A 56,877-nucleotide genomic window follows, 5' to 3' on the forward strand; every position below is an offset into this window, starting at 1 on the left:
GCGCTTCTCCATCTTGAAGTCCGGGATCCCGTAGCGGAGCAAGCCGCCGGCCTTCGGCTCGCGCTCGAACACGTGGACGTCGTGCCCGACCCGGGCGAGCTGCTGCGCCGCCGCCATGCCGGCCGGGCCCGAGCCCACCACCGCCACGCGCTTGCCGCTGCGGATCTGCGCCGGCTCGGGCTTCACCCAGCCCATATTCCAGGCCCGGTCGGCGATCGCCTGCTCGATCGTCTTGATGGCGACCGGCTGGTTCTCGAGGTTCAGCGTGCAGGCCTCCTCGCAGGGCGCGGGGCAGACGCGGCCGGTGAATTCCGGGAAATTGTTGGTGGAGTGCAGGTTGCGCGAGGCCTCCTCCCAATCCGACTGGAACACGAGGTCGTTCCAGTCCGGAATCTGGTTGTGGACCGGGCAGCCGGTCGGCCCGTGGCAGAACGGGATGCCGCAATCCATGCAGCGCGCGGCCTGCTTGGTCAGGTCGTGCTCGTCGAGCGGCAGCGTGAACTCACGGAAATGCCGGACCCGGTCGGCGGCGAGCTGATACTTCTGCTCCTGCCGGTCGAATTCGAGGAAGCCTGTGATCTTGCCCATCGATTAGTCCAATCGCGCCGCTTGCCTCGCGCCGGTATCGTCGCTGCATGATCGAGAACGGCCGGTCAGGACCGGAGCCAGTTCTCGATCGTCAGCGCGCCGATCCGCGCGAACTCCCTCGTATTGTCCGTCACCAGAACGCTCCCGTCAGCGAGCGCCTGCGTAGCGATGAGCAGATCGTTGGAGCCGATCGGCGTTCCGGTCTGCTCAAGCCCGAAACGCAGCTCCGCGTAGAGCCGGTCCTGCGGTGACTGCCATGACGCAATCTCCAAAGCGTCCAGCACTGTCTCGATCTGCAGCGAAAGCCGTGCCGATCCCTTCCGCACCGCTCCGTAGCGAAGTTCAGCCGCAACGATGACACTCGTATAGACGGCTGCTTCTCCGATCTGCCGGATCCGCCCGGCCACCACACCCCGCGGCGATCGTATCAACGCTGAGAGGATATTGGTGTCGAGCAGGTAGCGCATTCAGATCCGCACCGGCTCCGGGGGCAGATCCACGACGTCCGGCCACGCCTCGTCGAGGTCGGACATCCCGTCAAGCACAGAGAGGAGCGAAGGGCGGGTGACCGGCTCGAGGATGAACCGCGCACCATCCCGACGCAGGATCGCTTCGTCACCGCCGAGCGCGAAGCCCGGCGGCAGATCGATGCGTTGGCCTGCGCCCGTCTTGGTCACGCGTATGCGTACGACTTGGTCGCTCATTTCTGCCGCGCCCCCTACTCCGCCGCCACCGGCATCCGCGCCATCTCCATTTCGCGCAGGGCCCGGCGATACTCCACAGGCATCACCTTCACGAACCTGGTGCGATAGCTCGACCAGTCGTCCAGGATCGCCTTGGCGCGCGGGCTGCCCGTGTATTTAAGGTGGTTCTTGATGAGCTGCGTCAGCCGCTCCTCGTCATGGCCCGACATGTCGGCCAGGATATCGACCCGCCCCTTGGTCTCCAGGTCGCCGTCCTGGTGGAAGCGGCGCATCAGGTCGTCCTCCTCCTCGACGGGTTCCAGATCGACCATGGACAGGTTGCAGCGCGCCGAGAACGAGCCGTCCTCGTCGAGCACGTAGGCGATGCCGCCCGACATGCCGGCCGCGAAGTTGCGCCCGGTCTCACCGATCGACACGACCACGCCGCCGGTCATGTATTCGCAGCCATGGTCGCCCATGCCCTCGACCACCGTGATCGCGCCGGAGTTGCGCACTGCGAAGCGCTCGCCCGCCGAGCCACGGATGTAGCACTCGCCCGCGACAGCCCCGTACAGCACGGTGTTACCGACCATGATGGTCCGGTCAGCAGGCGAGCGAAGCGCGTCGCTCGGCCGGATGATCAGCTTTCCGCCCGACAGACCCTTGCCGACATAATCGTTGCCGTGGCCGGTCAGCTCGATGGTCACGCCGGCAGCCACCCAGGCGCCGAAGCTCTGGCCGGCGGTGCCGGTGAGCTTCACCACGATGGTGTCGTCCGGCAGGCCCTCGTGGCCGTGCGCCTTGGCCACCATGCCGGACAGCATCGCCCCCGCGGCCCGGTCCGAGTTGCGGATCGTGTCGGTGACGACCACCGGCTCGCCGGTCTCGATGGCGTGCTGGGCCCCTTCGATCAGGCGCCGGTCAAGGACGGTGTCGACCGGGTGATACTGCCGCTCGACGTGGCGGATCGCCGTGCCCTCGGCGACCTTCGGCCGGTGGAACAGCTTGGTGAAGTTCAGCCCGCGCGCTTTCCAGTGGGCGATGGCCTCGACCTTGTCGAGCAAATCGGAGCGGCCAACCGCCTCCTCCAGCTTCGTAAAGCCGAGCGACGCCAGGATCTCCCGCACCTCCTCCGCCACGAAGAAGAAGTAGTTGACCACGTGCTCGGGCGTGCCCTTGAAGCGCTTGCGCAGCACCGGATCCTGGGTCGCGACGCCGACCGGGCAGGTGTTCAGGTGGCACTTGCGCATCATGATGCAGCCGGCCGCGATCAGCGGCGCAGTCGAGAAGCCCATCTGGTCGGCGCCGAGCAGCGCCGCGATGATCACATCCCGCCCGGTACGGATACCGCCATCGGCCTGGAGGGCGACGCGCCCGCGCAGACCGTTAAGCACCAGCGTCTGCTGGGTCTCCGCGAGCCCAGTCTCCCACGGACCGCCGGCGTGCTTGAGCGAGGTCAGCGGTGCCGCGCCGGTGCCGCCGTCGTACCCTGAGATCGTGATGTGGTCGGCCCGCGCCTTGGCGACGCCGGCCGCGACGGTGCCGACGCCGACCTCGGAGACGAGCTTCACCGACACGTCCGCCGACGGATTCACGTTCTTCAGGTCGAAGATCAGCTGAGCCAGATCTTCGATCGAGTAGATGTCGTGGTGCGGCGGCGGCGAGATCAGGCCGACGCCCGGGGTGGCGTAGCGGACCTTGGCGATCTTGGCGTCGACCTTGTGGCCGGGCAGCTGACCGCCCTCGCCGGGCTTTGCCCCCTGCGCGACCTTGATCTGCATCATGTCGGAATTAACGAGGTATTCCGTCGTGACGCCGAACCGGCCGGAGGCCACCTGCTTGATCGCCGACCGGCGCGAGCGCCCGTCCGGCAGCGGCTTGAACCGCTCGACCTCCTCGCCGCCCTCACCCGAATTCGAGCGACCGCCGAAGGAGTTCAGCGCGATAGCCAGCGTCTCGTGCGCCTCCTTGGAGATAGAGCCGTACGACATGGCGCCGGTGGCGAAGCGCTTCACGATCTCGGAGGCCGGTTCGACCGATTCGAGCGGGACCGGCTCGCGACCGATCTCGGTGGCCGACTTGAGGCGGAACAGCCCACGCAGAGTCTTGAGCTGGTTCTCCTGCCGGTTCACCAGTTGCGCGTATTCCCGGTAGCGCTCCGGCACGTTGAGGCGCACCGCGTGCTGCAGCGTGGCCACCGTGTCGGGCGTCCAGGTGTGGGCCTCGCCGCGCAGGCGGTAAGCGTACTCGCCACCGACATCCAGAGCGTTGCGGTAGACGGGCGCGTCACCGAAGGCATCGCGGTGACGGCGGACCGTTTCCTCGGCCACCTCGGCCATGCCGACGCCCTCGATGGTCGTCGCCGTGCCGAAGAAGTCCCGGCCCACGAAAGTCGAGTTCAGGCCGATCGCGTCGAAGATCTGCGCGCCGCAATAGGATTGGTAGGTCGAGATGCCCATCTTGGACATCACTTTCAAAAGACCCTTATCGATCGCCTTGATGTAGCGATAGATGATCTCGTCGTCGGAGAGATCCGGGGGGAACTCGTCCTTCATGTCGAGCAGCGTCTCGAAGGCGAGGTACGGGTTGATCGCCTCGGCACCGTAGCCCGCCAGGCACGCGAAGTGATGCACTTCGCGCGGCTCGCCCGATTCGACCACGAGGCCGACCGAGGTCCGCAGGCCCTTGCGGATCAGGTAGTTGTGCACGGACGCGGTAGCCAGCAGCGCCGGGATCGGGATCCGGTCCGGCCCGACCGCCCTGTCGGTCAGCACGATGATGTTGTAGCCGCCGCGTACCGCCGCCTCGGCCCGGTCGCAGAGCCGGTCGAGGGCACCGTCCATGGCCTGCGCGCCCATCTCGGCCGGGTAGGTCACGTCCAGGGTCTTGGTGTCGAACCGGTCCTCGAAATGACCGATCGAGCGGATCTTCTCCAGGTCGCCGTTGGTCAGGATCGGCTGGCGGACCTCCAGGCGCTTGCGCCGGGACGCGCCCTCCATGTCGAGCAGGTTCGGCCGCGGCCCGATGAACGAGACGAGGCTCATCACGGCCTCCTCGCGGATCGGATCGATCGGCGGGTTCGTCACCTGCGCGAAGTTCTGCTTGAAATAGGTGTAGAGCAGCTTGGACTTCTCGGAGAGCGCCGAGAGCGGCGTATCCGTGCCCATGGAACCGACCGCCTCCTGGCCTGTGACGGCCATGGGCTGCATCAGCAGCTTGAGGTCTTCCTGGGTGTAGCCGAAGGCCTGCTGGCGATCGAGCAGGTTCACGTCGCCGCGCGACTCGCGGGGTTGCACCGGGCGCAAATCCTCCAGAACGATCTGGGTGTTCTTCACCCATTCGGCATAGGGGTGTGCGGCGGCGAGCTCGCCCTTGATCTCTTCGTCGGAGACGATGCGGCCCTTCTGGAGGTCGATCAGCAGCATCCGGCCCGGCTGAAGGCGCCAGGACTGCACGATCCTCTCGTCCGGTATCGGCAGGGTGCCCATTTCGGATGCGAGCACCACCAGCCCGTCGTCGGTGACGATGTAGCGAGCCGGGCGCAGGCCGTTGCGGTCCAGCGTCGCGCCGATCTGACGCCCGTCGGTGAACGCTACGGCGGCCGGGCCGTCCCACGGCTCCATCAGGGCGGCGTGGTATTCGTAGAAGGCGCGCCGCTCCTCGCTCATCAGAGGATTGCCGGCCCACGCCTCCGGGATCAGCATCATCATCGCGTGGGCGAGCGGGTAGCCGCCCTGCACGAGGAACTCGAGGGCATTGTCGAAGCAGGCGGTGTCGGACTGACCCTCGTACGAGATCGGCCAGAGCTTCGAGATGTCGTTGCCGAACAGGTCGGAATCGACGCTCGCCTGACGGGCCGCCATCCAGTTGACGTTGCCGCGCAGGGTGTTGATCTCGCCGTTATGGGCAACCATCCGGTAGGGGTGCGACAGCCGCCAGGTCGGGAAGGTGTTGGTGGCGAAGCGCTGGTGCACGAGCGCGATCGCCGAGACGAAGCGCTCGTCCTTCAGGTCAAGGAAGTAGCCGCCGAGCTGCGTGACCAGCACCATGCCCTTGTAGACGATGGTCCGGGTCGAGACCGAGACCGGGTAGAACTCCTTCACCCGCGGATCGTCGAGGGCGTAGACCCTGTTGGAGATCCCCTTACGCGCGACGTAGACCCTGCGCTCGAACGCGTCCTGATCGGTCACCGAGGCGGGCCGGCCGATGAAGGCCTGACGGTGGTGGGGCTCGGTGGCCTTCACGGCGACGCCGAGATCCTCCGAATCGACCGGCACGTCGCGCCAGCCGAGCAGCGGCAGGCCTTCGGACGCGAGGACCGATTCGACGATCTCCTGAATGATCGCCCGCGGCTCCTCGGCCTTGGGCATGAAGAACTGGCCGATCGCGTAGGCGCCGGCCGGCGGCAGCTCGAAGCCGAGGCGCGAGCATTCCTCGGAAAAGAAGCCGTGCGGGATCTGCGTGAGGATGCCGCAACCGTCGCCCATCTTCGGATCGGCACCGACAGCACCCCGGTGATCGAGGTTCTCGAGGATGTTCAGACCCTGCTGGACGATCGCGTGGGTCCGGCGATCGTGCATGTCGGCGATGAAGCCGACGCCGCAGGCGTCGCGCTCGTTGGCCGGATCGTAGGCGCCCTGGGCTTTCGGCAGCGCGGGATCGCGCACGATGAGCGGCATCGTGCCACCGCGCGGGGCGGCAGCCTGGAGCGCGGAAGCGGCAAACGCGTCGACGGGCCTGCGCTGTGACATGCTTCGATTCGTCCTTCCCTCGACACCGTCCGCTCATGAGCGCCCGCTCATGAACCTGCGAGCATGTTTCGTGCCCGCAAGCCGTCGGCGCCAGCCATTCCGACCACATGCCGCAGGCCGTCCGGCCGGTCCGCAGGGACACGTCCTTCGGCTCGCGTTCATCGAGGACCCGGACCGCTCGGGGAGCGGTGCGCTGGCGCGCCCGTATCCGTCTGCCGAAATGCCTCGCCCGCACGCGAGACGGCGACGGCCGGTGCACGGCCAATGGGACAGTTGTGCTGTCCTATGTCGCGAAATTGCCAGATTGAAATGCTTTCAGCAAGTGACCGCCGCCCAGCCCTCCAACAGGCATTCGGTCGCCTGTCGAAGAGTCGCGTACCGCTTCCGCAATCTCGCCCGAATCGGGTTGTCTACCCGCGGTGCCGAGCACAAGCGGCATGCGGGGCAACGACCCTGCCGGCATGGTCGAGGTCCGGGTCCTACCGGCCCGGACCATGCCGGAACCGGATACTCTGCCGGGTCTCCAGCACGGGAACGCACCAGAGTGATGATGACGAGCAGGACGTCCGCGCGCCTTCGGACCACGATGAGCCGGGCGCTCTGCGCCTCACTCCTGTGCGGCGGCGCGCTGCTGGGCCTCTGCCGCGGGGCCAGCGCCCAGTTCGCCTTCGATGAGGAGATCGTGCCCCCGCGGGTGGTGGCGTGGCGCCTCGCCGACCAGGGTTTCACCGGTCTGAGCCGTCCGCGCTTCAACGGGCGCGTCTACGTCGTCGAAGCCGTGAACCCGGCGGGCATGCCGATGCGGCTGTTCGTGGATCCGGGATCGGGCGGGATCGTCGGGCGCCAGCGCCTCGGCGCGCCCGACGCGTATGCGCGGCTGGAGCGGCCTGCCCCGGGTTTCGGCTGGACCGAGGAGGATGCCGGACCCCGGCGCGCGCTTCGCGCCGTACCGGAAGCGGACGCCCCAACCCTGCGTCTCGATCGACGCACGACCGCGCGGCCTGACGGCAACCCCGACGGCATCAATCGCGACAGCGCCGGGCGAAGCCCGCCGCCGCGCAGGCTTGCGCGCGCCGCACCGGCACGGAACCCCGAGCTTCGTGCAACGAATCGGACCTCGCCCGAAGCGCCGGCCCCGAAGATCGCCCCGGCCGAGGCAGCTAAAGTCGAACCGAAGACCGAACCGGTACCCGAGACCAGGGCCGCGGCGATCGACAAGGCACCGTCCGCCAGTCCTGCACCGCGGCCGGACGACGCGGCCAAACCCGCCGCCCCCGCCTTGGCGGATGCGACCAAACCGGCCGTCAAGGACTGGAAGGATCCGCCGACCGAGAAGAAGCCCGTCCGGGTGATCGGCGGCGCGACCATCGTTCCGGGCCCATCCGAGAAGGAGCCGGCGGCGGCTCAATAACGTCCTATGCCGTTACGAGCCGCTCCGCCCCTGTGAAGACCGTCACCGTGTCGGCGCGTGCAATGGCGCAGAGCGTGATTCCGTGCGCTCGGGCCCGATCGAGCGCCAGGGACGTCGGTGCCGAGATCGCCACGATCACGGCCGCACCGAGACGCGCGGCCTTTTCGACCATCTCGAACGAGCAGCGGCTCGTGATCACGAGAAATCCCTGGTCCGCCTGGGTTCCGGCCCGCATCAGGGCGCCGATCAGTTTGTCCAGCGCGTTGTGACGTCCGACATCCTCCCGCACGGCCAGAAGCTCACCGTCGAGACTCGCCCAGGCGGCCGCATGGACCGCCCGAGTCTCGGCCCCGAGACGCTGTGCGGCGTCGAGGCCCGCGAGTGCCCGGGCGATCGCTGGAAGCCGGATCTGGAGAGACGGGACGGCATGCATCTCCGCCCGGGGCAACTCCGCCAGATCCTCGATGCCACAGACGCCACATCCGGTGCGTCCGCTGATCGCGCGCTTGCGGGCGAGATGCTCGCGCAGCCGCCCCGGGGCCAGATCGATGTGGAGCCGCACGCCGTCCGGCCCGGCCTCGGCCCGCGTTCCGCGGATCTCTTCGACACCCTCCACGATCCCTTCGGTGAAGCTGAAGCCGTAGGCGAAATCCTCAAGATCGGACGGCGTCGCCATCATCACCGCATGCGGCACACTGCCGTACACCAGGTTGATCGGTGTCTCGACCGCGAGCGCCCGGTTGCCGGGCAACGCCCGGTCGCCGGACTGCGTCGCATCGCCCGTGTAGGCAACAACCTGCATCGGAACCTTCACCGAGCAGGGCGGCAGGCCAGTGGGGTGAGTCCCGGTGTCGGTCGACATGCAGCGCTCCGATGGCGTCGCCCCTACGTATCGATCACCGTTCGCGACGCAATGGTGCGGCGGCAAACCGGAGCGCGATCGCGGCGGGCCCCTCGCAAACAGCTGGAAAGCGCGCGATGCGACGCTTGTGCGGTTGCGCCATGGCGGCCCTTGTGGTCTGAAGCCCCGGTCGGATAATGCCGGGTGACACAACCGGCGCTCCGTCACGTTGGCACAATCCCACTCGCAGTTGGGTGGGGCCGACGGGACCCAGGCAGCCAGGGGAGCCACGAGAGGCAGATGCGGACGGTGCGGACGATCAACCGGTCACTCTGGAGGCTCGCCACGCTCGGCGCCCTGCTCTTCCCGACAGCGCATGCTCAGGCTGGTGGCTTCGGCCAGCCGATCCCGTGGGAGATGAGCCGGCAGATCCCGGTCACCGAGAACGCCCGGGACATCCTGAACTTCGAGATCGGCCTGCACTGGCTTTCGGTGGCCATTTCGGTCTTCGTTCTGGGCTTGATCCTGTGGTGCGTGTTCCGCTTCGGCGAGAAGCGCAACCCGACACCCTCGCGCACGACCCACAACACCGCCATCGAGGTCGCCTGGACGATCGTTCCGGTGCTGATCCTGGTCGCGGTGGCGATTCCGTCTTTCCGCTTGCTGCGCACGCAGCTCTCCGATCCGAAGGCCGACATGATCGTGAAGGTCATCGGCCATGCGTGGTACTGGTCCTACGAGTACCCGCAGACCGAGGCCGGCGGCGGCTTCACCTTCGATGCCAACATCGACGAGGACAAGCAGCCCCGCCTGCTGCAGACTGACAACGAGATGGTGGTCCCGGTCGGCAAGATCGTGAAGATCCAGGTCACCGCCGCGGACGTGCTGCATTCCTGGGCGATGCCGTCCTTCGGCTTCAAGATCGACGCCGTGCCCGGCCGCCTGAACCAGATGTGGTTCAAGGCCGACAAGGAAGGCACCTTCCACGGCCAGTGCTCCGAGTTGTGCGGCCAGCGGCACGCCTACATGCCGATCGTCGTCCGCGTGGTCAGCGAGCAGGCTTACGCCGACTGGCTGAAGGAGGCGAAGACCAAGTACGCCCAAATCGACAACGGCACGAGCTTCGCCGAGGCGCGCTGAGCCCCGGCTAACCGAACCGCACCCATCCGATTCACAAGGCACCCGAATCCATGGCTACAGCCGCAGCCCATGCCGAGGCCCACGAGGTCCACGACCACAAACCCTCGTTCTTCGCCCGGTGGTTCCTGTCGACGAACCACAAGGACATCGGCACCCTCTACCTGCTCTTCGCCTTCTGCGCCGGTATGATCGGCGCCTTCCTCTCCTTCGGCATCCGGATGGAGATGGAGCAGCCTGGCCTGCAGTACTTCTCGAACCCGGCGACCTACAACGTATTCGTCACGGGTCACGGCCTCATCATGGTGTTCTTCATGGTGATGCCGGCGCTGATCGGCGGCTTCGGCAACTGGTTCGTGCCCCTCATGATCGGTGCGCCCGATATGGCGTTCCCGCGCATGAACAACATCTCGTTCTGGCTGACGGTTGCGGGCTTCTGCTCGCTGCTGTGCTCACTCTTCGTCGAGGGTGCACCGGGAGCCTCGGGCGCCGGCACCGGCTGGACCGTCTATCCGCCGCTCTCGACCGCCGGACATCCTGGCCCGGCCGTCGACTTCGCCATCTTCGCCCTGCACCTTTCCGGCGCGGGCTCGATCCTCGGCGCGATCAACTTCATCACCACCATCCTGAACATGCGCGCTCCGGGCATGACGCTGCACAAGATGCCGCTCTTCGCCTGGGCCGAGTTGGTCACCGCCTTCCTGCTGCTGCTCTCGCTGCCGGTTCTGGCGGGCGCCATCACGATGCTGCTGACCGACCGCAACTTCGGCACGACGTTCTTCGATCCGGCCGGCGGCGGCGACCCGATCCTGTACCAGCACCTGTTCTGGTTCTTCGGTCACCCCGAAGTCTACATCATGATCCTGCCGGCCTTCGGCATCGTCTCGCACATCATCGCCACCTTCTCGCGCAAGCCCGTCTTCGGCTACCTCGCGATGGCCTACGCCATGGTGGCGATCGGCGTGGTCGGCTTCGTCGTGTGGGCCCACCACATGTACACGGTCGGCCTGTCGCTCCAGACGCAGTCCTACTTCGTGTTCGCCACGATGGTGATCGCGGTGCCGACCGGCGTGAAGATCTTCTCGTGGATCGCCACGATGTGGGGCGGCTCCATCCGCTTCACCGCAGCGATGCACTGGGCGGTGGGCTTCATCTTCCTGTTCACGGTCGGCGGTGTCACCGGCGTCGTGCTCGCCAACTCGGCAGTCGATAAGTACCTGCACGACACGTACTACGTGGTCGCGCACTTCCACTACGTGCTGTCCCTGGGTGCGGTGTTCGTCATCTTCGCCGGTGTCTACTACTGGTTCCCGAAGATGACCGGCCGCATCATCCCGGAATGGGCCGGCAAGCTGCACTTCTGGCTGGCCTTCATCGGTGCGAACGTCCTGTTCTTCCCGATGCACTTCCTCGGCCTCGCCGGCATGCCGCGTCGCTACGCCGACTATCCGGAGGCCTTCGCGGGCTGGCACAAGGTCTCGACCTACGGCGGCCACATCTTCGGCCTCGGCATGTTCGTGTTCGTGATCGGCGTGGTCATGGCCTTCCGCTCGAAGGAGCGCGCCGCGGACAATCCGTGGGGCGAAGGCGCCACCACGTTGGAGTGGACGCTCACCTCTCCTCCGCCCTTCCACCAGTTCGAGACGCTGCCACGCATCGTCGACGAGCCGGGCGTGCACTGATAGACACCCGCGAGGGCCGCGTATGCGGCCCTCGCCCTTCCCCGGAGGCCGGTTCACCGGCCTCCCGGCAAGGGCGAGCGTCGAGGGCGATCCGCACGGGCCGTGGGACTAATCCCGGGCCCCGCTCACGTAACCCCTTGGAATACGTCGAATTCGAAACTCGACTCGGCCGTGACGCGCGTGGCCGGGCGCCGGCACAGCAGCGGCAGACGCGATGACGAGCTTGACGAACACCATCGGACGGGACGGCCCGGCCCCAGCCCTGTCGACGGCTGGCGGAGATGTCCCGGACTACTTTGCGCTTCTGAAGCCGCGGGTGATGGTCCTCGTGATCTTCACCGCCCTTGTCGGCATGGTCGTGTCGCAGGGTCATGTGCAGCCGGCGATCGGCGCGATCTCGCTGCTCGCCATTGCGGTGGGTGCGGGCGCCTCCGGCTGTCTCAACATGTGGTGGGATGCGGACATCGACGCCGTGATGACCCGCACCGCCACGCGGCCGATCCCGGCCGGTCGGATCTCGTCCGAAGAGGCCCTCGGCTTCGGGCTGTTTCTCTCCGTCGCTTCGGTGCTGGTGCTGGGCCTCGCCGCCAACCTTCTGGCGGCGGCCCTGCTTGCCTTTACGATCGTGTTCTACGCGGTGGTCTATTCGATGTGGCTGAAGCGGGCGACCGCGCAGAACATCGTGATCGGCGGCGCCGCGGGTGCCCTGCCCCCAGTGATCGGCCAAGCCGTGGTGAGCGGTTCCGTCGGAATCGAGTCGCTGATCCTGTTTGCCATCATCTTCATCTGGACGCCGCCGCATTTCTGGGCGCTGGCCCTGATCAAGGCGGACGAGTACGCCCGGGCCGGCATTCCGATGATGCCGAACGTTGCGGGTCCCGCGTCCACCCGCCGCCAAATCGTCGGGTATTCCCTGCTTCTGGCCCCCCTCAGTCTCGCACCGGTCGCCTTCGGGTTCGGCGGCCTGCTCTACGCCGTGATCGGTCTCGTGGGCGGTCTCGGCATGGTTGCCTTCAGCATCCGTGTGCTGCGCAATCGCGAGGGTGAAGCCGAGCGGCGTGCGGCCCTCGGCATGTTCGGGTTCTCGATCCTCTATCTCTTCGCGTTGTTCTCCGCGTTGCTGGCCGAGCAGAGCTTCGGCCTGTTCCGGCCGGTCCTGGGCTGAGCGCCATGCCGGAACCGGAGAGCCAGTACCGTCCGCTCACCCCCGAGGAGGAAGCCCGCCGCCGGAAGCGCTCGGTGGCGATCGCCCTGGCGCTGGGAGCCTGGGTCCTGCTGTTCTTCGTCCTGACGATCGTCAAGCTCGGTCCGCAGATCCTCAGCCGGCCGCTCTGAGGAGACCCGCCATGGCCGCACCTCATCAGAACCCGAGCCGCGGTGCCAACCGCACGGCGCTGGCCTGCGCGGGCCTCGCGGTCGGCATGGTCGGCCTCGCCTTCGCGTCGGTCCCGCTCTACGACGCATTCTGCAAGGCTACCGGCTATGACGGCACGCCTCGTCAGGGGCCGGCGCTCGCTGCCTCCGCGGCCCGGGCCGACGACAGTATGGTGGTCCATTTCGACACCAACGTCGCGCCGGGCCTGCCCTGGAAGTTCGCTGCCGAGACGAACAGCGTCGAGGCCAAGCTCGGCGAAACCAAAACGGTGTTCTTTCGCGTGCAGAACACCGGGACGAAACCCGCGACCGGGGTTGCGACCTTCAACGTCCAGCCCGGCCTGATGGGCGGCTACTTCGTGAAGATCGCCTGCTTCTGCTTCAATGCCCAGACGCTGCAGCCGGGCGAGACCCTCGACGTGCCGGTGGTCTTCTACGTCGATCCGGCGGTGCGCGACGATTCGAACACCGCGCATCTCAGCGAGATGACGCTGTCCTACACCTACTTCGCCAGCAAGAATGGTGAACCGGTGACCGCTGCGGCGGCGATACCGGCGCCACCCGGGACGAAGCGGGAATTCTGATCGCGGACGCGTGACAACACGGGCCCGCACCGACTAAACGTGCAGACAAGCTTGGGCGTGGTTTGTGCCGTGTCCGGCCAAAAGCAGACCGCGACAAGAGCAAACAGCAAGCCGCGTCAGGCCGGATGCCGGAAACGGCGCAGGGCGGCGGGTGAGGAGCGACGGGATAATGGCCGAGGCGCACGCCAAGAATCACGACTTTCACATCCTGAGCCCGAGTCCGTGGCCGCTGATCGGTGCCTTCTCGGGTTTCCTGATGGCGTTCGGCGCTGTCTTCTGGATGAAGAGCCTGCAGATCGGCACGCTGACGCCGGGCCCCTACATCTTCGGTGCCGGCGCGATCGGCGTTCTCTACACCATGTACTCGTGGTGGAAGGACGTGGCCCACGAGGCGAATTCCGGTGACCACACCCGGGTCGTCCAGCTTCACCACCGCTACGGCATGATGATGTTCATCGCCTCCGAGGTGATGTTCTTCGTCGCGTGGTTCTGGGCCTACTTCGAGGCGGCGCTCTACACCGCAGACCCGATCCAGGTGTCGCGCGTGGAATTCACCGGCGGCGTCTGGCCGCCCAAGGGGATCGAGGCGTTCGACCCCTGGCACCTGCCGCTGCTCAACACCCTGATCCTGCTGACTTCGGGCACCACCGTGACCTGGGCGCACCACGCGCTCCTCGAGGGTGATCGCAAGGGCCTGAAGTACGGCCTGTGGTTGACCATCATCCTCGGCGTGCTGTTCACCGCCTGCCAGGCGTACGAATACAGCCACGCCGAGTTCGGCTTCGCGGGCAGCATCTACTCGTCGACCTTCTTCATGGCGACGGGCTTCCACGGCGCCCACGTGATCATCGGCACGATCTTCCTCGCCGTCTGCCTGTTCCGCGCCTATGCGGGCCAGTTCACGACGCGCCAACATCTCGGTTTCGAGTTCGCCGCCTGGTACTGGCACTTCGTCGACGTGGTGTGGCTGTTCCTCTTCGCTGCGATCTACGTGTGGGGCTCGGGCGTCTTCCACGGCGCCGCTCACTGAGATCTATCCCGCCACCGCATGGCGGACCTGCGAAGGGCGGCTCCGGCCGCCCTTTTTCGTGTGCGGACCCCGCGAATCCCCATATCGTTGCGGACACCTCCGATGCGGCATGGTCGCCGGCATACGGGTGAGTCTGGAGTCTGCCTGTGGATCACCGCATTTACGCGCCGCTGCCGCCGGTTCCCACGGGTTTACGCGGCCGGTGCCCGCGCTGCGGCGAGGGTCATCTGTTCAAGGGTTACTTGACCCTGCGGCCCTCCTGCGAGTCTTGCGGGCTCGATTACTCGCATTTCGACTCGGCCGACGGCCCGGCCTTCTTCGTCATGTCGATCGTCGGCGTGGTCGTGGTCGGCCTCGCCCTGTGGCTTGAGATCACCTACGAGCCGCCGATCTGGGTCCACGCGTTGGTCGCCGTCACGATGTCGGTCGGCCTCAGCCTGATCCTCGTCCGGCCGCTCAAGGGCATGCTGATCGCCCTCCAGTACAGCAACAAGGCCGAGCAGGGGCGCTTCGAACCGTGAAAGCCGTTGTTGCCAGAGGCGCCTGGCGCGATCTCGTCGCGCCCGGCATTGCCGCTTTGATTGCGCTGGCGATCCTCATCGGCCTCGGAACGTGGCAGATCGAGCGCAAGACCTGGAAAGAGGATCTGATCACCCGCATCGTGCGGCAAACCCAGGCGGTGCCGGTGGCACCGCCGGCGGCCGCGGAGTGGGATCCTGCCCGGGACGAATTCCGCCACGTGCTCGTTACCGGCCGCTTCCTCAACGACAAGGAGACGCTGGTGCACGGGCTCGCCGCCGGCGAGACGCCGGGCCGGGCTCTGCAGGGCTATTATGTGCTGACGCCGTTCGTGCGCGACGGCGGCGGCATGGTGCTGATCAATCGCGGCTTCGTCCCCACCGAGCTCAAGGCCCAATCGGATCGGCGGGACGGTCTGATCGACGGGCCCACCACAGTGACCGGCATCCTACGCGCCAGCGAGCCGCGCGGCCTGTTCGTGCCGGAGCCGGACCCGGCGCGGGGTGAATGGTTCAACCGGGACATCGGCGGAATCGCGGCCGCACGCGGTCTCTCGGACGTCGCGCCCTATCTGATTGAGGCCGATGCGGCCCCCGGCCAGACCACATGGCCCCGCGGTGGTCAGCTTCGAGTGGATCTGCCCAACAACCACCTGCAATACGCCTTCACGTGGTTCAGCCTCGCGGCCTGCCTGATCGCGGTCTATTCCGTGTTCGCTTGGCGCCGCCTTCACGAACCGGACACGCGGCGAGAGGCCTAGCATAAACCCGCTCTGCTGAGGCTCATTCGAAGAAAAGCCTCATCGAGGAAGCGTTCAAAACAGTAACCCGTTCCTTTGACCTGCGGCCGTTCCACCGGAATACTTGCGCTCGACTTGATCGATCGGCCGCTCTCTGGATCTTGTATTCAGTTTGCGGCGATCCCTCGAAATGGACACGGCGCAGGGCGCCGCGCGGTCCAGGGAGCGCAGAATGACCAGCCATCACATCGCGGAAGCGGAGCCTGCGCCGATCCGTTTCGCCTACTGGGTGCCCAACGTCTCGGGTGGCCTCGTGATCAGCACGATCCCGCAACGGACGAGCTGGGACGCTGACTACAACCGGACGCTGGCACAGATCGCCGAGGAAGCCGGCTTCGACTACGCGCTGACGCAGATCCGGTTCACCGCCGGCTATGGCGCCGAATACCAGCACGAGTCGGTGGCGTTCAGCCATGCGCTGCTGGCGGCCACCACCAAGCTCAAGGTGATCGCCGCGATCCTGCCCGGCCCTTGGAACCCGACGCTCGCCGCGAAGCAGATCGCCACGATCGCACAACTCACCGACAATCGCGTTGCGGTGAACATCGTGTCGGGCTGGTTCTCGGGCGAGTTCCGGGCGATCGGCGAGCCTTGGCTGGACCATGACGAGCGTTACCGCCGCTCCGAGGAATTCATCCGCAGCTTGCGCGGGATCTGGACCCAGGACAACTTCACCTTCCGCGGGGATTTCTATCGGTACAGCGACTACACGCTGAAGCCGAAGCCGGGTCAGCCGCTGCCGGAGATCTTCCAGGGCGGCTCGTCGCGGGCAGCGCGCGACATGGCGGCCCGGGTGTCCGACTGGTACTTCACCAACGGCAACACGCCCGACAACATCCGCGCGCAGGTCGACGATATCCGCGCGAAGGCGGCGCAGAGCGGCAACGATCCGCGCATCGGCGTCAACGCCTTCGTGATCGCCCGCGAGACCGAGGAAGAGGCCCGCGCCGTTCTTCAGGAGATCATCGACCACGCCGACGCCGATGCCGTGAAGGCCTTCGGCCACGAGGCGAAGAATGCCGGCAAGGCCTCACCGGAGGGCGAGGGCAACTGGGCGAAATCGAGCTTCGAGGATCTGGTCCAGTACGACGACGGTTTCCGGACCAACCTGATCGGTACACCCGATCAAATCGCCGAGCGGATCCTCGCTCTCAAGGATGCCGGTGCGGATCTCGCGCTCCTGGCCTTCCTGCATTTCCAGGAGGAGGTCGCGTATTTCGGTACGCACGTGATCCCGCGGGTGCGCGCCCTGGAGGCCGCCCGCGCCCAGCGCGCCGAAGCGGCCTGACCGTCCAGCGTCCTCCTCCCCGATCCATCAGGAGCGTGCCATGAACATCGCCGTCGATGCACGGACCCTCGAACCGCAGGGCGCGCGGGGCGCGCCCGGTCCGGAACGCCCCCCGACCCAGGCTCACGTCATCGGCGGCGACCCGGAGGCGCTCGACATCGCCCACCGGCTGGCAGCCGCGTTCCGTGTCGGCGCCTCGGAGCGGGATCGCGCCGCCGTGCGGCCGCTCGCCGAGCTCGACGCCTTCTCGCAGAGCGGCTTGTGGTCGATCAACGTGCCGCGGGCCTATGGCGGGCCTGAAGTGTCCTACCGGACCCTGGTGCAGGTCATCGCCATCATCGCGGCGGCGGACCCCGCCATCGCGCAGATCGCGCAGAACCATCTCGGCATGATCGCGGCGATCCGGACCGTGTCGGACGACGCGCAGAAACGGCTGCTGTTCGGGGAGGTGCTGCGTGGTACTCGGTTCGGCAACGCCTTCTCGGAACGTGGCACCAAGCGGGCGGCCGAGTTCGACACGCGCTTCACCGACGACGGCGACCACGTCGTGGTGCGCGGCCAGAAGTTCTACGCGACTGGCGCGCTGCTCGCGCATCTCGTTCCGATCGTCGCCCTCGATGGGCAGGGCCGGGCTTGGTACGCCATCGCCGAGCGCGACGCGCCGGGCCTGACGATCATCGACGATTGGTCGAGCTTCGGCCAGCGCGGCACCGCGAGCGGCACCGTGCTGATCGAGGATGTCCGGGTACCAAAAACGCATCTGGTCCCGGCTTGGAAGGGTTACGACGCACCCACCGCGGACGGCGCCGTATTCCAGATCATCCAGGCGGCAATCGATGCCGGGATCGGCCTGGAGGCGCTAGACGACACGATCCGGTTCGTCCGCGGGAAGGCCAGGCCTTGGATCGACAGCGGTCTGGAGCGCGCAAGTGACGATCCCTACACGATCCAGGCGATCGGCGACCTGACCCTCCGCCAACACGCCGCGGATGCGCTGCTCGATCGGGCGGGGCTCATCCTCGACGAGGCCGTGGCCAAGCCGGATGCGCAGCGCGTGGCAGCGGCGCAACTCGCGGTCGCCGAGGCGAAGGTGCTGACCACCGAGATCGCCCTGGCGGCCTCCAACAAGCTGTTCGAGCTGTCGGGCACCCGCTCGACCCTGGCGGCGGAGAATCTCGACCGACACTGGCGGAACGCGCGGACCCACACGCTCCATGACCCCGTACGGTGGAAGTACGCCATCATCGGCAACCACGCGCTGAACGGCGTCGCCCCGCCGCTCCATGCCTGGAGCTGAGCGCCGGATCAGAGCACCGGCACGCCGCGGGCCTTGGCCAGCTCGCCGGGCTCGACATGGATCGTCACCACCGCTCCGGGGATGGTCGTCTCCAAGGCGTTCTCCAGCCGGTCGCAGATCACGTGCGAAGCCTCGACGCTCATGGCGCCGGGGACCACGAGGTGGAAATCGATGAACGTGGCCTGCCCGGCCGCGCGCGTGCGAACGTCGTGCGCCTCCAGCGCCCCTTCGCCGTGCTCCGAGATCAGCGTCCGGATCTGAGTCACCATCTCATGCGGGGCCGCGCGATCCATCAGGCCGTCGACCGATTCCCGCACCATGCGGAAGCCGGACCAGAGGATGTTCAGCGCCACCAGCCCGGCCACCATCGGATCGAGGATGGGATAACCGGTCACCAGAACGGCTCCGACACCGATCAGGACGCCGCAGGAGGTGACGACGTCAGCAAAGATGTGGCGCGCATCGGCGATCAGGGCCGGCGAGCGCCACCGCTGACCCCAGCGCATCAGCGCCATGGCCCAGGCCGCGTTGATGATGCCAGCCCCGAAATTGATCGCCACGCCGATGGCAGGGGCATCGAGGGGCTTGGGCGCCAGCACGCCGTAAAACGATTCGCGCAGGATCATGAGCGCCGCCACGATGATCAGGGCGCCCTCGATCACCGCGGAGAAGAACTCGGCCTTGTGGTGGCCGTAGGGATGATCCTCGTCGGCCGGACGCGCCGCGACGCGCAGCGCCACGAAGGCGCCGATGGCGGCGACCACGTTGATGATGCTCTCGAGGGCGTCCGAATACAGCGCGAGGCTGCCGGTGAGCCAAGCGGCGTAGAACTTCAGGGCCGTGACGGCGAGGCCGATGCCCGCGCTGAGGAGGGCAGCTTTCTGGGTACGGTCCATGAGTCGGCGCCGAGTTGGGGTGGCCGCGCCTATACGGCATCACCCTTGTCCCAGGCCACGGCAAAGGTTCGACGCTTCCGAAAAGGTCTTAGCTTTGGCTAAGTCTCGATCGGTTCAGGTGCGTTCCCGCGTGCGGCCTCGCGCCGGCGGCTCGTCGCTGCCTTGGCGCGGGCAGTGTCCGCCTTCCGCAGCAACCGGCGGCGTTGCCATGCGAAGCGTGCGGCAGCGGCCAGGGATTCCAGGCGCGCCGCCTCACGCTCCCAATAGCCGAGCAGCTGACCGTCCAGGGTCACGCGCCGGTTCCGGCCGGGCAGAGCCACGGCGCCTATTCCCGCTTGGCGGGCGGCTCGCCCGTCTCGGTTACGACCAGCGCATCGGGTTCCCCGCGGAAGCTGCCCAGGCCGGAATCCCGGACGGGCACCGTCGGGCTGCCGAAGGGCTGGCTCGGATACGCATCCTCGAATTTCGACCGGGCCTCGTCGGGGCTCTGGGCCTTCAGCACGATCTCGGGCTTTCCCGGCAGCGGCCATCGCGGGTCGGCTTCGTCACGGGGGCGAACGGCGTACCAGGGCATCGACGGTCATCTCGCGTCTCGGTGACGCGGAAAACGGGCACGATCCCCGAGGGTTCCGCGGTTGAAACCGCCTGCAGTTCGGTGCACGCAGCCCGGAATGCGCGTGGACCTGTTCGATTTCGACCTGCCGGAGACCAGCATCGCCCTGCGCCCGGCCGAGCCGCGGGATGCCGGGCGGCTGCTTGTCGTGCAGCCGGGGATGGCTTTGGCCGACCGGACCGTACGCGATCTGCCCGGCACCCTGCGGACCGGCGATGCTTTGGTGTTTAACGACACGCGGGTGATCCCGGCCCGCCTCCACGGCGTACGCACGCGGCCGGGCGCGCCCGGTCAGCGTACGGAGGCGATGCTGCATCTGCGCGAGGGACCCGCGCGCTGGCGCGCCTTCGGCCGTCCGGCCAAGCGGGTCGCCCCCGGCGACACGCTGCGATTCGGCGCATTGACCGCCACCGTAGCCGAGAAGGGCGAGGCCGGCGAGATCGTGCTCGATTTCGACCGGGCGGGGCCTGAGCTCGACGCCGCCATCGCGGCCGAGGGCGCCCTGCCGCTGCCCCCCTACATCGCCGGCAAGCGCGCCGCCGACGCGCGGGACGCCACCGACTACCAGACGATCTACGCCCGGAACCCCGGCGCCGTCGCGGCGCCAACGGCGGGCCTGCATTTCTCGGAAGGCCTGCTCGCGGATCTCGACGCGGCCGGGCTGCGGCGCCACCACGTCACGCTGCATGTCGGAGCGGGCACGTTCCTTCCGGTGAAGGCCGAGGATACGGAAGGCCATCGGATGCACGCGGAAATCGGCATCCTCGACGCGGATACCGCCACCGCGCTCAACGCGACCCGCGCCGCGGGCGGCCGGATCGTCGCGATCGGGACCACCGCCCTGCGCCTGCTGGAGAGCGCCGCGCGCCCGGACGGAACGCTCGCAGCCTTCTCGGGCCCGACCGACATCTTCATCACGCCGGGCTACCGCTTCCGGGCGGTGGACGCGCTCGTGACGAACTTCCATCTGCCGCGCTCGACCCTGTTCATGCTGGTCTCGGCCTTCTCGGGCCTCGACACGATGCGCGCCGCCTACGCGCACGCGATCGAGGCCGGCTACCGGTTCTATTCCTACGGCGACGCCAGCCTGCTCTTCCCGGGCCCGGGCGCGGACCTGCCATGAGCCAGCGATGACCGATCCCCTCCCCTTCGGCTTCAGCCTGCAGGCGCAGGACGGCACCGCCCGCACAGGCGCGATCACGACGCATCGCGGCGCGATCCGGACGCCGGCCTTCATGCCGGTCGGCACAGCCGCCACCGTCAAGGCGATGTATCCCAGCCAGGTCCGCGACCTCGGCGCGGACGTGGTGCTCGGCAACACCTATCACCTGATGCTGCGCCCCGGTCCCGAACGGATGGCGCGGATCGGCGGACTGCATCGCTTCATGAACTGGGACCGGCCGATCCTGACCGATTCCGGCGGCTTCCAGGTGATGTCGCTCTTTGCCTTGCGGAAGATCGACGAGCAGGGCGTGACCTTCCGCTCGCATATCGACGGCACGGCGCACCACATGAGCCCGGAGCGCTCGATCGAGATCCAGGGACTGCTCGGCTCCGACATCCAGATGCAGCTCGACGAATGCGTGCGCCTGCCGGCCGACCATGCGGCGATCGAGAAGGCGATGCACCTGTCCCTGCGCTGGGCCGAGCGCTGCCGAATCGCCTTCGGCGAGCAGCCCGAGCGGGCCCTGTTCGGCATCGTGCAGGGGGGCGACATCCCGGCCCTTCGGATCGAGAGCGCCCGCGCCTTGGCGGACCTCGACCTGAAGGGCTACGCGGTCGGCGGCCTCGCGGTCGGCGAGCCGCAGGCGGTGATGTTCGCGATGATCGAGACCGTGGAGCCGCACCTGCCCGCCGCGAAACCGCGCTACCTGATGGGCGTCGGCACGCCCGACGACATCCTCGGCGCGGTGGCCCGCGGCATCGACATGTTCGACTGCGTGATGCCGACCCGCGCCGGCCGCCACGGCCTCGCCTATACGCGCCATGGCCGGGTCAACCTGCGCAACGCCCGCCACGCCGAGGACACGGCCCCCCTGGACGAGGCCTCGATCTGCCCGGCGACGCGGGATTATTCGCGCGCCTATCTGCATCATCTGGTCCGGTCGAACGAGATCCTGGGGATGATGCTGCTGACCTGGAACAATCTCGCCTACTATCAGGATTTGATGGCAGGCGCCCGGGCGGCGATCCGGGACGGTCGATACGCCGAGTATTGCAGCGAAACCCGCGCGGGCTGGGCGCGGTCCGAGCGCGCCGCCGCGTGAGGCCGGATCAGGGGTGGGCCAGCACCCGGTAGGTGCCGCCCGGATCGTCGGCGCCGGTCGCCACCGCTGCCTTCAGGTCCGCGACGATCCGCGCCGCGACCGGCAGGCGGTAATGCAGCGCGTCCCAATAATTCGCGTCCCGGTTGGTGAGCGGCGACGGAAAACGGAAATCCACCACCGTGGCGCCGTGGCCGGCGCCGATCGCGGCGACCCGGCTCTTGCAGGCCGCCTCGCGCCGACCCGCCGCCGTCCCGGGGGCTCCCTGCGCGGCGGCGTGGACCGGCATGAAGACGAGGAGCTTCACCGCATCGGCCGGCACGCGGTCCAGGAGATGATCGAGGCGGCCGAGCGCCGGTATGGGCGCATCGACCGGATCGATAGCGGCCGCCGGGTCGGCAGCACCCGCGCGGATATGGGCACGCGCGCGCTCCGGGTCGTAGCGGTCCTCCGGCGGCGTGAAGACCGCGTAGCCGTCCCGACGAATCCGAGGTTGGGCCAGACCGGCCCACGCGAGCCCGGCCTGTGCCGCCACGGCGACAGCGCGGAGGTTCACCTGTCGCAGCACGCCCCACGGCGCGCCGTCCGCATAGAGCCAGTCCGGGAAGGCGTTGGCTGTGCGGGCGGGGGGATCGGCCGAACACCACGTCCCATCGAGCCCGAACAGGACCGCACGCACGGCATGATGCACGATGAAAAGTTCGGCGAGGCGGATCTGCTCGTCCGGCGTCGCGGCGTTCACGGCGAGGTTCGCGAACCGGGCGCCGAAGGCCTCGTCGAGGGCGTTCGGGTCGAGCAGGCGGGCCGTCGAGGTGCCGAAGACCGCGGCGTCGAACCGGCCGCCGCGGGCGATCTGCGGGTATGAGAGCCGCTGGTTGGCGTCCATGATCGGACCCGGCGGATGCCCCGGTGCGGCGCGCAGGCCGTAGGGATCCATCAGGGCCACGAATGCGACGACTGCGATGCCGATGAAGGCCGTGGCGGCGATCAGGCTGCGTGCGAAGCCAAACCAGGCTTCAGCGGCGAACACTCCGTGAGGGGGCCGTTCCGGCAATCGCGATGCCATGTCCGGCGTTCTCGCTCTAACACCGGCCGGAAGGTCAAGCGCCACGACTTATGATATCGTGCGCGAGGTGGATGTGCCGAAAAGAAGCTGAGTCTCGGGAATTCTTGGTCGGAGTGGCAGGATTTGAACCTGCGACCCCCACGTCCCGAACGTGGTGCGCTACCAGACTGCGCTACACTCCGAAGGCCGTCCCGCGCATCGCTGACCGGGCCGACGAGCGGGTGTATAGCCGTGCCTTGGCTGGGCCGCAAGCCGGGTTTGTGCTGTTTCAACAGAGCCGGTCGGGCCAATCTGCCGGGAGCCTCCGGGGCTGGATCGTCGCGTCATCGGCCCGCACCGCGACGGTGGCGGCGTAGCCGGCGCCGGCATCGATCGCCGCGAGGGTCCACCCTGCCGAATCCCGCAGCAGCCGCGGAGCAGCCGGCGGCAGGGTCACGCTGAAACGGTCGAGGGGTAGGGACAGACCGGTCCCCAGCGCCTTCACCACTGCTTCCTTGCGGGTCCACAGGCCGAAGAAGGCCGCCTCGATAGCCTCAGCCGGCAAGCTCGCGAGGGACGCCGCCTCGTCGGGCGCGAAATGCGTCCGCGCGATCCGCACCGCGTCCGGAATCGCTCGCATCAGTTCGAGATCGACGCCGATGGCGGCCGGGCCCGCGAGACCGATCAAGGCGCGGGCCCCCGAATGCGACAGGTTGAACTCCAACGGGCTTCCGGCCGGCTCGGCGAGGTGCGGCTTGCCAGCCGCCTTCGCGGTCAGGCGGATCTCGGACGGGGCACAGCCGCGCGCGTCCGCCAGGATGAGCCTGAGGGCCGCGTGGCTTACCATGAAACGCGCGCGATCCGCGGGCCGCAGGAACCGGTCGCCGCGGTCGCGCTCTGAGCGGTCGAGCACCTGCGCGCATCGTTCGAGCCGGTCCGGCGATACGGCGAGATCGACCAGCCACACATCCACCGCGCTCAAGCGACGCCTCGCGGCCGCCGGACGCAGAAGTTAAGGTCGCGCGATGGTGAGGGCACGGGGGCGCATCCGGTGACGACGGCATGAGGAGCATCGCGCCCCGGCGCGCGGTGGGCAAGGTGCCGCGCGCTTGAGCGACCCGGCCGCGTTTCCCGTCCGCCCGCCCCTGCATGAGCCGCTGAACCTCAGCGGCCGCCGCACCCGCTACGGCGTGTTCTTCGCCACCTACCTCTATCAGGGGCTGATCGCGGGATTCTCGCTCACGGCGTTGGCCAATCATCTCACCGCCAAGGGCGTTTCGGCGGCGGAGATCGGCTTCCACTTCGCCCTCGCGGGCCTGCCCTGGACCCTTCAACCCATCCTGTGGGGCCCGGTGGTCGACCGCGCCGGCGATTCCCGGATGGGCCGGCGCCGGGTCTTCGCGGTTGCGGCGGTCCTTGGCTGCCACGCCGCCCTGGCGCTGCTGCTGTGGGGCGCTGAGGATCGGGTCGGCGGACTCGGCCTGATCTTCCTGGCCCACAGTCTGTGCGCCTCGCTCCTCGACACCGCCTGTGATCGGATGATCATGGACCACGTGCCGTCCGCCGAACTCGGCCGGGTGAGCGGCTGCACCCGCGCGGGCTTCGTGGCCGGAAGCAGCCTCAGCGCGGCCGTCTTCGGGTGGATGCTGACGACCGACGGTTTGGCCATCAGCGCACGCTGGCTCCTCGTGGCCGCCATCGTGGCGAGCATGCCGATCCTGCTGGTCCGCGAGGGGCCCACGGATGCGCTCGCCACCCCAGGGCGGCGCGGATTGGCGCCGCGACGGGTGCCGTTCCGCCGATTCCTGCGTCGCCTGATCGTGAGCCTGCAGCGCCCGCGGGCCCTGCGGCTTCTCGCCCTGTGCTTCGGTCTCGACGGCGCGCTCGGGCTGTTCGAACTGCCCTTTTCGGTGGACCTGCTCCAGCGTCAGGCGTGGGATCCAGCCGTCCTGTCCCGCCTCCAGGCCGGTCTGGCGCTGGCGAGCGGAACAGCCGGCGCGCTGGCGGTCGGCTTCTGGTCTGACAGGTCCGGCCCGGTCCGGCCGCTGCGCATCCTCCTGCTCGCCAGCGCCGGCACGTTCCTGCTGGCCGGCGCCCTGATCACGTCGGACCTCGTCGGCGCAGCCGGGCCGGTGATCCTCGCGCTGACCAACATGCTGCCCGGCCTGCTGATCGTGGCGCTGATGCCGGCCCTGCTCCAGGCCAGCCAGGGACGCCCGGGAGCGGCGACGCAATTCGAGGTCTACATGGCGGCGATGAATCTCGGTTCCGTCGCCGGAACCGCGCTGGCCGGGTGGTTCGCGCCGGTTCTGCCGCTGGCTGCGGTGGCTGTGTTCGTCGCCGTGGTCTTTCTTGGAGCATTCCGGGTCGCAGGCCGTGCCGATCTGCTCGTCGCCCACCGGTGAGGGAAAACGGCGACTCCCGACGCGCCGCCGATGCGCTAGAACCCCACCATGGCCGCCGCGAAAATCGACACGCCCGATCTCGACCTGACCGCCGAGGAGGCCCGCGACGAGCACGCGCGGGTTTCGGAGGCGATCCTCGACGCCGACCGGCTCTACTACCAGGAGGACGCGCCCGAGATCTCGGACGCGGAATACGACCGCCTGCGCCGACGCCTGGAGACGCTGGAGACCCGCTTCCCGGATCTCGTCGGCACGGGCGCCGCCAGCACGTCGGTGGGCGCCAAGCCCTCGGAGAAATTCGTCAAGGTGCGGCACGCCGTGCCGATGCTCTCGCTGGGCAACGCCTTCGACGATGCCGAAGTGGCCGAGTTCGTGGTCCGGGTGCGCCGCTTCCTCGGCTGGCCCGAGGATGCACCGCTCGCCTTCACGGCTGAGCCGAAGATCGACGGGCTGTCTCTGTCGCTCCGCTATGTGCAGGGGCGCCTCGACACCGCGGCCACGCGCGGCGACGGCGAGGTCGGCGAGAACGTCACCGCCAATGCGCGGACCGTACAGGACATCCCAGAGACGCTGGCCGGCACGGACTGGCCGGAGATCTGCGAGGTGCGCGGCGAAGTCTACCTGTCGCACGCCGATTTCGCCGCCATCAACGCCCGGCAGGAGGCGGCCGGCAAGGCGCTGTTCGCCAACCCGCGCAACGCCGCCGCCGGGAGCCTGCGGCAGCTCGATCCCGCGATCACCGCGTCCCGGCCGCTTCGATTCTTCGCCTATGCCTGGGGCGAACTCTCAGCGCCGATCGCCGAGACGCAGACCGGCGCCCTCGAGCGTTTCGCGGCCTGGGGCCTGCCGGTGAACCCGCTGACGCGGACCTTCACCGACCGCGACGCGATGCTCGCCCATTACCGGCAGATCGAGGCGGACCGGGCCGGGCTCGGCTACGATATCGACGGCGTGGTTTATAAGGTCGACGACCTGGCGTTGCAGAAGCGGCTCGGCTTCGTCTCGCGCTCCCCGCGCTGGGCGCTCGCCCACAAGTTCGCCGCTCAGGAGGCGACGACGGTGGTGGACGACATCGTCATCAATGTCGGCCGCACCGGCTCGCTGAACCCTCTGGCGAAGCTGCGGCCGGTGACGGTGGGTGGTGTGGTTGTGTCCAACGCGACCCTGCACAACGAGGGCTACGTGAAGGGCGTCGGCGCCGATGGCGAGCCGATCCGCGACGGTCGCGATATCCGCGTCGGCGACACGGTGACGGTGGTCCGGGCCGGCGACGTCATCCCGAAGGTGATGGATGTCGATCTCACCAAGCGCCCGGCGGATTCGCGGCCTTTCGAATTTCCGGAAACCTGCCCGGCCTGCGGCAGCCGGGCCGTGCGCGCGGGCAACCCGCGCACCGGCCGCCCCGACGCGATCCGCCGTTGCACCGGCGGCTTGATCTGCCCGGCGCAAGGGGTGGAGCGGCTGAAGCACTTCGTCTCGCGCAACGGGTTCGACATCGAAGGATTCGGCGAGACCTACATCGAGGTTCTGTTCGAGGCGGGCCTCGTGCGCCAGCCGGCCGATCTGTTCCGGCTCGACTTCGACAAGCTCAAAGCGGCGGTCGTGGCGCGGCGCGAGGCGCTGTCGGCCGAGCGGCGCGCCGAATCCGGAGCGGCCGAACCGCCCAAGAAGGCCGCCAAGAAGAAGGGCGAGGAAGACGATAAGGCGATCAAGAACCTGCTCGCCGGCGTCGAAGGCCGTCGCCAGGTGCCGATGAACCGCCTGCTCTTCGCCCTCGGGATCCCGCAGATCGGCGAGGCGACCGCCAAGGCGCTGGCCAAACGCTTTACCGACATGCCGACACTCATCGCGGCGATCCGCGAGGCCGCTGCGGCGCAGCCCGGGCCCGACTGGATCGAACTGACGGCGGTGCCCCGGGTCGGTGGGACGACCCGCGACCGGCTGCTCGACCTGGGCCTTCCGGAGGACGAGGCCACGCCCGGCCAGGAGCGGGCGCGCCTCAGCACCGTCCAGCGCGAAAACCTCATCGCCCATTACGGCGATGCCGACGCGGTGCGCGCAGCGATCACCAAGGCTGCGGCGCAGCGCCCCGGAGATGCCTACCGCCTGTTCGCCGATGATGGCGAGATCGGGCCGGTGGCGACCGATGCGCTGCTCCTGTTCTTCTCCGAGCCTCACAACGCCGATGCCGTCGCGGCCCTGCTCGACGAGGTGGATGTCGAGGCGATGGAGCAGGCGGCCTCGGCCTCGGCCTTCGCGGGCAAGACCGTGGTGTTCACCGGCACGCTGGAGAAGATGACCCGCAACGAGGCCAAGGCCGTGGCCGAGCGCCTCGGCGCAAAGGTGTCGGGCTCGGTCTCGGCGAAGACCGATCTTGTGGTGGCCGGCCCCGGGGCGGGCTCCAAGCTGAAAGACGCGCAGAAGCATGGCGTGCGCGTCGTCTCGGAGGACGATTGGCTCGGGATGGTGTCGCAGGGTTGATGCCGGAGTCCGGGCGGCCTAGACCTCCTGGGGAACAGCCCGAGAACTCCCGCCCGGCATGGTTGCCCCCCGATGACGGTCCTGGCCCTCGACTTCGAGACGGCCAACGAGCGGCGCGACAGCGCCTGCGCGGTCGGTCTCGCCTGGATCGCGGACGGCCGGGTCGTGCGCCGGGAAAGCCACCTGATCCGCCCGCCCGAGATGCGCTTCTCGCCCGGCAACATCCGGGTTCACGGTATCCTGCCGTCCAACGTCGCCGACGCCCCGGATTTCGCCACCGCGATGGCACCGTATCTGGACGACCTGCGGCGCGGGCTCATCCTGGCGCATAACGCGAGCTTCGATATCGGCGTCCTGCGGGCCGGGCTGGTGCGCGCCGGCCTGCCGGTGCCGGATCTGTCCTATCTCTGCACCGTTCAGGTGGCGCGCCGCGTATTCCCAGGGCCGGAGGGCTGCGGGCTCGGCAAGGTGGCGCGGCGTCTGGGCATCCGCTTCGAGCATCACGATGCCGGCGAGGACGCCTATGCCTGCGCGGAGATCGCGCTGGCGGCGATGCGCGAGCGGGACGCCGCGGACGTTCACGCGCTGGCCGCTTTGCTCGGCCTGCCGATCGCGCGGGCGGTCGGCGGACCTGCCGTGCCCCGACGGCTCCTCGGGGCGCCCCCTGGGGCGATCAGCGGGCGCGCGATGGCGGCCTTCCCGCAGGCGCCGACAGCCCTCCGCTTCGCGATGCGGGGATCCACCGGCAACCGGTACGACGTGCGTCTTGAGGAGCGGCCCGGCGGCCCGCTGCTGCGCTGCACCTGCTCGGCCGGCCGCTTCGGGGTGCGCTGCCGCCACGTGAAGGCGCTCGAGGTCGGCGACATCACCGACCTGCTCTCCGACAACGCCGCCGATGTCGTGCTGCTCGCTCGCATGCTCGGCGGGAAGGCGCGAGTCTCGGGCGCGGCCTGAGGCGGATCACGCCGCGTCGAGGCAGGCCCGGAAGGCGGCGACGGCGCGCTCGATATCGCCGGCCGTGATGTGCCGGTGTGTCACGAGACGCAGCCGCGTCGGGCCCAGGGGCCGGGTGCGGGTTCCCGCCGCATCGAGCACCGCGACCCAGCGGGCGCTGTCGAGGCCGGTTCGCGCCAGATCGACCTGCACGATGTTGGTCTGCGGTACGCTCGCGGACAGGCGTGGCCCCAGCGCGTTCAGCCCGTCGCTGAGCTGCCGGGCCCGCGCGTGATCCTCGTCCAGCCGCGCACCCATGGCGGTGATCGCCTCAAGACCCGCCGCCGCCACGATTCCCACCTGTCGCTGGGTTCCGCCGATCATCTTGCGGAGGCGCCGGGCCGTCGCGATGACCGGGTCGTCGCCGGCCAGCACCGCACCCATCGGCGCGCTCAAACCCTTCGACAGGCAGAGCGAGACCGTATCGACATGCGCGGTGAGATCGGCCGGCGGGACACCGAGATGGATCGCGGCGTTGAACAGGCGCGCTCCGTCGAGATGGACCGGGATGCCGCGCTTGCGGGCGATGTCGGCCAATGCCGCCATGTGGGCGGGCGGCAGCACCGTTCCGCCGGCCGCGTTGTGCGAGGTCTCGACCGCGATCATCGCGGTGCGGAGCGGACTCGCCGAAGGGTGCAGCGCCGCCTCCAGACGGTCGAGATCCATGGCGCCATCTGAGCCCTGGATCCCGAGCAGGAAGGTCCCCGTGAGGGTCGCGGCCCCGCGCTCGGTGTTGAGCATGTGGGCCTGCGCTTCGAGCAGCACCTGCTCGCTGCGCTGAACCTGCGCCAGGATCGCCAGGAGGTTGCCCATCGTGCAGCTCGGCACGAACAGGCCGGCGGCCTTGCCCAGCATCGCAGCCGCTGTCTCCTCCAGCGCCCGCGCGGTCGGGTCGGCGTCGAGCCCGTCATCGCCCAGCGGCGCCGAGCGCATACGCGCGTACATGGCTTCGGTCGGCCGGGTGACCGTATCGCTGCGCAGGTCCACAGTGTCGGACGCTTCGGCTGCCGCGTTCATGTCGGTGTGCATCTGAATACCTTCCGGGCGGCCTATCGATAGGCGGCCTCGTCACCGGAATCGGTCGGGTTGGCCAGGGCGCGCTTCAGCACGTCGCTCATCGGCAGCTCAAGGTTGATGCCCCTCGGCGGGATCGGCTGCTCGAAATAGCGGCTGTAGAGACGCGCCACGGTGCCGTCCTGGATCAGCTCGACCACGGCCTTGTCGACGGCCGCCTTGAAGGCCGGATCGTCCTTCGGCTCCAGGATGCCGTAGGGCGCGAATTCCAGCCCCTGGGTGCCGATCTTGTAATCGCCCGGCCGCTTGGCGCCCGCCACCGTGGCATGCGCCAGGGCATCGTCGTTGATCGTCCCCACGGCGCGGCCGGTCTCCAACAGCAGAAAGACTTCCGCGGTGTCCTTGGCGGGCATCACCTGAATGTCGAGCTTGTCGCGAACGTTGATCCGCGTCGCGACGCGCTGGGTCTCACCGCCCGCCTGGGCCGAGATCGTCTTGCCACGGAACGAGGCGATGTCGTTCACGTCGACCGGCGAGTCCTTCCTGGCCGTCAGCACCACCTGCGCCACGAAGGTGGTCGGCGCGAACGCGATCAGCTTGTGCCGCTCCGGCAGGTTGCTGGCGGTGCCGCATTCGAGATCGATCGTGCCGTTGTTGATCAGCGGGATCCGCGTCGCCGACATCACCGGCACGTGGCGGATGTCGAGCTTGGGCAGGTCCAGCGCCGCCTTGAGCTTCTGCGCGACGTGCTCGCATATCTCCAGCGAATAGCCGACCGGCTTGGCATCCTTGTCGAGGAAGCCGAAGGGCGGCGACGCGTCCGGGAAGCCGAGGCTGATCTGGCCGGTGGCGCGGAGCTTGTCGAGGCGCCCCTCCGCAATCGACGGCGCGGCGAGCCCGGCCCAGCACAATGCGGCCCCAATGAGCGAAAGCGTCCTCGACACGATCCAATCCCCCTGATTATGCCAGACTCTGCGTCTCAAACTTTGCCGGCTGATCCTAGGGGCGGCGGCGCGCCGGCGTCCAATGTCGATTTCCAGCCCCAGCATACGGATCTGATATGGCCGCACGGCGCATGACCTTCCGGCACATCGAGGCGTTCCGGGCGGTGATGGTCACGGGGTCCATGACCGAGGCGAGCCGGCGGCTCCACACGTCGCAACCGCAGGTGAGCCGCTTGATCGCGCAGCTCGAGGCGATCACCGGCCTGCCGCTGTTCGACCGCAGCGGCAGCCGCGTCATACCCTCCCTGGACGGCACGCGCTTCCACGCCGAGGTGGAGCGGGCCTTCGTGGGCCTCACCAGCCTGGAAGCGGCGGCCACGCGGATCCGCGCCTTCGGTGCCGAACAGTTGCGCGTCGCCGCGATGCCCCGGCTGGCCGGGGGCCTCCTGGCGCGGGCCGTGGTGCGCTTCCGGGTTGCGCATCCGGACGTGATCGTGGCGATCCATTCCGGCGACGACGAGACCGTGGACCACTGGATCGCCACCGGCTTCTGCGACGCCGCACTCACGATGCTCTACGGTGACGTTCCGGAGGGCAGACTCGATCATGTCGAGACCCGGGCCTGCGTGGCGGTGCTACCCCAGGACCACCCGCTTGCGGACCGCGCCGCGCTCGGACCGGAGGATTTTCGCGGCGTGCCCTTCGTCGCCACCTCACTCGGCAGCGCCCTGCGCGATCGGACCGAAGCGGTCTTCGACGCGGCGGGCATTCCGCTGACCATCACCGCCGAGGCCGGTCTCGGCGCCTCGATCTGCACCCTCGTCTCGGCTGGGCTGGGCGTCAGCGTGATGAATCCGCTGGCCGCCCACGAGGAGGCGAAGGTCTCACCGATCGCGATCCGGCCCTTCGCCCCCGCGCTGCCGGTGCATTTCGCGCTGCTGTTCCCGCCCGATCACGCGCGGGGACGCTTGATGCGGGCCTTCGGCGCCTGCGCCCGGGCAGTCCTGCTGGAGGAACTCGCCGTGCTGCCGGACGCCGTTCCTCGGCGTCCGGCCAGCTGACCTCAGGCTGCGCGCTTCTGGGCCTCCCCGTAGAAGGTGCCGCCGCGCTCGGCCATCGCGGCGAGGGTGTCGGGCACGGCAAAGCGTGGGCCATGCTCGGCCTCCAGCGACCGGGCCAGATCGACAAAGGTCGCCGCACCCATGAAGTCGATGTAGGACAGCGCGCCCCCGGTGAACGGTGCGAAGCCGAAGCCCAGGATCGACCCGACATCCGCCTCGCGCGGGTCCGTGACGACGCCCTCACCGACGGTGCGGGCAGCCTCCAGGGCCTGGACCACGAGAAGCCGCTGCTTCAACTCGTTGAAATCGACCGCTTCGGGATCAAGCCGGTTCGGCTGCAGGTTCTTCAGACCGGGCCAGAGGCGCTTCGGCCCACCCTCGGGATAATCGTAGAAGCCCTTGCGGTTTTTCCGGCCAAGGCGGCCCTGCTTCTCCACCAGCTCCGACAGAATCGCCTTCTGCGCCGGATCGACGGCGCCGGCTCCGACCTGCGCCTCGGTGGCCTTGGCGATCTTGAGCACGAGATCGAGGGCGACCTCGTCGTTGAGCGAGAGGGGTCCGACCGGCATGCCCGCCTGGCGGCCGGCGCTCTCGATCATGGCCGGCGGTACACCCTCGGCCAGCATCTTGTGGCCTTCGAGGATGTAGGCACCGACGCAGCGGTTGGCGAAGAAGCCGCGGGCGTCGTTGACGACGATCGGGGTCTTCTTGATCAGCCGCACGTAGTCGAGGGCCGTAGCAAGCGCCCGGTCGCCGGTCGCCTCGCCCTTGATGATCTCGACCAGCATCATTTTCTCGACCGGCGAGAAGAAGTGGATGCCCACGAACTGGTCGGGCCGCTGTGCGCTCATGGCGAGCCCGGTGATCGGCAGCGTCGATGTGTTGGAGGCGAAGATGGCGTCCGGGCGGATCACCGCCTCGACCTTCCGGATCACCTCGGCCTTCACCTTCGGATCCTCGAACACCGCCTCGATCACGAGGTCGCAATCCGCCAGTTCGGCATAATTGGAGGTGGCCTGGATGCGGCCGAGCAGCGCATCGCGATCGGCGGTCTTGGCGCGGCCCTTGTTGATCTGGCCGGTGATCAGCGTGTGGGCGTAGGCCTTGCCCTTCTCGGCGGCTTCGACCGACTGGTCGACCAGAACCACGTCGATTCCAGCCTGGGCGGTGACATAGGCGACGCCCGCGCCCATGAAGCCGGCGCCGATCACGCCGACCTTGCTCAGGGTGCTGGCCGGCACGTCCTTCGGACGGCGCGCGCCCTTGTTCAGCTCGCCCATGGAGATGAACAGCGTGCGGATCATCGCCGCCGCTTCCTTGCTGCGCAGGATATGCGCGAAGTACCGGCTCTCCACCCGCAGGGCGAGATCCATCGGCAGTTGCAGACCCTCGTACACCGAGGCCAGGATCGCCTTGGCGGCGGGGTAGTTGTCGTGGGTCTCGCGCCGGTAGATCGCGTTGGCCGGCGGCCAGATCATCATGCCGGCGGGCGAGTAGACCTTGCCGGACGGCGCCTTGAACTTCGGCACGTCCCAGGGCGCCACCGCCGATCCACCCTCGCGGATCCAGGCCTTCGCGCGTTCCACGATCTCGGCCTGCGGCGCCACCGCGTGGACCAGCCCCATGCCCTTGGCCATCGGCGCGCGGATCTGCTCACCCTTGAACAGCATCTGGAGGGCATCGCCCGTCTGCATCAGACGCGCCACGCGCTGCGTGCCGCCGCCGCCCGGGAACAGACCGACCTTGATCTCCGGCAGGCCGACCCGCGTCTTCGCGTCGTCCGATGCGACCCGGTGGTGGCATGACAGGGCCAACTCGAAGGCGCCGCCGAGGCACAGACCGTGGATCGCGGCCGCGAAGGGCTTGCCGCAGGTCTCCAGCCTCCGGAACAGCAGCGACAGGCGCCGGGACGCCTCGAAGAAATGGCGCATCGCCACCTCCTCGCCCTGCTCGGCTTTGAGCTTCTCATAGGCGAGGCCCAGGCCCTGGAGCATGGTCAGGTCGGCGCCGCCGGAGAAGTTGTCCTTGCCGGTGGCAATGACGCAGCCTTTGATGGCGGCATCGGAGACGACCTGCTCGATGATCTGCTCAAGCTGATCCATCACGCCCTCGGTGATGACGTTCATCGACCGGCCAGGCATGTCCCAGGTCGCCAGGGCGATGCCGTCGGCATCGGTCTCGAACCGGAAATCGGTCAGCGTCATGGTGCCGTCCTCCCAGGACAATGTCGGAAAGATACCGAGGCAATTACGTTAAGGTTGTATAGAGTACGAACGGGCACGGTCCGCCGGTCGGGGGGCACCGACGGAAGCCAGTCATGACGAAGGAAACCGGGTGCCGCGCCTGCCGCGCCGGCACCACCCTCGATTTCGATTTCACGATGGCCTTCCAGCCGATCGTCGACATCGGCAGAGGATCGGTCTGGGCCTACGAGGCCCTGGTGCGGGGCCCGAACGGGGAGCCGGCGCCGACAATCCTCAGCCGCGTCACCGACGAGAACCGCTACCAGTTCGACCAAGCCGCCCGAGTCCGGGCGATCGAACTCGCCGGCCGGCTCTTCCCGCGGGAGAGCGACACGCGGCTCTCGATCAACTTCATGCCGAACGCCGTCTACGAGCCGGTCGCGTGCATCCGCGCATCCCTGGAGGCGGCGCGGCGCGTCGACTTCGCGCATCAGCGCCTCATGTTCGAGTTCACCGAGCAGGAGCGGTTCCGCGATATCGCCCATCTGCAGCGCATCGTTGCCGCCTATCGCAAGCAGGGCTTCCTGACCGCGCTCGACGATTTCGGCGCCGGTTTCGCGGGGTTGAGCCTGCTGGCGAATTTTCGGCCCGACCTGATCAAGATCGACATGGATCTGGTCCGCGGCATCGACACCGATGCCGGGCGCCACGCCATCGTGTCCGGCGTCGTCGCGATCGCCCGGGCGCTCGACGTGACGGTTCTCGCAGAAGGCATCGAGACCGCGGCGGAACGCGAGGCCCTGCGCGCCCTCGGGATCGACCTGATGCAGGGCTACCACTTCGCCAAGCCGATGCTGGAGGCCTTGCCCCCGGTCACCGGCTTCGCGCCCATGACTGCCGCGCGCGCGGCCTAGGGCCAGCCGGGGGCGCGCGGCAGGCATCGCTTACTTCGGAGCCGGGACGGGCGCCGCAGCGGGCGGCATCGGCGGCATTGGCGGCGCGCCGGCCTTCGGTGCGTTGTCTGTGGCCGAGGCCACCGCCAGCATGTTCAACAGCTTGGTGACCGAATTCTGCGAGATCGCCGTCGCAGCGGAATTCGGATCGGCGTTCATGGTCTGGAACTTGAGGTAGGTCGGATCGGAATAGATCTCGTCGAGATGCTTCAGTTCGGCGAGGCTGAACTTCTCCGCGTATTCCTTCGACAGTCCCTCAACCATGATCTTGCGCTGCTTCTCGAACTCGTCGTTGAGTTCCTTGCGCACGGATTCCGCCCGAGCCTCCGGCATCGGCGCGACGGTCTTTTCCAGCGCGACGTTGAAGCCGGTCTGCAGGTTCTTGATCAGGGTTTTGTTCACCAGGGTCGTGGCCGTGGCGACGCGGTCCGCCGCCTCATCGGCGTGGGCGGCGAGCGGCAGGCTAAGAGTGACGCCAAGGCACAGCGTCGCGATCAGGCGGTTCAAGGGCTTGTCTCCCATGGTCTTATCGTCCGGCCCGGATGCGGGCTGAACGTCGCCCGCGCCTCTAGCAGCGTTCCCGATCTTTGGGGAGCGGCGCAACACCGCGTCCGGACATGGACCCGTCAAACCCGCTCGATGATCGTCGCCGTGCCCATGCCGGCGCCGATGCACAGCGTGATCAGCGCCCGCTCCTTGCCGGTGCGCTCCAGCTCGTCGAGGGCCGTGCCGAGGATCATCGCGCCGGTCGCGCCGAGCGGATGACCGAGCGCGATCGCGCCGCCGTTGACGTTCACGGCCTCCGGATCGAGGTCGAAGGCCTGGCAGAAGCGCAGGACCACCGCCGCGAAGGCCTCGTTCACCTCGAACAGGTCGATGTCCGACACGCTCATCCCGGCCCTGGAGAGGACCTTCCGGGTGACGTCGACCGGGCCGGTGAGCATCAGGGCGGGGTCGGAGCCGATATTGGCAAACGCCCGGATGCGGGCGCGCGGACGCAGGCCCGCCGCCTCGCCGGCCGCCTTGGAGCCCACCAGCACGGCCGCCGCGCCGTCCACGATGCCGGAGGAATTGCCGGCATGGTGGACGTGGTCGACCACCTCGACATCGGGATGCGCGTCGGTCGCCACGGCGTCGAACCCGCCCATCTGGCCCATCTGCACGAAGGAGGCCTTCAGTGCGGCGAGCGACTGCATGTCGGTGCCGGGGCGCATGTGCTCGTCGCGGTCCAGCAGGGTGATGCCGTTCACGTCGCGCACCGGGACCACGGAGCCGTCGAACAGCCCCTCCCCCCAGGACTTCGCCGCCCGCTCCTGGGAGCGGACCGCGTAGGCGTCGCAATCGTCCCGGGTGAAGCCGTACTTGGTGGCGATCAGGTCGGCCGAGACACCCTGGGGCATGAAGTAGGATTTGATGGCGATCGCCGGATCCACCGGCCAGGCACCGCCCGACGCGCCGATGCCGATGCGGCTCATCGATTCGACACCGCCGCCCACCGCCATCGCGTGCTGGCCGCTCATGACCTGCGCGGCCGCGAAGTTCACCGCGTCGAGGCCGGAGGCGCAGAACCGGTTGATCTGTACACCGGGCACATGGGCGCCGTAATCGGCCACGAGGGCCGCCGCCCGGGCGATGTCGCCGCCCGCCTCGCCCACCGGATCGACGCAGCCCAGAATCACATCGTCCACGAGGTGGGTATCGAGCCCGGTGCGATCCTTGAGGGCACGCAGGGCCGTCTCGGCGAGGCGCAACGCGGTGACTTCGTGCAGGGAGCCATCCGCCTTGCCGCGCCCGCGGGGCGTGCGCACATGGTCGTAGATGAAGGCGTCCGTCATCAGCACTCCCCGGGGTGTCGGTCCTCGCCTCGCGGCGACGCGGCCTTACAGGGCCGTCTCGGTTCGCACCAGTGTGCCACGGCGGGCGCGCCCTCGGCCAGCCCCAATCGTTGGGAGCCGGCGGAGGACGCGTGACAGGGCAGGGAATGTTTTGGTTCTTTTCGAGGCACCGCGCCGATTTGACGATAGCGGGCCGCGCACTTTGAGCCTATGGATTCGTCTGTTGCGCTCCCCGGCCAGTACAGACCCGGCCGGGGAGCGAAGAGCAGCTAGTCCTGAAGCATCCGCTTCAGGAGCTCGACTTCATCGCCGAGCACCGTGTCTTCGCCGATCAGCTTCTCGATCTTGCGGACGGCGTGCAGCACCGTGGTGTGATCGCGTCCGCCGAAGCGCCGGCCGATCTCTGGCAGCGAGCGCAGGGTCAGCACCTTCGAGAGGTACATGGCGATCTGGCGCGGCTTGACCACGGCGGCGGTACGGCGCTCCGACAGGATGTCCGAGCGCGAGACGTTGTAGCGCGAGGCCACCAGCTTCTGGATATCCTCGATCTTGATCCGCTTCGGCTCGCGGTTCTTCACGAGATCGCGGATCGCGCTCTCGGCGGTCTCCATCGTCACCGCTGTGCCGGTCAGCGTGGCGTGCGCCAGCAGGCGGTTCACCGCGCCCTCAAGGTCGCGGCCGTTGGCGGTGATCGCCCGGGCCACGTAGGACGCCACCTGCGGCGAGACATCGAAGCCCGGATGCGAGGCCCGCACGGCGGCGAGCCGGGCCGACAGGATCGAGACCCGCAGGGCTTCGTCGAGGGCGGTGATCTCGACCACGAGACCGCCGCCGAGGCGCGAGCGGACCCGCTCGTCGAGCGCCTCAAGCTCGGTCGGCGGCCGGTCGGAAGCCACCACGACCTGCCGGCCGGCATCGATCAGAGCGTTGATCGTGTGGCCGAACTCGGCCTGGATCGACTTGCCCTGGATGAACTGGACATCGTCGAGGATCAGCAGGTCGATGCCGCGCAGCCGCTCCTTGTAGACGAGCGCCGACTGCGTCTTCAGGGCGTTGACGAAGCCGTACATGAACCGGTCGGCGGTCAGGTAGATCACCCGGCGCCCAGCCTCCCGGGCGGCATGGCCGATCCCGTGCAGCAGGTGCGTCTTGCCGAGGCCCACGCCGGCATGGAGGTAAAGCGGGTTGTAGAGCGCCCCCTCCCCCTGATGGTTGGCAACCCGCTCGGCAGCGGCATGCGCCAGAGCGTTGGAGCGGCCGATCACGAAGCTCGCGAAGGTCAGCCGCGCGTCGAGCGGCGTGCCGCTCAGGTCACCACCGCCCTCCGTGGCGGGGCGGGGCTCGGGCGCCACTGCGGCGACCGGAACCGAAGCGCCGGCCGCATGCAGCCGGGCGAGCGGGCCGCTGGCGGGATTCGCCTTGGGCGCCCCCGTGGTGACCGTCCGGACCGGCGCGCCGGTGCCGCGCACGCCAACCTCGATCCGCGCGATCTCCTCGACCTCGGCCTTGAAGGTGCCGAGCACGCGGTCGAGGTAGTGCGACTCGATCCAGCTCTTGAGAAAGCGGGTCGGCACCGTGAGGCGGGCCGTACCGCCGGCGACCGCCTCCAGCTCGAGACGAGCGAACCAGCTCGCGAAGACATCCTCGCCGAGCTCGGCGCGCAGCCGGCGCTTCACGCGCGCCCAGGCGGATCCGTAATCCATCGTACCGCCGCTGTTGCGGCCACCCTCGTCGTCGCTCGCCACTGTTCCGTCGACACGCATCATTGGCTCTCCCGACGCCGCCCCCGGTCTCCCGCAGGCCGCGCCTACGCACGATTTACGCTCTTCGAGTCCCGCTAGGACGGGCGGGACAGAGTCCCTCGAACGGAGTCAAGCCCATTGCGAGGAACTTTTGCCGATTGAGGGAGCCTATCAACAATTACCTACGGTTCCTTTAACAGTGGGACTTGTGGGGATGGCGCCGATTCCCACTTCGAAGTCTTCCGCCCGACGCGGAACGAGCCGGCTAGAGTCTTGGCAAATTGGACTGATTCGCCGAAATCCCGAATCGGCGACGTTTTGCTTGATCGGTGTCAGTCTTTGTTAAGCTACACGTGGCGCCGAGACTCTGCAATGTCACCGAGTCTTGAACAGGGTTAATGCTTTCCAAGCAGCCGACATCGGTTTCAGACCGCCGGCCGTGATGCAGGCATGAAAAAAGCCCGGCTCGTGGAGCCGGGCTTCAAACCGTCTGAAGATGCGGGTGGTTCAGGCGGCCAGCGCCTTCACCCGGGCGGCCAGGCGCGAGACCTTCCGCGAGGCGTTGTTCTTATGGACAATGCCGTGCTGGGCAGCGCGCATCATCTCCGGCTCGGCCTCGCGGAGGGCGGTGAGCGCGTCCTGCTGGTTGCCGGTGGCGATCGCCTCCTCGACCTTGCGGACGAAGGTGCGCATGCGCGAGCGGCGCGAGCGGTTGATCGCCGTGCGCTTGGCGATCTTGCGGGTCATCTTCTTGGCCGAAGCGGTATTGGCCATCTAAGTCCTCGTTCTCTTCGTCGGGCGATGCCGACGGGCCGGCCCTGCCGGAAATCGGTCGTCGCGTCAGGTTGTCTGGCGATAGCCGAGACGCAGCGCGCGCGAAAGCGCGGCCCCTCGGCGAAGCGGTCTCTATAGTGAGAGGGTCGCCCGGCGTCAACGCGGAACAGTTGGACACTGCTCGATGGCGACACGCCCTAAATCTTGACATTTTTCCTATGTTTCTGTTTTGTTCTCATGCCGCCGCGGCAGGGCGGTGTGGCGGGGCACGACGATCATGCGTGAAGAGTCTCAAGCGCACAGCGAGTCGATCGTTCTGCGCAACATTCTTGCCGGCCTCGCACTGGAGACCAAGCTGATCCGCCTCCAGCGGGAGCTCCAATTCCGAGGTTGGGAGACGCAGCCGCGCGCACCATCGGGACAACCGAACGGCGGCGAATGGGTGCAAGGCCCCATCGGCCCGAGGGGACGTCCCCCCAGGACCCGCCCCCGCTCACGGAGAGCACGACGCTGCAGGATGGGACGCGCGTCCTGTCGGTCCGGATCCATGCAGGGCGACACCCCTTCGACGAACAGCACACCGTCACGGCGCCGGATGGCGAGAGCCGGATCTTCGAGACATCTGAGGCAACGCAGACGATCCTGGACGGTCAGACGGGTGATGTGCTGTCGCGCAGTACCTTCACCGCGACAGACCTCGTTTCGGACCCCTCGTACAGCCAGCCTTCCTGCCGGCTGTTCCGCTGGCGATCGAAGGTGCGCTCGCCGCTGTTGAGGCCGTGCGGACGCTTGAACTCGCGCTGTCGCTGCTGGCGGTCCTGTCCGCTCAGGACGACGGGTTTGGAACGGTTTTAGGCCTGACCACACACGAATTCGATCCCGCCACTGGCGCACAACCGGCCCTGACACCCTGGGTCGGAAAACTCAATCAGCAGGCTCTCAGCGGCGCATGCCCGCGCTATGGAGAAGTCTTAGCCATCGTCAACGATGTTACGAAGTCAGTCCGCGCGTCAGGGAATTATCGAGACGCGACGGATTTTGGCAACAGGGTACATATTGGAGTCGCGAGACGCGTGAATTCTCAGGAAGATCCTGATTTTAAGGCAGAAATTCTGCTCGATCCGATGGAAGGAAAGGCAAACCCCTACAAGCCAGGCAACGTCCGGCTGGATCTTTTGGAAAATGTGAGGGCGACGCAGACTGTTTGTGTCTATGATCATAAAACCGGGATTGCGGAAATCTCGATGGCGCGGGCAATGCAACTCGCCGCTAACGCCACAAGAAATTACCCTTACCTTAAGCGAATCATCATCATCCAAGTGAAGCCACAAACATGAGCTCAGCTCCACAAATCAAGAGGCTGGCCAAACCTCTGCTCCAAAACCACGACAACCTTATCATGGTCACCGGCAATATTATGGTTTATCTCCCCGTCAATCATTGGTGCCGTTATATTCGCATTCACAACAGACCAAAAAGAGGGTATTTCACAGTCGAATGGTGGATAGATACTCGGTTCGAACCGGGACACTATGCATTCATCAGTCGGAGCGGAGCGTATGCGCTGATAGGTCGATCACTTCAATACAAGCCCAAGGGGCAAACCGGGCTATTCGAATGGGATGATCCCACCATGCCGGGCGACTTCATCAATCAAGTCGAAGCCAGGATCCTGCCTGTGTTCTCCTCCCTCGACACGTTGGAGAAAACGATAACCCATCTTCGCTCACATCAAAACAATTCCTTCGCCGAGTATCCGCCCTGGAAGACCCTGATGCATGTCGCCCTCGGCGAAATTCCGGCCGCGCAGGCCGAATGGCAATCCGTCATGCACAAGTATGTGCCGCGCACGGCCGTTTCAGATGCTTCGGGCGATTACGTCTACGACCAGTGGTGTCTGTTAACCGAACCGCTGATGGCTGGCGACCGCGCGGCGCTGGCGCGGTTGCTGCACGACTGGGAGGCCACCAACATCAGCGGCACGAAACTTGAGCCTTATTGGCGTTCAACGCCGTTTCCGCTGGAACGCACCGCTTGAGGTATAGTCGGTTGAATCGGCGACTATACCGCCCTAGATCAAGTTGCCCAGACGGTTTTTGTGATTCTGAAACACAAGAACGAGACATCGATTAGGCTATATTTAATCAAAATTTTTAGCGATAAGCTTGAGATATGGAAAACGTCACGATTCTTGATGTCCTGAAGATGCTGGAGGAAGCTAAAATTTCCTTCCGGCTCGCGCGGGATCGGCCAGATACGGTCAGGGTCGACGCAACGCTTTATGGATTGCGCCTCGAAATCGAGTGCTTTGACGACAACCATGTCGAGGTATCGACCTTCCGAGGGACGGAAGACATCGATGGCGATTACGGCTATCTGTTGAAATTACTGGCCGAGAACCCGATGGATTAGACCCGGCCATGCGCCATCGCGGTCTTCGGCACACCATCGGCAGCGCATAGCGCTCAAGCATTAAGCCTCACTCCGGCCACCGCAAAGCCGCCGCCGCGGCCAGCGTTCCGACCACGGCGGCGATCAGTGTCAGCGCGGCCAACACGGCCAGCGGCACGAGGAACGGCACCGTCCCCCCGCTCGCCGCCTGGGCGGCCGAGACGCCGAAGATCAGCGTCGGGATCATCAGCGGCAGCACCAGCACGGCCAGGATCAGCCCGCCCCGCCGGATCGAGGCCGTCAGCGCCGCGCCCACCGCGCCGATGAAGCTGAGCGCCGGCGTCCCGGCGAGAAGCGTCAGGGCCGTAGCACTCATGGCGGTGCCATCGAGGGCGACGAGCAAGCCGAAGAGCGGCGCGGCCAGCGCGAGCGGCAGGCCGGTGGTCAGCCAGTGTGCCGTCACCTTGCCGAGCACCACCAGTTCGAGCGGCACCGGCGCGGCGGTCATCAGATCGAGGGAACCGTCCTCCTCGTCGGCCTGGAACAGGCGGTCGAGGCCGATCAGCGTCGCCAGCACGGCGGCGAGCCACAGGATCGCCGGGCCGATCCGCGACAGCAGGTTGAGATCGGGCCCGAGGGCGAACGGCACCAGGGCGACGATCATCAGGAAGAAGACCAGCGACAGCTCACCGGACCCGCCGACGCGGCCGGACAGGCGCAGGTCGCGGGCGATGAGGGCGAGGACCGCGCGGATCACGCCCATTCCTCCATCACGTCGGCCATAGGGGCCGCAGCGGCGGTCTCGATGCGCAGTTCGGCGGCGCCCGCGAGCCCGAGCGCTTGGTGTGTCGCCGCGATCACGAGGCCGCCTTCGGCGCGGTGTGCCGCCATCAGCGCGGCGAGCACCGCCTGCGAGGCCGTATCGAGGGCCGCCGTCGGTTCATCGAGCAGCCAGAGCGGGCGGGCGCAGACGAGAAGCCGCGCGAGCGCCACCCTCCGCCTCTGGCCCGCCGACAGATAGGCGACCGGCAAATCATGCGCATGGCCGAGGCCGAGACGCTCCAGGGCATCGCCGGCCGAGAGGCGCGGTGCCCCGAGAAGACGTTGGGCGAACAGCAGGTTCTCCCCCGCGGTCAGCGAACTCTTCAGCCCATCGCGATGGCCGACCGCGTGCAGGCATTCCGGCAGGCTCGCCTCGCCGACATCGGCGATCGCGATCTGCCCGGCGTCCGGCCGCAGCCGGCCGGTCAGGATGGCCAGCAGGCTCGACTTCCCGGCCCCGTTCCGCCCGGTCACCGCGAGCGCATCGCCGGGCCCGAGGGCGAAGGACAGGTTGGCAAAGATGCGGCGGCCGGAGCGGCGGCAGGCCAGATTGTCCACGCTGAGCCGCACCCGATACCCCACCCCATCCCGTACCGCCCTCCATGCCCGATTGCGCCGCGTAACGGAACCGCACCGCCCAGCTGAGCTTTCGTTCCGAAACGGAGGATTGCCTATGACCGAGGCGAGAAACCCGAGCGAGACGGACGTCGCCACGACACCCGATGCGGTGGCCGGCCGCGCCAAGGTCGAGGCGCGCCTGGCCGCCTGTACGCAGGAGGAGCAGGCGGCCTTCTGGGAGGCGGTCGGGCGCTGCTTCGGCGGGGGCAAACCGCCGGAGATGAAGCTGGCCACCGAGTAGTCAGGCGCCCTTGCGGGTCAGCGCCCGCAGGGCGCCGCGAAAGGTGCGCACGTCCTGCTCGGTGAGCGCCATGCGGTGGAGCATGTCGCGCATGTTGCGGGCGATGATGTCGCGCTTTTCCGGCGGATAGAAGCCGGCCATGTCGAGGGCGGCCTCCAGGCTGCCGAACAGCGCGAGCAAGGCCTCGCGGGTCGCCGGCGGGGTGAGCAGTTCGCCCGAAAACGGCAGCCGCGCCCGGCCGCTCGCCTGACGCCACGCATAGCCGACGAGCAGTACCGCCTGCGCGAGGTTGAGCGAGGGGAAATCCGGCGAGACCGGGAACGTCACGATGGCGTCGGCGAGCGACACCTCGTCGTTGGTGAGCCCGGCCCGCTCGCGGCCGAACATCACCGCAGTGCGCTGCCCGACCCGGCCGACGATCTCGCCCATCGCCTCTTCGGGCGCGAAGACGCGCTTCATCTGCCCGCGCTCGCGCGCCGTGGTGGCCAGCACGTAGTGGCAATCGGCAATCGCCTCGGCGACGCTGCCGAAGAGCGTCGCGCGGTCGAGGACATGCGTCGCGCCCGAGGCCGCCTCGCGCACGCCCTTCTTGGGCCAGCCGTTCTTCGGATTGACCAGGCGCAGCTCCGACAGGCCGAAATTTGCCATGGCGCGGGCGGTCATGCCGATATTCTCGGCGAGTTGCGGCTCGACCAGGATCACCGCAGGGGCGAGCCCCGGCGGAAGTTCGGTGACCTTTCCTGGGGCGTCGCCCTGTGCGTCTCGGCTCGTCATGCGGGCGATCTGACATAGCCGGCCCTCGCCCGTCGAGGCCCGGGTGACGAAGCGGCCCGGATGACAGCGCGCGCCTTCCGTCGCCGGAAGGGCCGCGCTATGTCGCGGAGCGAATTCCAGCCCGGGCCGCCCGGGCGCACGACCGCACGGCCTTTGCATGCCGTGGGCGGGCACAACGCGGAAGGCATCTGTCCATGGCGAAGATCAAGGTAGCGAACCCCGTTGTCGAGCTCGACGGCGACGAGATGACCCGGATCATCTGGGCCGAGATCAAGAACAAGCTGATCCATCCCTATCTCGACGTCGATCTCGAATATTACGATCTCGGCGTCGAGCACCGCGACGCCACGGGCGACAAGGTGACCGTCGATGCCGCCGAGGCGATCAAGCGCCACGGCGTCGGCGTGAAGTGCGCCACCATCACCCCCGACGAGCAGCGGGTGCAGGAATTCAACCTGAAGGAGATGTGGCGCTCGCCCAACGGCACGATCCGCAACATCCTGGGCGGCGTGATTTTCCGCGAGCCGATCATCTGCAAGAACGTGCCGCGCCTCGTCCCCGGCTGGACCCAGCCTTTCGTGATCGGCCGCCATGCCTACGGCGACCAGTACCGCGCCACGGACTTCAAGGTGCCCGGCAAGGGCCGCCTGACGATCAAGTTCGAGGGCGATGATGGCACGGTGATCGAGAAGGAGGTCTTCAAGTTCCCCGACGCCGGCGTCGCCATGTCGATGTATAACCTCGACCAGTCGATCATCGACTTCGCCCGGGCCTCGCTCAATTACGGATTGGCGCGCAAGTACCCGGTCTATCTCTCGACCAAGAACACCATCCTCAAGGCCTATGACGGCCGGTTCAAGGATCTGTTCCAGAAGGTCTACGAGGAGGAATTCGAGGCGAAGTTCAAGCCCCTCGGCATCACCTACGAGCACCGCCTGATCGACGACATGGTCGCCTCCTGCTTGAAGTGGTCGGGCGGCTACGTCTGGGCCTGCAAGAATTACGACGGCGACGTGCAGTCCGACACGGCCGCGCAGGGCTTCGGTTCGCTTGGCTTGATGACCTCGGTGCTGATGACGCCCGACGGCCAGACCGTGGAAGCCGAGGCCGCCCACGGCACCGTCACCCGCCACTACCGCGAGCACCAGAAGGGCCGCGAGACCTCAACCAACTCGATTGCGTCGATCTTCGCCTGGACCCGTGGCCTATCGCACCGCGCCAAACTCGACGGCAACGACGATCTGGCGAAGTTCTCGGCGACGCTCGAGAAGGTCTGCGTCGACACGGTCGAGGCCGGCTTCATGACCAAGGATCTGGCGCTGCTCGTCGGGCCCGAGCAGAAGTGGCTCTCGACGACCGGGTTCCTCGACAAGGTCGATCAGAACCTGAAGACCGCCATGGGTGTGTGAGGCACGCATTTTGGATCGCAACGCGGCGGGCATCCCTACGGGGCCCGCCGTTTCGTTTGTCGCATCTGCTTTAAATTGAGAACCATCTTTTGGGACGCGATCCTATGAACTGCGAAGCAGTCGCGCTTTGAGTCGGGACGAGTATTCCGTTCGGTCTCTTCGAACTATGTGCAATCCGGTTGTTCGGTCGTCATGCGATGACGGATACGATCGCCAGAGCGTCGGCAATCCGGCGGCCAGTCCTAACCCGGGCCAACTTCGCCTCTGTCCTCAGTTGAGGCGGTCTACAAAAAACCGACCTTTGAGGTGTCCCAACCCATACAAAGACAGGTTTTTGCATCTAGAAGGTGCAGATCAAGTTGCATCAAATGCGATCGGAATTGCTATCAGCATCTATTGGCGAATGGTGCACGCTCCCATAAGGCGCCGGTGAGAGCTTCAATAGCGATCCAGGCTTGCCGCCCGACAGAAGCCCAGGATGCTCAGCGCATGTTCTCCCGTCTTTTCACCGCGCTCTGCCTTCGGGTCCTGCGTTCGCCGGCCTGCGGATGGGTGGTGCGGACGGTCGTCGTCCTGGCGTCGCGGGAAGCATCACCCCACGGCAAGGCTGCCCATGGCGGTGCTGGCAACATGGCCCCAGTTCGATAGTCGACAGGTCGGCCGGGGCGGGGTTCAGGCCGCGCGGGCGAGATCACCCTCGATGGCGGCGAGCGCCCGCTCCAGCGCCCCGAAGCAGTCTGGATCGAACGCCGCTCCAAGGTCCGCGCGCATGATGCCAAGCGCCTTCTCAAGCGACATCGCTGCGCGGTAGGGCCGGTCTGCGGTCAGCGCGTCGAAGACATCGGCGACCGAAACGATGCGGGTTTCGGGCCCGATCGCACCGCCGCTTATCCCACGTGGATAGCCCTTACCGTCCAGCCGCTCATGGTGACCACCACCGATGCTGGCCATTTCGTGGAAGACCGCGACGCGCGCCAGGATCGTCTCGGAGAGAGACGCGTGGTTGCGCATATCACGCCATTCCGCCTCGTCCAGCTTGCCGTTCTTGTCGAGGATCGCGTTCGAGACCCCGAGCTTACCGACATCGTGAAGCAGCGCAGCCCGCTTGAGCCATCGGCGTCGTTCCGGCGGGTAACCGAGTTCAGCAGCGATCATATCGGCGTAGACCGCGACGCGCTCGGAGTGGCCAGAGGTGAACGGACTCTTGGCATCGATGATCTGTGCAAAAGCACGGGCGATGTCATCGAGGTAATCGTCGTCCACCACGATCGGGCTGGTCGGCGCAAGCGCGAACACCGCCGCCTCGACCTCAGCCGAGGCCAGGGTGTTCCAGAATCCGGGCTCGGAAGCGATTGCCTCGAAACAGGCGACGACCTGAGGATCGAACCATGTGCCCGAGCGCGCCCGCACCTCGGCAATCGCGGCCGCGGGGCCGGCTGCGGTGTGGAACACGTCCACCACCTGGGCGAGAAGCGCCACGCGTGCGTAGAGCGGAATCGCGGAGCCGGCGAGACGGTCTGGCCGCCCGCTGCCGTTCCAATGTTCGTCCAGGGCGTGGATGGCTTCGCAGACGCTGGCCGGGAAGCGAAGCTGACGGGCGATCTGCGCGCCGCGCTGGCAACGGGTCTGGATGAGGTCGTCGGCGATCGTGCCGCCGTTCTGCAGGATGTTGAGCACGGCCCGGAAGCGTTCAGCGAGGCCCGCCTTCAAACCTGTGTGAGAAAACACGAAGCCGAGCACCTTGGGCAGGCTATCGCTCACCGTCTTGAAGTCACGCTTGAAGCTGAGATCATCGGAGAGATAAAGTTCACAGATGCGCGCGGCGTTGCTGGAACACCCGAGGTCTTTCAACATCACCGTGTGATAGAGTTCCCAGAGTTGCAGGTCCGGCAGGCCTAGCTCTCGGCCGATGTGGAAGCCGATCCATGTCGCGCGCACGCAATGGCCGACGGGCTGACCCTCCGTAAGGTCAAGGGCGTGGCTCAGGGCGCCGAGAACTTCCGAGAGCTGGATCGTTCTGGCTTCGACCGCGCTGCCTGACACGATCCGCATCGTTCTGGTCCAGTCTTAAGTCTTATAGGCGTCTATAGGCAACGATAATGCCAGCAGAGCCTCACCAAAACGTTGCGCGTAGTCCTATCGTATTCGGCTAAAACGCGGGCCATGGCGCGGCTGCGCGGGCGTTGGCCTTGGGCTTTCTTGGGAACGAGGCGCTCGACGCGGTCGATGCGTCCCGTCACGGGTTGGCGTGATGCTCGGTCGACGTCGGCTCTGATGCATCAGCCACCCGGAGAGGGCCGGCACAATCCACCCGACACAGACCATCGCCCGCACCGGCTGTGCGTTCTCAGGTCCGACCAGTCCGCGATCGATGCGGCTCGCGAAGCTGAATCTCAGGCCGCCACCAGCAATGCCGCGCCGGCGACACCTGACAAGAGCAGCCGCAACCGCCCGAGCCAGATCGGCACGAGGCCGCGGCGGTGCAGATCCTGGTCGATCAGGCCCCAGGCGAGCACGAGGACGCCGAGGATGCGCAGGTCCCAGGGTGCCGGCGCAGCCATCGCGGCCCAGGCCACCAGGGACGGGATGATCGCCACGAGGTAATCGGCATTGCCGGCATTGCGCGCAGCGGCGGCGCCCCACCGGATGCCGCCGAGGAACGAGGCGATCACCGCCCCGTAGGCCGACAGAATGGTGCGCGGCGCCAAACCGAGGCTGCTCAGGCCGCCGTCGCTGCCCGAAACCGCCAGGGCCGCAAATCCCAGGAACGGAATGAGACCCGCCACGCCGAGTACGACGGCGCCGATCGGGACGGTGTTCCGGCGCGCCATCCATCCTCCGAGCAGCGGCATGGGCTGGCGACCGACGCGTTCCAACCGCGGTCCGACGCCGCCCCGGTCGGAGCGTTCCTGCATCGCGGGAGCGCGGTCAAGCTCGGATTGTCCGAGGCCGCGCTCCGGCTGATCTGCGCTAGGACCGCTTCGGAGCGGCCGTCAACGCGACGGAACTGGGTGCAGGAGCGCCGAGCAGTGACATCGGGGCAGTGGCACTTGTTTTGACGCTCGGCGGGTCGTTGACGGCCGCGTCAATCTTTCGCGGCTTGAACGATCCCGCGAGGGACTTCGCGCTGGCGAGTTCGGCGGTGCTCAGCTTGTTGGCCACGTCGTCGCGCTTCTTGGCCGCGTCCTCGTCGCCCTGGGCGGCAGCGGCGGCGAACCACGCGTAGGATTGCACCAGATCCTGCGTCAGGCCCATGCCGCGGGCGTACAGGACGCCGAGGTTGTACTGGCTGTCGCGGACACCGTACTCGGCACCCTGACGGAACCAGGAGGCCGCGGAGGCGAAATCCGGCTTCCCGTTGGCGGCGGGGTTCTCGGCGAAGATCACCGCGAGATTGTGCATCGACCGGGCATGGCCCTGCTCGGCGGCGCGGCCGTACCAGAGCTTGGCCTTGTCAAGGTCGCGGACCACGCCGGCGCCCTTCTCGTACTGGCCGGCGATCTTGTACTGCGCCGGCGCGTAGCCCGCCGAGGCCAGCTTTTCAAAGAGCTTGGCGGCCACGGCGAGGTCGCGGGGCATGCCGCGGCCGTCGGCTTCCCGGGTGGCAAGATCCCAGACCGCCGAGCCGTCGCCGTCGAGGGCGGCGGCCTTCATCTTGGCGAGTCCTGGCGGCACGCCGCCGAGTTCGGCCTGCAGGGTGTTCATCCCCGAAACCTGCGGCAGGGCGGCTTTCGCGGCGGTCGCACGCGCCTCGGTGGGAACCGGATTCGGGAGGGCCTGGGTGGTCGTCGGATCGGTCACGGGTGGCTTGGCACCCGGAGCATCCTTCCAAGCTTCGGCTCCAGCAACCTTGGTGGTCTCCTTCGGGACGTCCTTCAACGCTTCCTTGACGACTGCGCCGGTCTCGGATCCCGCCGCAGCCTTCGCGGGTTCGCCGGCCGCCTCGCTGGCAACGGGACCGGCCTGGCTGGCGGCGACGACCGGGCGGGGCTCGTCCGGGGCGCGCAGCTTGACCGCCTGAAGGGCTCCGAGCGCCAAAACGATCGCGGCGAGCCCGAGCAGCAGCGGCCGACGCCGACGGTCGATCTCGCTCCGCAACCGGCCGAGGCGGCCCGGTTCGCCCATCGCCGGCGCGGTCGCGGGCTTCGCGGCACGGGAATCCCGGCGGTCGATCGGCGCCTCGGCGGCCAGTTCCGCCTGCGCGGCCTGCGCAGCGCGGCGTGCGGCTGCAATGAAGCTGGTCTTGATATCGCTTTCCGACCCGGGCTCGGCATCCAGCCGGACGCGGACCGATTCGGTCTGCGGAGCCTTGGCCGACCGGCGGCTCGCCGAATCGCGGCTCCCGCGGGGCGCCCGGATCGGCCGCCCGCTTCCCGGCTCGAGAAGGTCGTCGGCGATCAACGGGGTGTCGGCCCCGGCCATCCGGACGGCCGTGTTCAGATCCGCGGCGGCAAGCGCCACCTCCGGGCTTGTCGAGGACATCAGGCGATCGTCGAGGGACGGAACCCGCGGCTCCGCCGTCTCGGTGGGGCCGAGCCGGACGAGGAGGCGTTCGAGGGCCGTCTGGACACCCTCCAGTGTGGCACCCAGGCGCGCGTCTGAAGCCGCCTGCCGCGCCTGCATGTCGGCGAGGCTCGCGCGCAGGAGGCCGATCTCGCCAGAATCCGCTGCGATCCCCGAACCGCTCAGGGTCTGCGCAACCGCGTTGCGGGCGGCGCGTTCGACCACGGCCTCGCTCGGGGCCGCGTCCCGGAGGGCGGCCACCTGCGCGAGCAGATCGCCCATCGTGCGCTCGAGCCCGGCCAAGGCCGGATCGCCGCCCTTGGGCGCATCCAGCCAGTCGGCCAGGGTCATGACCTGCTTCTCGAGGGCGTCGAGGCCCTCGTGCTCGCCGGCTTCGTCCACCTTCTCGGCCAGCGTGTGGAGCATGGCCTGGATGGAGGCCATCTCGTTGGGCTGGGCGTGAACGACCGCGCCGACCGGCTCCGCCTGGTCCTGCAGCGCGCAGAGGTGATCGACCTTCTCGGCCAGCGCCTGAATCTTCTCGGCGAGCGCCGCGGGCGCGGCAAACGTCACGTCGCCGCGGATCTCCTCCAGCATCGGGCGCAGATCCGGGCCGGCGCCGATGCGTTGCAGCTGCACCACCTGGGCGCTGACGACCTGAAGGCTGTTCGCGAGAGTCTGGATCCGCTCCGGATCGGCGAGCGTGGTGATCAGCTGCCGGATCTCGTCGAGTTCCGTGAACAGCCCGGCCAGGGTCTGACCCTCGGGATCCGTCGGACCGGCCGCCGCGACATCGTCGAGACGGGCGGCCAAGCGGCGGACATCCTCCGCCATCCGGGCGTGGACATTCTCGGCGACCTCTTCGGCCAAGCGCTCGACCTGATGCCGGATCTCGGCGATCGGTGTCGCGATCGCGGTGAGATCGGTGCCGATCTGCGCACGCTCCAGGCCGTTCGTCAGCGCGGTGACGGCCTGCTCCAGGGCCCCGAGATCGCGGCTCGTGGCCAGCCGATCGATGGCCTGGCGCAGGCGGAGGGTTTCAACCTGAAGCTCCGCGAGGGCGACCGATGTCGCGGCGGCGTCCTCGGTGCGCGCCTCCAGGCGGCGGGCCAAATCCTGGCGCATGCTTGCGACCACACCGCCATCGGCGGCCAGCGGAACGGCGTCGCCGGCGGCCTCCTGCGACAGCTCCCGCTGGCGCTGGCGGATGTCCAAGACCGCGCTGCGGATATCGGCGGGCGCCGGGCGCACACGTCGGCCGGGCTGGCGCGCGGCGACCTGCTCGCCGAGCTGCGACATGCGGCGCTCGATATCCCCGAGCCGCTCGGTGACCTGCTGGACCGGGGCGGCCTGCAGAGCGCGCTCGATCCGGGCTTCGATCTCGGCCAAGCGCTGCGCCTCGGCGATCTGCGCTTCGCGCCGGTCCGCATCCAGGGTCCGGTCGAGACCGTCGAGACGATTCATCAGCGCGGCGAAACCTTCGCCATAGGTCTCGGCGATGGGCGCCGGGCGCTCCAGCGGACGCGCCTCGGTCGGGAGATCCCTCTGGCGGGCGCCGATCTGGTCGATGCTTGATTCGGTGCGGACCGCAGCCTCCGGCCGGGTGACGGGCCGATCGAGCTGCTCGGCACGGAGGCGGCGACGCTGATTGCGGTTTCCGGACAGACCGGGCTGCGTTTGCGGGACGACCGAGGCGATCCAGGTCTCGAGCGGGACACCCGCCCGGGCGGCGACGTCGCGGGCGGCGTCGAGCACCTCGGGATCGAAACTGTCGAGCTGCGGCATCGCGGTGCGGGTCATCGGGGGCCTGTGGTCGGCAGCGTTCGCGGTCCAGCCTGGTGCGCGGCAGTTCCCCAAATGGGTATCCGCGGATCACGCCCCGGGTCGTTCGAATGTGATCATTAACTTTCTTGGTAAACACGAGGTTAAGGCTGTGCTGAGCCGGTAATCATCGTGGCGTTCAAGACGCCGCAGGTCGTGACGCGTGTCACCACGCGGCAGGACTAAGCCGTTGCTCCCACAGTGGCCGGGCGGTTACATGCGCTGCTGAAAGCGGATCGCGCCGAGAGATCCGCGCAGACGGGGGAAGCCTCACGATGCCGCAGTACCGTGCTCCGGTCGACGATACGCTGTTCCTGCTCTCCGACGTGCTGGGCTTTCACGCGCGGGCCAATCTGGCGGGCTTCGCCGACGCATCGCCCGATGTCGTCGAGGCGGTCCTGCGCGAAGGCGGCAAGCTCGCCGAGGAGGTGCTCGCGCCGCTTAACCGGACGGGCGATCTCGAGGGCTGCCGCCGGGAGGCCGATGGCCGCGTGCGCACGCCGACCGGCTTCAAGGCCGCCTACGACACCTATGCCAGCGGCGGCTGGATGGGTCTCTCCGTCCCCGAGGCGTTCGGAGGCCAGGGGCTGCCGCACACGCTCAACACGGCAATTCAGGAATTCGCCTCAGGCGCGAATCTGGCGTTCGGCATGTATCCGGGCCTGACGCAGGGCGCGATGGCAGCCCTGCTGGTGCACGGCACCGACGAACAGAAGGCGACGTACCTGCCCAAGATGGTCGAGGGCGCCTGGACCGGCACCATGAACCTGACCGAGCCGCATTGCGGCACGGATCTCGGCCTCCTGAAGACCAAGGCTGTGCCGAACGGCGACGGCTCCTACCGCCTCACCGGCACCAAGATCTTCATCTCGGCCGGCGAGCACGACTTGGCGGAAAACATCATCCACCTCGTCATCGCGCGAATCGAAGGCGCGCCCGCCGGCACCAAGGGCATCTCGCTGTTCGTGGTGCCGAAGGTCCTCGTGCAGGCCGACGGGTCGCTCGGCGCCCGCAACGGCGTGTCCTGCGGCTCCCTGGAGCACAAGATGGGCATCCACGGGAACGCCACCTGTGTCATGAACTACGATGGCGCGACCGGCTGGCTCGTCGGCCAGGAGAATCGCGGCCTCAACGCCATGTTCGTGATGATGAACGAGGCGCGGCTCGCCGTGGGCGTTCAGGGCCTCGGGCAGTCCGAGGTCGCCTACCAGAACGCCGCCGCCTACGCGCGGGACCGGCTCCAGGGCCGCGCGCTGACCGGCGCCAAGGCGCCCGAGAAGGTCGCCGATCCGATCATCGTGCACCCGGACGTGCGCCGGACGCTGCTGCAGATCCGCGCCTTCAACGAGGCGGCCCGCGCCCTGATGCTCTGGACGGCGCTTCAGGCCGACATCCTGCACCGCTCGGAGGATGCCAAGGAGCGCCAGGCGGCCGACGACTATCTCGGCCTGATGACGCCGGTGGTGAAGGGCGTCTTCACCGATCGCGGCTTCGCCAACGCCGTCGAGGCCCAGCAGCTGTTGGGCGGGCACGGCTACATCGAGGAATGGGGCATGTCGCAGTTCGTGCGCGATGCCCGCATCGCCATGATCTACGAGGGCGCCAACGGAATCCAGGCCATGGACCTGATCGGCCGCAAGCTGCCGAAGGACGGCGGCCGGGCGATGATGGCCTTCCTGGGCGAGGTCCAGGCCTTCGTGAAGGATCACGGCGAGGACCCCGCCATGGCACCGTTCGTCAAGCCACTCCAGGCCGGGCTGAACGATCTCCAAGGTGCCGTGATGTGGCTGATGCAGAACGCGTTCAGCAAACCCGACAATGCCGGCGCCGGCGCGACCGACTTCATGCACCTCTTCGGGCTGGTCGCCCTGGGCTACATGTGGGGCCGGATCGCCAAGGCGGCGCTGATCAAGCAGACCGAGGCGCCCTCCCCGCGCTGGGAATCGAAGCTCACGGGCGGCCGGTTCTTCATGGAGCGGATGCTGCCGGAGACGAGCCTGCGGCTGACGCGGATCAAGGCCGGCGCAGAGAGCACCATGGCTCTGGAGGCGGAGGCGTTCTGACGTCGACGTGTTGGTATCGACAACGGCCTCGTTCCGGGTGCTGCATCCGGAACGAGGCACGCATCGTCCATGCGTGAACGAACGCGTCGCGACTGGTCCGGTCTTCGGCGTGCGATCCGAGGCGGGCCAGCTGGATCGTCGCGGGATCGGGAAGTCGGTAGATCAGAACGAGATCCGGCTTGGTGTGGCAGTCCCGATGGTCATGCCAATCTCCGATCAGGGTACGGTCCCGGTACCGTGCTTCGAGGGGCAGATCGGACGCTATGCGTTCCAAGACGGCCGCAAGATCGGCCGTGAGCGTTGCGCGGTGGCGCCCCTTCGGCTCTCGTTTGACATCGCGCTTGAACTGGCCGGCGTGCTCAATCGTCCGCATCGAGGGCGGCCATCAGAGAGGCCACGACGTCGAAACGCGGTAGCCCCGCCCGTCGCGCTTCACGCATCGCGGCGATTGTCGTTTCGTTCGGCGCGAGTGGCTCGAACGGCAGCGCCTTCTCGCGAGCGACCCGCGTCATCAGCAGCCGTACGGCATCGGACACCGTGAGACCCGGGCCGGCCAGAAGGGCAGCAGCCTCTTCCCGCGTGACGGGATCAAGGTCGGTCTCGATCACGGCATTCGGCATCGTGACAGCGTCAGGACGCGCAGCCCACGATAACGCTGCGATCGCCCGAAAACCATAAGACCGAGGCGGCATGTCCTCGCGGACGCGCGTCCGGCAGCCCGTTCGTCGAATTCGATGGCGCGCTCAGGCCGTGAGCGCGCCATCCAGATCCTCGATCAGATCCGCCGGATCCTCCAGGCCGATCGACAGCCGCACCACATCCGGTCCAGCCCCCGCGGCGGTCTTCTGTGCGTCCGTGAGTTGGCGGTGGGTCGTCGAGGCCGGATGGATGATCAGCGAGCGCGTGTCGCCGATATTGGCCAGGTGCGAGAACAGCTGGAGATTGGAGACGAGCTTCACGCCCGCCTCGTAGCCACCCTTCAGGCCGAAGGTGAAGACCGCCCCGGCGCCGTTCGGCGTGTAGCGCTTGGCCAGCTGGTGGTAGCGGTCGGTTTCCAACCCCGGGTAGCTCACCCACGAGACCGCCGGGTGCTGGACCAAGTGCTTGGCGACCGTCAGGGCGTTGTCGGAATGGCGCTGCATCCGCAGCGGCAGGGTCTCGATGCCGTTGAGGATCAGGAAGGCGTTGAAGGGCGACAGCGCCGGCCCGAGGTCGCGCAGGCCCAGCACCCGGCAGGCAATGGCGAAGCCGAAATTGCCGAACGTCTCGGCGAGCACCATCCCGGAATATTCCGGCCGCGGCCCGCTCATCATCGGGTAGCGGGCATCGCCGGCCCATTGGAACGTGCCGCCGTCGACGATCAGGCCGCCGATCGAATTGCCGTGTCCGCCGAGGAATTTGGTGGCCGAATGGACGATGATGTCGGCCCCGTGCTCGAAGGGCCGGATCAGGTACGGCGTCGCCATGGTGTTGTCGACGACGAGCGGGATGTTGTGCTTCTTGGCGATCTGCGACAGCGCCGCGATGTCGGTGATGACGCCGCCCGGATTGGCGATCGACTCGCAGAAGATCGCCTTGGTGCGCGGGGTGATTGCCGCATCGAACGAGGCCGGATCGTCGTTCTCGGCCCAGGCCACCGACCAGCCGAAGTTCTTGTACGCGTGATTGAACTGGTTGATCGAGCCGCCGTAGAGCTTGTTCGAGGCCACGAACTCGTCGCCCGGCTGCATCAGGGCGTGCATGGTCAGGAATTCGGCCGCGTGACCCGACGCGACAGCGAGGGCGGCTGTTCCACCTTCGAGGGCGGCGATACGCTCCTCCAGCACGGCGTTGGTCGGGTTGGTGATCCGCGTGTAGATGTTGCCGAACGCCTGAAGACCGAACAGCGAAGCAGCGTGATCGACGTCGTCGAACACGAAGCTCGTGGTCTGATAAATCGGCGTTGCCCGCGCGCCCGTGGCGGCGTCGGGTGCGGCGCCCGCGTGGATTGCCAGCGTGTTGAAGCCGGGCAGGCGGTCGGTCATCGTCGTGTCTCCTCCAGGCAGGCGAGCCTCTACGCCCGTGCAGGAGCAGGGCGCAAGAGATCACGCAATGGGGTGTCCGTCCGGATGTCGCCCCCGGCTTCGATCGGCTACGCGTCGGGCGCCGGGCCGATATCGACGTGCGGCTGGCCGGCCTCCACGAGGGCGCGGTCCACGGCCTCGATGGCCACGAGGGTCCGGGTCAGGTCCTCGGACATGGAGATCGGCGCCACGTCGAGGCCGCCGATCCTGCGGGCGATGGCATTCCGCTGGCGTGCCAGCGACGCGCGGGCACGATTGAGATCCTGTATTTCGTCGGCGGTCATCCGCGCTTCCTTTCCGAAACTCGTGCCGGTCAATTCCCAGGCATCCAATCGATATGGGGCCGCTGTGCCAGCATGCGTTCGAGATAATCGGCCACCGCCTGGGCCCCGTCCGTGTGCATCATCGCGACGGGATGGGCGAGATAGGCGCGGGCCAGATCCAGAGGGATCTTGTCGGACTGGAGGGCGCTCAGAACCTCGTCGATAAAGGCGTCGTTGGCCTCGTTGAAGTCGTTCGAGAGCTTCTTCCGATCATTCAAGGCTTTGATCGCCATGCCGTGTTCTTGCTCCTTCACGGGGGGCAGGTTGGCCCTCCCGACCGTTCGAACGGGATAGGGCATCGCGCGTTCCCAAGACAGGTCGCCACCCAACGCGAACGCGACGCGGCGCATGTCGGTAACCTAGTGCATCGTGTTTTTGGAGCGGAAGAGTCACCGGGCGCGTTAACGCAGCATGTCGATGCACGCTTCACCGACCCACACCGTCGAAATCGTACCCTGCTCGGAGGGCTACCGCTGGGTCATCCGCACGCGGGGCGGCGCCGTCGTGGAAGCTTCGCCTTACGCGTTCGTGACCTTGAACGGCGCGCGCATCTCGGGCGAGTGCTGGAAGCGCGAGCATTTCAATGACGCCTCGGGCGATTAGGCCATCCTTCGCCCCCGGGGAGCTTGAGAACGCCGACATCCTGAAAGCTGCTCGTGCCC

The 56,877-nt window shown here is 67.7% G+C and carries 52 protein-coding genes, 1 tRNA gene and 1 pseudogene (1 of these 54 only partly in view); 25 read left to right on the top strand and 29 right to left on the bottom strand.

Annotation, left to right across the window (positions count from 1 at the left end; translation table 11 throughout):
• From OXS49_RS00570 to gltB, 4 genes are all read right to left on the bottom strand, one after another.
• Positions 1–588 carry the start of a glutamate synthase subunit beta gene (locus OXS49_RS00570; RefSeq protein ID WP_244002847.1) on the bottom strand. The gene continues 846 nt to the left of window position 1, outside the view, so the window shows 588 of its 1,434 coding nt (coding positions 1–588); its start codon is at positions 586–588; its stop codon lies off the left edge, out of view.
• A gap of 65 nt (positions 589–653) precedes the next feature.
• Complete coding sequence (locus OXS49_RS00575; protein ID WP_267420849.1) at positions 654–1,055, bottom strand: type II toxin-antitoxin system VapC family toxin; 402 nt, start codon at positions 1,053–1,055, stop codon at positions 654–656.
• The gene (locus tag OXS49_RS00580) at positions 1,056–1,292 is read right to left on the bottom strand and encodes an AbrB/MazE/SpoVT family DNA-binding domain-containing protein (RefSeq protein ID WP_267420850.1); all 237 of its coding nucleotides are present in this window, start codon (positions 1,290–1,292) and stop codon (positions 1,056–1,058) included. It abuts the gene before it with no gap.
• Between the two features lie 14 nt (positions 1,293–1,306).
• Complete coding sequence (gltB, locus tag OXS49_RS00585) at positions 1,307–5,950, bottom strand: glutamate synthase large subunit (protein WP_267420915.1); 4,644 nt, start codon at positions 5,948–5,950, stop codon at positions 1,307–1,309.
• Between the two features lie 619 nt (positions 5,951–6,569).
• Here gltB and OXS49_RS00590 point away from each other — a divergent pair.
• Entirely contained in the window at positions 6,570–7,433 is an 864-nt protein-coding gene (locus tag OXS49_RS00590) for a hypothetical protein (protein WP_267420852.1), read from the top strand.
• A gap of 4 nt (positions 7,434–7,437) precedes the next feature.
• Here the strand turns inward: OXS49_RS00590 and fdhD are convergent, their stop codons facing one another.
• Positions 7,438–8,295 (bottom strand): formate dehydrogenase accessory sulfurtransferase FdhD, encoded by an 858-nt coding sequence (gene fdhD, locus OXS49_RS00595; protein WP_267420854.1) that lies wholly within the window; start codon positions 8,293–8,295, stop codon positions 7,438–7,440.
• 279 nt (positions 8,296–8,574) lie between these two features.
• Here fdhD and coxB point away from each other — a divergent pair, with 279 nt between their 5' ends.
• The 10 genes from coxB (at position 8,575) to OXS49_RS00645 (ending at position 17,984) form a co-directional block, all read left to right on the top strand.
• A complete protein-coding gene (gene coxB, locus OXS49_RS00600) occupies positions 8,575–9,414 on the top strand; it encodes a cytochrome c oxidase subunit II (protein ID WP_267420856.1) in 840 nt (279 codons plus the stop codon).
• 50 nt (positions 9,415–9,464) lie between these two features.
• Complete coding sequence (gene ctaD, locus OXS49_RS00605; protein ID WP_244002839.1) at positions 9,465–11,093, top strand: cytochrome c oxidase subunit I; 1,629 nt, start codon at positions 9,465–9,467, stop codon at positions 11,091–11,093.
• Positions 11,094–11,307: 214 nt separating this feature from the next.
• The gene (locus OXS49_RS00610) at positions 11,308–12,258 is read left to right on the top strand and encodes a heme o synthase (protein WP_267420857.1); all 951 of its coding nucleotides are present in this window, start codon (positions 11,308–11,310) and stop codon (positions 12,256–12,258) included.
• A 5-nt stretch (positions 12,259–12,263) separates the two neighbouring features.
• Complete coding sequence (locus tag OXS49_RS00615) at positions 12,264–12,428, top strand: hypothetical protein (protein ID WP_267420858.1); 165 nt, start codon at positions 12,264–12,266, stop codon at positions 12,426–12,428.
• Positions 12,429–12,439: 11 nt separating this feature from the next.
• Positions 12,440–13,051: a cytochrome c oxidase assembly protein gene (locus OXS49_RS00620; protein ID WP_267420859.1), complete on the top strand. Its 612-nt coding sequence runs from the start codon at positions 12,440–12,442 to the stop codon at positions 13,049–13,051.
• Positions 13,052–13,220: 169 nt separating this feature from the next.
• Complete coding sequence (locus tag OXS49_RS00625) at positions 13,221–14,081, top strand: cytochrome c oxidase subunit 3 (protein ID WP_244002834.1); 861 nt, start codon at positions 13,221–13,223, stop codon at positions 14,079–14,081.
• A gap of 146 nt (positions 14,082–14,227) precedes the next feature.
• Positions 14,228–14,602 (top strand): DUF983 domain-containing protein, encoded by a 375-nt coding sequence (locus tag OXS49_RS00630; protein ID WP_244002832.1) that lies wholly within the window; start codon positions 14,228–14,230, stop codon positions 14,600–14,602.
• Positions 14,599–15,360 (top strand): SURF1 family protein, encoded by a 762-nt coding sequence (locus tag OXS49_RS00635; protein ID WP_267420860.1) that lies wholly within the window; start codon positions 14,599–14,601, stop codon positions 15,358–15,360. Before OXS49_RS00630 ends, OXS49_RS00635 begins: the two co-directional genes overlap by 4 nt.
• A 211-nt stretch (positions 15,361–15,571) precedes the next feature.
• Entirely contained in the window at positions 15,572–16,687 is a 1,116-nt protein-coding gene (gene sfnG, locus OXS49_RS00640) for a dimethylsulfone monooxygenase SfnG (protein ID WP_267420862.1), read from the top strand.
• Between the two features lie 40 nt (positions 16,688–16,727).
• The gene (locus OXS49_RS00645) at positions 16,728–17,984 is read left to right on the top strand and encodes an SfnB family sulfur acquisition oxidoreductase (RefSeq protein ID WP_267420864.1); all 1,257 of its coding nucleotides are present in this window, start codon (positions 16,728–16,730) and stop codon (positions 17,982–17,984) included.
• Between the two features lie 8 nt (positions 17,985–17,992).
• On the opposite strand, the gene OXS49_RS00650 is transcribed toward OXS49_RS00645, so the two are convergent.
• The 3 genes from OXS49_RS00650 to OXS49_RS00660 form a co-directional block, all read right to left on the bottom strand.
• Positions 17,993–18,880 carry a cation diffusion facilitator family transporter gene (locus OXS49_RS00650; RefSeq protein WP_244002826.1) on the bottom strand — a complete coding sequence of 296 codons (888 nt, stop codon included), beginning with the start codon at positions 18,878–18,880 and terminating at the stop codon, positions 17,993–17,995.
• Positions 18,881–18,978: 98 nt separating this feature from the next.
• Entirely contained in the window at positions 18,979–19,200 is a 222-nt protein-coding gene (locus OXS49_RS00655; RefSeq protein WP_244002824.1) for a hypothetical protein, read from the bottom strand.
• 5 nt (positions 19,201–19,205) lie between these two features.
• Positions 19,206–19,454 carry a hypothetical protein gene (locus tag OXS49_RS00660; protein ID WP_267420868.1) on the bottom strand — a complete coding sequence of 83 codons (249 nt, stop codon included), beginning with the start codon at positions 19,452–19,454 and terminating at the stop codon, positions 19,206–19,208.
• A 97-nt stretch (positions 19,455–19,551) separates the two neighbouring features.
• Between OXS49_RS00660 and queA the strand changes: the two genes are divergently transcribed.
• A complete protein-coding gene (queA, locus tag OXS49_RS00665) occupies positions 19,552–20,616 on the top strand; it encodes a tRNA preQ1(34) S-adenosylmethionine ribosyltransferase-isomerase QueA (RefSeq protein WP_267420869.1) in 1,065 nt (354 codons plus the stop codon).
• 7 nt (positions 20,617–20,623) lie between these two features.
• The gene (gene tgt, locus OXS49_RS00670; RefSeq protein WP_267420870.1) at positions 20,624–21,760 is read left to right on the top strand and encodes a tRNA guanosine(34) transglycosylase Tgt; all 1,137 of its coding nucleotides are present in this window, start codon (positions 20,624–20,626) and stop codon (positions 21,758–21,760) included.
• 7 nt (positions 21,761–21,767) lie between these two features.
• On the opposite strand, the gene OXS49_RS00675 is transcribed toward tgt, so the two are convergent.
• The 3 genes from OXS49_RS00675 to OXS49_RS00685 form a co-directional block, all read right to left on the bottom strand.
• Positions 21,768–22,694, bottom strand: a complete 927-nt coding sequence (locus OXS49_RS00675) for a hypothetical protein (protein ID WP_346016919.1) — start codon at positions 22,692–22,694, stop codon at positions 21,768–21,770.
• A gap of 234 nt (positions 22,695–22,928) precedes the next feature.
• Positions 22,929–23,005: transfer RNA gene (locus OXS49_RS00680), tRNA-Pro, on the bottom strand.
• 86 nt (positions 23,006–23,091) lie between these two features.
• Positions 23,092–23,775: a 4'-phosphopantetheinyl transferase superfamily protein gene (locus tag OXS49_RS00685; protein WP_267420917.1), complete on the bottom strand. Its 684-nt coding sequence runs from the start codon at positions 23,773–23,775 to the stop codon at positions 23,092–23,094.
• 136 nt (positions 23,776–23,911) lie between these two features.
• Here OXS49_RS00685 and OXS49_RS00690 point away from each other — a divergent pair, with 136 nt between their 5' ends.
• The 3 genes from OXS49_RS00690 (at position 23,912) to OXS49_RS00700 (ending at position 28,642) form a co-directional block, all read left to right on the top strand.
• Positions 23,912–25,207, top strand: coding sequence for an MFS transporter (locus OXS49_RS00690; protein ID WP_267420871.1), 1,296 nt, complete (start codon positions 23,912–23,914; stop codon positions 25,205–25,207).
• Positions 25,208–25,255: 48 nt separating this feature from the next.
• Positions 25,256–27,688 (top strand): NAD-dependent DNA ligase LigA, encoded by a 2,433-nt coding sequence (gene ligA, locus OXS49_RS00695; RefSeq protein WP_267420872.1) that lies wholly within the window; start codon positions 25,256–25,258, stop codon positions 27,686–27,688.
• 72 nt (positions 27,689–27,760) lie between these two features.
• Positions 27,761–28,642 carry a 3'-5' exonuclease gene (locus OXS49_RS00700; RefSeq protein WP_267420874.1) on the top strand — a complete coding sequence of 294 codons (882 nt, stop codon included), beginning with the start codon at positions 27,761–27,763 and terminating at the stop codon, positions 28,640–28,642.
• 6 nt (positions 28,643–28,648) lie between these two features.
• Here OXS49_RS00700 and OXS49_RS00705 read toward each other — a convergent pair whose 3' ends face one another.
• Positions 28,649–29,710, bottom strand: coding sequence for a GntG family PLP-dependent aldolase (locus OXS49_RS00705; protein WP_267420876.1), 1,062 nt, complete (start codon positions 29,708–29,710; stop codon positions 28,649–28,651).
• A gap of 20 nt (positions 29,711–29,730) precedes the next feature.
• The gene (locus OXS49_RS00710; RefSeq protein WP_267420877.1) at positions 29,731–30,639 is read right to left on the bottom strand and encodes an amino acid ABC transporter substrate-binding protein; all 909 of its coding nucleotides are present in this window, start codon (positions 30,637–30,639) and stop codon (positions 29,731–29,733) included.
• A 116-nt stretch (positions 30,640–30,755) separates the two neighbouring features.
• Between OXS49_RS00710 and OXS49_RS00715 the strand changes: the two genes are divergently transcribed.
• The gene (locus OXS49_RS00715; RefSeq protein ID WP_267420878.1) at positions 30,756–31,700 is read left to right on the top strand and encodes a LysR substrate-binding domain-containing protein; all 945 of its coding nucleotides are present in this window, start codon (positions 30,756–30,758) and stop codon (positions 31,698–31,700) included.
• Positions 31,701–31,702: 2 nt separating this feature from the next.
• Here the strand turns inward: OXS49_RS00715 and OXS49_RS00720 are convergent, their stop codons facing one another.
• Positions 31,703–33,904: a 3-hydroxyacyl-CoA dehydrogenase NAD-binding domain-containing protein gene (locus tag OXS49_RS00720; protein WP_267420880.1), complete on the bottom strand. Its 2,202-nt coding sequence runs from the start codon at positions 33,902–33,904 to the stop codon at positions 31,703–31,705.
• Positions 33,905–34,017: 113 nt separating this feature from the next.
• Between OXS49_RS00720 and OXS49_RS00725 the strand changes: the two genes are divergently transcribed.
• Entirely contained in the window at positions 34,018–34,797 is a 780-nt protein-coding gene (locus OXS49_RS00725) for an EAL domain-containing protein (protein ID WP_267420881.1), read from the top strand.
• A 30-nt stretch (positions 34,798–34,827) separates the two neighbouring features.
• Here OXS49_RS00725 and OXS49_RS00730 read toward each other — a convergent pair whose 3' ends face one another.
• The 4 genes from OXS49_RS00730 to rpsT all read right to left on the bottom strand — a co-directional run bounded on the left by OXS49_RS00730 (position 34,828) and on the right by rpsT (position 39,187).
• Positions 34,828–35,343 carry a hypothetical protein gene (locus tag OXS49_RS00730; protein ID WP_243916650.1) on the bottom strand — a complete coding sequence of 172 codons (516 nt, stop codon included), beginning with the start codon at positions 35,341–35,343 and terminating at the stop codon, positions 34,828–34,830.
• A gap of 119 nt (positions 35,344–35,462) precedes the next feature.
• Positions 35,463–36,671, bottom strand: coding sequence for an acetyl-CoA C-acetyltransferase (locus OXS49_RS00735; RefSeq protein ID WP_244002800.1), 1,209 nt, complete (start codon positions 36,669–36,671; stop codon positions 35,463–35,465).
• Between the two features lie 269 nt (positions 36,672–36,940).
• A complete protein-coding gene (dnaA, locus tag OXS49_RS00740) occupies positions 36,941–38,434 on the bottom strand; it encodes a chromosomal replication initiator protein DnaA (protein WP_267420918.1) in 1,494 nt (497 codons plus the stop codon).
• A 486-nt stretch (positions 38,435–38,920) separates the two neighbouring features.
• Positions 38,921–39,187 (bottom strand): 30S ribosomal protein S20, encoded by a 267-nt coding sequence (rpsT, locus tag OXS49_RS00745; RefSeq protein WP_243916652.1) that lies wholly within the window; start codon positions 39,185–39,187, stop codon positions 38,921–38,923.
• Between the two features lie 779 nt (positions 39,188–39,966).
• Between rpsT and OXS49_RS00750 the strand changes: the two genes are divergently transcribed.
• The 3 genes from OXS49_RS00750 (at position 39,967) to OXS49_RS00760 (ending at position 41,599) form a co-directional block, all read left to right on the top strand.
• Positions 39,967–40,524, top strand: a complete 558-nt coding sequence (locus OXS49_RS00750; protein WP_267420882.1) for a hypothetical protein — start codon at positions 39,967–39,969, stop codon at positions 40,522–40,524.
• The gene (locus tag OXS49_RS00755) at positions 40,521–41,225 is read left to right on the top strand and encodes a hypothetical protein (protein ID WP_267420883.1); all 705 of its coding nucleotides are present in this window, start codon (positions 40,521–40,523) and stop codon (positions 41,223–41,225) included. Before OXS49_RS00750 ends, OXS49_RS00755 begins: the two co-directional genes overlap by 4 nt.
• Before the next feature lie 134 nt (positions 41,226–41,359).
• Positions 41,360–41,599: a hypothetical protein gene (locus tag OXS49_RS00760; RefSeq protein ID WP_267420884.1), complete on the top strand. Its 240-nt coding sequence runs from the start codon at positions 41,360–41,362 to the stop codon at positions 41,597–41,599.
• Positions 41,600–41,666: 67 nt separating this feature from the next.
• Here OXS49_RS00760 and ccmB read toward each other — a convergent pair whose 3' ends face one another.
• Both ccmB and ccmA read right to left on the bottom strand, forming a co-directional pair.
• Positions 41,667–42,335 carry a heme exporter protein CcmB gene (gene ccmB, locus OXS49_RS00765; protein ID WP_267420885.1) on the bottom strand — a complete coding sequence of 223 codons (669 nt, stop codon included), beginning with the start codon at positions 42,333–42,335 and terminating at the stop codon, positions 41,667–41,669.
• Positions 42,332–42,970, bottom strand: coding sequence for a heme ABC exporter ATP-binding protein CcmA (gene ccmA, locus OXS49_RS00770; RefSeq protein ID WP_244002790.1), 639 nt, complete (start codon positions 42,968–42,970; stop codon positions 42,332–42,334). The genes ccmB and ccmA overlap by 4 nt, the downstream gene beginning before the upstream one ends.
• Before the next feature lie 103 nt (positions 42,971–43,073).
• Between ccmA and OXS49_RS00775 the strand changes: the two genes are divergently transcribed.
• Positions 43,074–43,259 carry a hypothetical protein gene (locus OXS49_RS00775; protein ID WP_244002787.1) on the top strand — a complete coding sequence of 62 codons (186 nt, stop codon included), beginning with the start codon at positions 43,074–43,076 and terminating at the stop codon, positions 43,257–43,259.
• Here OXS49_RS00775 and OXS49_RS00780 read toward each other — a convergent pair whose 3' ends face one another.
• Positions 43,260–44,033, bottom strand: coding sequence for an RNA methyltransferase (locus OXS49_RS00780; RefSeq protein ID WP_244002785.1), 774 nt, complete (start codon positions 44,031–44,033; stop codon positions 43,260–43,262). It abuts the gene before it with no gap.
• Between the two features lie 194 nt (positions 44,034–44,227).
• On the opposite strand from OXS49_RS00780, the gene OXS49_RS00785 reads away from it, so the two are divergent.
• Entirely contained in the window at positions 44,228–45,442 is a 1,215-nt protein-coding gene (locus OXS49_RS00785; protein WP_244002783.1) for an NADP-dependent isocitrate dehydrogenase, read from the top strand.
• Between the two features lie 672 nt (positions 45,443–46,114).
• On the opposite strand, the gene OXS49_RS00790 is transcribed toward OXS49_RS00785, so the two are convergent.
• From OXS49_RS00790 to OXS49_RS00800, 3 genes are all read right to left on the bottom strand, one after another.
• Positions 46,115–47,494 (bottom strand): HD-GYP domain-containing protein, encoded by a 1,380-nt coding sequence (locus tag OXS49_RS00790; RefSeq protein WP_267420886.1) that lies wholly within the window; start codon positions 47,492–47,494, stop codon positions 46,115–46,117.
• 341 nt (positions 47,495–47,835) lie between these two features.
• Positions 47,836–48,273, bottom strand: coding sequence for a DUF3429 domain-containing protein (locus tag OXS49_RS00795; RefSeq protein WP_267420887.1), 438 nt, complete (start codon positions 48,271–48,273; stop codon positions 47,836–47,838).
• A 139-nt stretch (positions 48,274–48,412) separates the two neighbouring features.
• Entirely contained in the window at positions 48,413–51,745 is a 3,333-nt protein-coding gene (locus tag OXS49_RS00800; RefSeq protein ID WP_267420888.1) for a hypothetical protein, read from the bottom strand.
• 296 nt (positions 51,746–52,041) lie between these two features.
• On the opposite strand from OXS49_RS00800, the gene OXS49_RS00805 reads away from it, so the two are divergent.
• Complete coding sequence (locus OXS49_RS00805; RefSeq protein ID WP_267420889.1) at positions 52,042–53,829, top strand: acyl-CoA dehydrogenase C-terminal domain-containing protein; 1,788 nt, start codon at positions 52,042–52,044, stop codon at positions 53,827–53,829.
• Between the two features lie 103 nt (positions 53,830–53,932).
• Here the strand turns inward: OXS49_RS00805 and OXS49_RS00810 are convergent.
• The 5 genes and pseudogenes from OXS49_RS00810 to OXS49_RS00830 form a co-directional block, all read right to left on the bottom strand.
• A pseudogene (locus tag OXS49_RS00810) lies at positions 53,933–54,202 on the bottom strand (type II toxin-antitoxin system YafQ family toxin); the annotation flags it as partial.
• Positions 54,189–54,437, bottom strand: a complete 249-nt coding sequence (locus tag OXS49_RS00815; RefSeq protein ID WP_267420890.1) for a type II toxin-antitoxin system RelB/DinJ family antitoxin — start codon at positions 54,435–54,437, stop codon at positions 54,189–54,191. The pseudogene OXS49_RS00810 and the gene OXS49_RS00815, both read right to left, overlap by 14 nt.
• A 135-nt stretch (positions 54,438–54,572) precedes the next feature.
• Positions 54,573–55,853, bottom strand: a complete 1,281-nt coding sequence (locus OXS49_RS00820) for an O-acetylhomoserine aminocarboxypropyltransferase (protein ID WP_244002772.1) — start codon at positions 55,851–55,853, stop codon at positions 54,573–54,575.
• 107 nt (positions 55,854–55,960) lie between these two features.
• Positions 55,961–56,176, bottom strand: coding sequence for a hypothetical protein (locus tag OXS49_RS00825; RefSeq protein WP_244002770.1), 216 nt, complete (start codon positions 56,174–56,176; stop codon positions 55,961–55,963).
• Between the two features lie 29 nt (positions 56,177–56,205).
• Entirely contained in the window at positions 56,206–56,565 is a 360-nt protein-coding gene (locus OXS49_RS00830) for a hypothetical protein (RefSeq protein ID WP_244002768.1), read from the bottom strand.
• 67 nt (positions 56,566–56,632) lie between these two features.
• Between OXS49_RS00830 and OXS49_RS00835 the strand changes: the two genes are divergently transcribed.
• A complete protein-coding gene (locus OXS49_RS00835) occupies positions 56,633–56,818 on the top strand; it encodes a hypothetical protein (protein ID WP_267420892.1) in 186 nt (61 codons plus the stop codon).
• Positions 56,819–56,877: the final 59 nt, after the last annotated feature.

Origin of the sequence: Methylobacterium sp. GC_Met_2 (assembly GCF_026540795.1) — a bacterium.
GTDB lineage: Bacteria > Pseudomonadota > Alphaproteobacteria > Rhizobiales > Beijerinckiaceae > Methylobacterium.

Coding starts and splice junctions, on each gene's coding strand:
- OXS49_RS00715 (WP_267420878.1), top strand. CDS start 30,756: ATGGCCGCACGGCGCATGACCTTCCGGCACATCGAGGCGTTCCGGGCG.
- OXS49_RS00625 (WP_244002834.1), top strand. CDS start 13,221: ATGGCCGAGGCGCACGCCAAGAATCACGACTTTCACATCCTGAGCCCG.
- fdhD (WP_267420854.1), bottom strand. CDS start 8,295: ATGTCGACCGACACCGGGACTCACCCCACTGGCCTGCCGCCCTGCTCG.
- dnaA (WP_267420918.1), bottom strand. CDS start 38,434: ATGCGTGTCGACGGAACAGTGGCGAGCGACGACGAGGGTGGCCGCAAC.
- OXS49_RS00620 (WP_267420859.1), top strand. CDS start 12,440: ATGGCCGCACCTCATCAGAACCCGAGCCGCGGTGCCAACCGCACGGCG.
- OXS49_RS00610 (WP_267420857.1), top strand. CDS start 11,308: ATGACGAGCTTGACGAACACCATCGGACGGGACGGCCCGGCCCCAGCC.
- OXS49_RS00700 (WP_267420874.1), top strand. CDS start 27,761: ATGACGGTCCTGGCCCTCGACTTCGAGACGGCCAACGAGCGGCGCGAC.
- OXS49_RS00675 (WP_346016919.1), bottom strand. CDS start 22,694: ATGGATCCCTACGGCCTGCGCGCCGCACCGGGGCATCCGCCGGGTCCG.
- OXS49_RS00660 (WP_267420868.1), bottom strand. CDS start 19,454: ATGCCCTGGTACGCCGTTCGCCCCCGTGACGAAGCCGACCCGCGATGG.
- OXS49_RS00615 (WP_267420858.1), top strand. CDS start 12,264: ATGCCGGAACCGGAGAGCCAGTACCGTCCGCTCACCCCCGAGGAGGAA.
- OXS49_RS00800 (WP_267420888.1), bottom strand. CDS start 51,745: ATGACCCGCACCGCGATGCCGCAGCTCGACAGTTTCGATCCCGAGGTG.
- OXS49_RS00650 (WP_244002826.1), bottom strand. CDS start 18,880: ATGGACCGTACCCAGAAAGCTGCCCTCCTCAGCGCGGGCATCGGCCTC.
- gltB (WP_267420915.1), bottom strand. CDS start 5,950: ATGCCGCTCATCGTGCGCGATCCCGCGCTGCCGAAAGCCCAGGGCGCC.
- sfnG (WP_267420862.1), top strand. CDS start 15,572: ATGACCAGCCATCACATCGCGGAAGCGGAGCCTGCGCCGATCCGTTTC.
- OXS49_RS00755 (WP_267420883.1), top strand. CDS start 40,521: ATGAGCTCAGCTCCACAAATCAAGAGGCTGGCCAAACCTCTGCTCCAA.
- rpsT (WP_243916652.1), bottom strand. CDS start 39,187: ATGGCCAATACCGCTTCGGCCAAGAAGATGACCCGCAAGATCGCCAAG.
- OXS49_RS00825 (WP_244002770.1), bottom strand. CDS start 56,176: ATGACCGCCGACGAAATACAGGATCTCAATCGTGCCCGCGCGTCGCTG.
- OXS49_RS00790 (WP_267420886.1), bottom strand. CDS start 47,494: ATGCGGATCGTGTCAGGCAGCGCGGTCGAAGCCAGAACGATCCAGCTC.
- OXS49_RS00645 (WP_267420864.1), top strand. CDS start 16,728: ATGAACATCGCCGTCGATGCACGGACCCTCGAACCGCAGGGCGCGCGG.
- OXS49_RS00775 (WP_244002787.1), top strand. CDS start 43,074: ATGACCGAGGCGAGAAACCCGAGCGAGACGGACGTCGCCACGACACCC.
- OXS49_RS00805 (WP_267420889.1), top strand. CDS start 52,042: ATGCCGCAGTACCGTGCTCCGGTCGACGATACGCTGTTCCTGCTCTCC.
- queA (WP_267420869.1), top strand. CDS start 19,552: ATGCGCGTGGACCTGTTCGATTTCGACCTGCCGGAGACCAGCATCGCC.
- OXS49_RS00720 (WP_267420880.1), bottom strand. CDS start 33,904: ATGACGCTGACCGATTTCCGGTTCGAGACCGATGCCGACGGCATCGCC.
- OXS49_RS00820 (WP_244002772.1), bottom strand. CDS start 55,853: ATGACCGACCGCCTGCCCGGCTTCAACACGCTGGCAATCCACGCGGGC.
- OXS49_RS00705 (WP_267420876.1), bottom strand. CDS start 29,710: ATGCACACCGACATGAACGCGGCAGCCGAAGCGTCCGACACTGTGGAC.
- ctaD (WP_244002839.1), top strand. CDS start 9,465: ATGGCTACAGCCGCAGCCCATGCCGAGGCCCACGAGGTCCACGACCAC.
- OXS49_RS00780 (WP_244002785.1), bottom strand. CDS start 44,033: ATGACGAGCCGAGACGCACAGGGCGACGCCCCAGGAAAGGTCACCGAA.
- OXS49_RS00575 (WP_267420849.1), bottom strand. CDS start 1,055: ATGCGCTACCTGCTCGACACCAATATCCTCTCAGCGTTGATACGATCG.
- OXS49_RS00580 (WP_267420850.1), bottom strand. CDS start 1,292: ATGAGCGACCAAGTCGTACGCATACGCGTGACCAAGACGGGCGCAGGC.
- OXS49_RS00830 (WP_244002768.1), bottom strand. CDS start 56,565: ATGCGCCGCGTCGCGTTCGCGTTGGGTGGCGACCTGTCTTGGGAACGC.
- OXS49_RS00795 (WP_267420887.1), bottom strand. CDS start 48,273: ATGGCGCGCCGGAACACCGTCCCGATCGGCGCCGTCGTACTCGGCGTG.
- OXS49_RS00785 (WP_244002783.1), top strand. CDS start 44,228: ATGGCGAAGATCAAGGTAGCGAACCCCGTTGTCGAGCTCGACGGCGAC.
- tgt (WP_267420870.1), top strand. CDS start 20,624: ATGACCGATCCCCTCCCCTTCGGCTTCAGCCTGCAGGCGCAGGACGGC.
- OXS49_RS00725 (WP_267420881.1), top strand. CDS start 34,018: ATGACGAAGGAAACCGGGTGCCGCGCCTGCCGCGCCGGCACCACCCTC.
- OXS49_RS00760 (WP_267420884.1), top strand. CDS start 41,360: ATGGAAAACGTCACGATTCTTGATGTCCTGAAGATGCTGGAGGAAGCT.
- OXS49_RS00590 (WP_267420852.1), top strand. CDS start 6,570: ATGATGACGAGCAGGACGTCCGCGCGCCTTCGGACCACGATGAGCCGG.
- ligA (WP_267420872.1), top strand. CDS start 25,256: ATGGCCGCCGCGAAAATCGACACGCCCGATCTCGACCTGACCGCCGAG.
- OXS49_RS00735 (WP_244002800.1), bottom strand. CDS start 36,671: ATGACGGACGCCTTCATCTACGACCATGTGCGCACGCCCCGCGGGCGC.
- coxB (WP_267420856.1), top strand. CDS start 8,575: ATGCGGACGGTGCGGACGATCAACCGGTCACTCTGGAGGCTCGCCACG.
- OXS49_RS00835 (WP_267420892.1), top strand. CDS start 56,633: ATGCACGCTTCACCGACCCACACCGTCGAAATCGTACCCTGCTCGGAG.